At 70.1% G+C, this 52,583-nt stretch carries 56 protein-coding genes and 1 riboswitch; of the genes, 35 read left to right on the forward strand and 21 right to left on the reverse strand.

What is annotated here, in order from left to right:
• Positions 1-262: 262 nt before the first annotated feature.
• Positions 263-1,414 (reverse strand): PQQ-dependent sugar dehydrogenase, encoded by a 1,152-nt coding sequence (locus tag ABD056_RS14685; protein WP_343867768.1) that lies wholly within the window; start codon positions 1,412-1,414, stop codon positions 263-265.
• A gap of 250 nt (positions 1,415-1,664) precedes the next feature.
• Between ABD056_RS14685 and ABD056_RS14690 the strand changes: the two genes are divergently transcribed.
• On the forward strand, positions 1,665-2,306 hold the full coding sequence (locus ABD056_RS14690) for an EF-hand domain-containing protein (RefSeq protein WP_343867770.1): 642 nt from the start codon (positions 1,665-1,667) through the stop codon (positions 2,304-2,306).
• An 87-nt stretch (positions 2,307-2,393) separates the two neighbouring features.
• On the opposite strand, the gene ABD056_RS14695 is transcribed toward ABD056_RS14690, so the two are convergent.
• From ABD056_RS14695 to phaR, 3 genes are all read right to left on the reverse strand, one after another.
• Entirely contained in the window at positions 2,394-2,795 is a 402-nt protein-coding gene (locus tag ABD056_RS14695; RefSeq protein WP_343867772.1) for a helix-turn-helix domain-containing protein, read from the reverse strand.
• 257 nt (positions 2,796-3,052) lie between these two features.
• Positions 3,053-3,409: a hypothetical protein gene (locus tag ABD056_RS14700; protein ID WP_343867774.1), complete on the reverse strand. Its 357-nt coding sequence runs from the start codon at positions 3,407-3,409 to the stop codon at positions 3,053-3,055.
• A 179-nt stretch (positions 3,410-3,588) separates the two neighbouring features.
• The gene (phaR, locus tag ABD056_RS14705) at positions 3,589-4,242 is read right to left on the reverse strand and encodes a polyhydroxyalkanoate synthesis repressor PhaR (RefSeq protein ID WP_343867775.1); all 654 of its coding nucleotides are present in this window, start codon (positions 4,240-4,242) and stop codon (positions 3,589-3,591) included.
• A 360-nt stretch (positions 4,243-4,602) separates the two neighbouring features.
• On the opposite strand from phaR, the gene ABD056_RS14710 reads away from it, so the two are divergent.
• The 3 genes from ABD056_RS14710 to phbB all read left to right on the forward strand — a co-directional run bounded on the left by ABD056_RS14710 (position 4,603) and on the right by phbB (position 8,467).
• Entirely contained in the window at positions 4,603-5,964 is a 1,362-nt protein-coding gene (locus ABD056_RS14710; RefSeq protein WP_343867777.1) for an alpha/beta fold hydrolase, read from the forward strand.
• A 141-nt stretch (positions 5,965-6,105) separates the two neighbouring features.
• Positions 6,106-7,278, forward strand: coding sequence for an acetyl-CoA C-acetyltransferase (locus ABD056_RS14715; RefSeq protein ID WP_343867779.1), 1,173 nt, complete (start codon positions 6,106-6,108; stop codon positions 7,276-7,278).
• 460 nt (positions 7,279-7,738) lie between these two features.
• Positions 7,739-8,467 (forward strand): acetoacetyl-CoA reductase, encoded by a 729-nt coding sequence (gene phbB / locus ABD056_RS14720; protein WP_343867781.1) that lies wholly within the window; start codon positions 7,739-7,741, stop codon positions 8,465-8,467.
• Positions 8,468-8,538: 71 nt separating this feature from the next.
• On the opposite strand, the gene ABD056_RS14725 is transcribed toward phbB, so the two are convergent.
• Complete coding sequence (locus ABD056_RS14725) at positions 8,539-9,753, reverse strand: MFS transporter (protein ID WP_343867783.1); 1,215 nt, start codon at positions 9,751-9,753, stop codon at positions 8,539-8,541.
• A 95-nt stretch (positions 9,754-9,848) separates the two neighbouring features.
• Between ABD056_RS14725 and ABD056_RS14730 the strand changes: the two genes are divergently transcribed.
• Complete coding sequence (locus ABD056_RS14730) at positions 9,849-10,739, forward strand: LysR substrate-binding domain-containing protein (RefSeq protein ID WP_343867785.1); 891 nt, start codon at positions 9,849-9,851, stop codon at positions 10,737-10,739.
• A gap of 10 nt (positions 10,740-10,749) precedes the next feature.
• Here ABD056_RS14730 and ABD056_RS14735 read toward each other — a convergent pair whose 3' ends face one another.
• From ABD056_RS14735 to rnk, 6 genes are all read right to left on the reverse strand, one after another.
• Positions 10,750-11,202, reverse strand: a complete 453-nt coding sequence (locus ABD056_RS14735; protein ID WP_343867786.1) for a hypothetical protein — start codon at positions 11,200-11,202, stop codon at positions 10,750-10,752.
• A gap of 105 nt (positions 11,203-11,307) precedes the next feature.
• Complete coding sequence (locus ABD056_RS14740) at positions 11,308-12,567, reverse strand: M16 family metallopeptidase (protein WP_343867788.1); 1,260 nt, start codon at positions 12,565-12,567, stop codon at positions 11,308-11,310.
• 12 nt (positions 12,568-12,579) lie between these two features.
• Positions 12,580-13,980: a threonine synthase gene (thrC, locus tag ABD056_RS14745; RefSeq protein WP_343867790.1), complete on the reverse strand. Its 1,401-nt coding sequence runs from the start codon at positions 13,978-13,980 to the stop codon at positions 12,580-12,582.
• 145 nt (positions 13,981-14,125) lie between these two features.
• Positions 14,126-14,647, reverse strand: a complete 522-nt coding sequence (locus tag ABD056_RS14750; RefSeq protein WP_343867792.1) for a hypothetical protein — start codon at positions 14,645-14,647, stop codon at positions 14,126-14,128.
• A 62-nt stretch (positions 14,648-14,709) separates the two neighbouring features.
• Positions 14,710-16,203, reverse strand: a complete 1,494-nt coding sequence (locus ABD056_RS14755; RefSeq protein ID WP_343867795.1) for a tyrosinase family protein — start codon at positions 16,201-16,203, stop codon at positions 14,710-14,712.
• Positions 16,204-16,464: 261 nt separating this feature from the next.
• Positions 16,465-16,878, reverse strand: coding sequence for a nucleoside diphosphate kinase regulator (gene rnk / locus ABD056_RS14760; RefSeq protein WP_343867797.1), 414 nt, complete (start codon positions 16,876-16,878; stop codon positions 16,465-16,467).
• A 347-nt stretch (positions 16,879-17,225) separates the two neighbouring features.
• A riboswitch (SAM riboswitch) is annotated at positions 17,226-17,303 on the forward strand.
• A gap of 60 nt (positions 17,304-17,363) precedes the next feature.
• On the opposite strand from rnk, the gene metZ reads away from it, so the two are divergent.
• The 4 genes from metZ to folE all read left to right on the forward strand — a co-directional run bounded on the left by metZ (position 17,364) and on the right by folE (position 20,714).
• Complete coding sequence (metZ, locus tag ABD056_RS14765; protein ID WP_343867798.1) at positions 17,364-18,578, forward strand: O-succinylhomoserine sulfhydrylase; 1,215 nt, start codon at positions 17,364-17,366, stop codon at positions 18,576-18,578.
• Positions 18,579-18,705: 127 nt separating this feature from the next.
• Complete coding sequence (locus ABD056_RS14770) at positions 18,706-19,050, forward strand: hypothetical protein (RefSeq protein ID WP_343867800.1); 345 nt, start codon at positions 18,706-18,708, stop codon at positions 19,048-19,050.
• Between the two features lie 476 nt (positions 19,051-19,526).
• A complete protein-coding gene (apaG, locus tag ABD056_RS14775) occupies positions 19,527-19,919 on the forward strand; it encodes a Co2+/Mg2+ efflux protein ApaG (RefSeq protein WP_343867802.1) in 393 nt (130 codons plus the stop codon).
• A gap of 165 nt (positions 19,920-20,084) precedes the next feature.
• Positions 20,085-20,714 carry a GTP cyclohydrolase I FolE gene (gene folE, locus ABD056_RS14780; RefSeq protein ID WP_425545044.1) on the forward strand — a complete coding sequence of 210 codons (630 nt, stop codon included), beginning with the start codon at positions 20,085-20,087 and terminating at the stop codon, positions 20,712-20,714.
• Positions 20,715-20,788: 74 nt separating this feature from the next.
• On the opposite strand, the gene ABD056_RS14785 is transcribed toward folE, so the two are convergent.
• Positions 20,789-22,000: an argininosuccinate synthase gene (locus ABD056_RS14785; RefSeq protein ID WP_343867806.1), complete on the reverse strand. Its 1,212-nt coding sequence runs from the start codon at positions 21,998-22,000 to the stop codon at positions 20,789-20,791.
• A 220-nt stretch (positions 22,001-22,220) separates the two neighbouring features.
• Between ABD056_RS14785 and ABD056_RS14790 the strand changes: the two genes are divergently transcribed.
• The 9 genes from ABD056_RS14790 to ABD056_RS14830 all read left to right on the forward strand — a co-directional run bounded on the left by ABD056_RS14790 (position 22,221) and on the right by ABD056_RS14830 (position 31,381).
• Complete coding sequence (locus ABD056_RS14790) at positions 22,221-23,228, forward strand: bifunctional riboflavin kinase/FAD synthetase (protein ID WP_343867808.1); 1,008 nt, start codon at positions 22,221-22,223, stop codon at positions 23,226-23,228.
• A 52-nt stretch (positions 23,229-23,280) separates the two neighbouring features.
• Positions 23,281-23,769, forward strand: a complete 489-nt coding sequence (lspA, locus tag ABD056_RS14795; protein WP_343867810.1) for a signal peptidase II — start codon at positions 23,281-23,283, stop codon at positions 23,767-23,769.
• Between the two features lie 23 nt (positions 23,770-23,792).
• Positions 23,793-24,365 carry a DUF3035 domain-containing protein gene (locus ABD056_RS14800; RefSeq protein ID WP_343867811.1) on the forward strand — a complete coding sequence of 191 codons (573 nt, stop codon included), beginning with the start codon at positions 23,793-23,795 and terminating at the stop codon, positions 24,363-24,365.
• Between the two features lie 122 nt (positions 24,366-24,487).
• Entirely contained in the window at positions 24,488-25,930 is a 1,443-nt protein-coding gene (locus ABD056_RS14805; RefSeq protein ID WP_343867813.1) for a M16 family metallopeptidase, read from the forward strand.
• Positions 25,931-25,944: 14 nt separating this feature from the next.
• Positions 25,945-27,318: a M16 family metallopeptidase gene (locus ABD056_RS14810; protein WP_343867814.1), complete on the forward strand. Its 1,374-nt coding sequence runs from the start codon at positions 25,945-25,947 to the stop codon at positions 27,316-27,318.
• A gap of 246 nt (positions 27,319-27,564) precedes the next feature.
• A complete protein-coding gene (locus ABD056_RS14815) occupies positions 27,565-28,074 on the forward strand; it encodes a bacteriohemerythrin (RefSeq protein WP_343867816.1) in 510 nt (169 codons plus the stop codon).
• 121 nt (positions 28,075-28,195) lie between these two features.
• Positions 28,196-29,833: a glucose-6-phosphate isomerase gene (gene pgi, locus ABD056_RS14820; protein ID WP_343867818.1), complete on the forward strand. Its 1,638-nt coding sequence runs from the start codon at positions 28,196-28,198 to the stop codon at positions 29,831-29,833.
• Between the two features lie 100 nt (positions 29,834-29,933).
• Positions 29,934-30,431: a c-type cytochrome gene (locus tag ABD056_RS14825; RefSeq protein WP_343867820.1), complete on the forward strand. Its 498-nt coding sequence runs from the start codon at positions 29,934-29,936 to the stop codon at positions 30,429-30,431.
• A 266-nt stretch (positions 30,432-30,697) separates the two neighbouring features.
• Positions 30,698-31,381, forward strand: coding sequence for an Abi family protein (locus ABD056_RS14830; protein WP_343867822.1), 684 nt, complete (start codon positions 30,698-30,700; stop codon positions 31,379-31,381).
• 29 nt (positions 31,382-31,410) lie between these two features.
• Here ABD056_RS14830 and rlmN read toward each other — a convergent pair whose 3' ends face one another.
• The gene (gene rlmN, locus ABD056_RS14835) at positions 31,411-32,652 is read right to left on the reverse strand and encodes a dual-specificity RNA methyltransferase RlmN (protein ID WP_343867824.1); all 1,242 of its coding nucleotides are present in this window, start codon (positions 32,650-32,652) and stop codon (positions 31,411-31,413) included.
• A 227-nt stretch (positions 32,653-32,879) separates the two neighbouring features.
• Here rlmN and ABD056_RS14840 point away from each other — a divergent pair, with 227 nt between their 5' ends.
• On the forward strand, positions 32,880-33,368 hold the full coding sequence (locus ABD056_RS14840; protein WP_343867825.1) for a hypothetical protein: 489 nt from the start codon (positions 32,880-32,882) through the stop codon (positions 33,366-33,368).
• An 81-nt stretch (positions 33,369-33,449) separates the two neighbouring features.
• Here ABD056_RS14840 and ABD056_RS14845 read toward each other — a convergent pair whose 3' ends face one another.
• A complete protein-coding gene (locus ABD056_RS14845; protein WP_343867827.1) occupies positions 33,450-33,968 on the reverse strand; it encodes an invasion associated locus B family protein in 519 nt (172 codons plus the stop codon).
• A gap of 106 nt (positions 33,969-34,074) precedes the next feature.
• Positions 34,075-34,677: an RNA methyltransferase gene (locus ABD056_RS14850; RefSeq protein WP_343867828.1), complete on the reverse strand. Its 603-nt coding sequence runs from the start codon at positions 34,675-34,677 to the stop codon at positions 34,075-34,077.
• A gap of 79 nt (positions 34,678-34,756) precedes the next feature.
• Here ABD056_RS14850 and ABD056_RS14855 point away from each other — a divergent pair, with 79 nt between their 5' ends.
• The 3 genes from ABD056_RS14855 to ABD056_RS14865 all read left to right on the forward strand — a co-directional run bounded on the left by ABD056_RS14855 (position 34,757) and on the right by ABD056_RS14865 (position 36,591).
• Entirely contained in the window at positions 34,757-35,734 is a 978-nt protein-coding gene (locus ABD056_RS14855; RefSeq protein WP_343867830.1) for an NADPH:quinone oxidoreductase family protein, read from the forward strand.
• A gap of 64 nt (positions 35,735-35,798) precedes the next feature.
• Complete coding sequence (locus tag ABD056_RS14860; protein ID WP_343867832.1) at positions 35,799-36,143, forward strand: hypothetical protein; 345 nt, start codon at positions 35,799-35,801, stop codon at positions 36,141-36,143.
• Positions 36,144-36,159: 16 nt separating this feature from the next.
• The gene (locus tag ABD056_RS14865; RefSeq protein WP_343867834.1) at positions 36,160-36,591 is read left to right on the forward strand and encodes a secondary thiamine-phosphate synthase enzyme YjbQ; all 432 of its coding nucleotides are present in this window, start codon (positions 36,160-36,162) and stop codon (positions 36,589-36,591) included.
• A gap of 122 nt (positions 36,592-36,713) precedes the next feature.
• Here ABD056_RS14865 and ABD056_RS14870 read toward each other — a convergent pair whose 3' ends face one another.
• Both ABD056_RS14870 and folD read right to left on the reverse strand, forming a co-directional pair.
• Positions 36,714-36,905: a hypothetical protein gene (locus tag ABD056_RS14870; RefSeq protein ID WP_343867836.1), complete on the reverse strand. Its 192-nt coding sequence runs from the start codon at positions 36,903-36,905 to the stop codon at positions 36,714-36,716.
• Between the two features lie 370 nt (positions 36,906-37,275).
• Positions 37,276-38,172 (reverse strand): bifunctional methylenetetrahydrofolate dehydrogenase/methenyltetrahydrofolate cyclohydrolase FolD, encoded by an 897-nt coding sequence (folD, locus tag ABD056_RS14875; protein WP_343867838.1) that lies wholly within the window; start codon positions 38,170-38,172, stop codon positions 37,276-37,278.
• Positions 38,173-38,321: 149 nt separating this feature from the next.
• Between folD and ABD056_RS14880 the strand changes: the two genes are divergently transcribed.
• The 10 genes from ABD056_RS14880 (at position 38,322) to ABD056_RS14925 (ending at position 47,478) form a co-directional block, all read left to right on the forward strand.
• Positions 38,322-38,990, forward strand: coding sequence for a helix-turn-helix domain-containing protein (locus ABD056_RS14880; RefSeq protein WP_343867841.1), 669 nt, complete (start codon positions 38,322-38,324; stop codon positions 38,988-38,990).
• 5 nt (positions 38,991-38,995) lie between these two features.
• The gene (locus ABD056_RS14885) at positions 38,996-40,378 is read left to right on the forward strand and encodes a hypothetical protein (protein WP_343867843.1); all 1,383 of its coding nucleotides are present in this window, start codon (positions 38,996-38,998) and stop codon (positions 40,376-40,378) included.
• On the forward strand, positions 40,375-40,851 hold the full coding sequence (locus tag ABD056_RS14890; protein WP_343867845.1) for a hypothetical protein: 477 nt from the start codon (positions 40,375-40,377) through the stop codon (positions 40,849-40,851). The genes ABD056_RS14885 and ABD056_RS14890 overlap by 4 nt, the downstream gene beginning before the upstream one ends.
• A gap of 15 nt (positions 40,852-40,866) precedes the next feature.
• A complete protein-coding gene (locus ABD056_RS14895) occupies positions 40,867-41,532 on the forward strand; it encodes a DNA-3-methyladenine glycosylase family protein (RefSeq protein ID WP_343867847.1) in 666 nt (221 codons plus the stop codon).
• Positions 41,533-41,583: 51 nt separating this feature from the next.
• The gene (locus tag ABD056_RS14900) at positions 41,584-42,399 is read left to right on the forward strand and encodes a rhomboid family intramembrane serine protease (protein ID WP_343867849.1); all 816 of its coding nucleotides are present in this window, start codon (positions 41,584-41,586) and stop codon (positions 42,397-42,399) included.
• A gap of 392 nt (positions 42,400-42,791) precedes the next feature.
• Positions 42,792-42,974, forward strand: a complete 183-nt coding sequence (locus ABD056_RS14905; RefSeq protein ID WP_343867851.1) for a hypothetical protein — start codon at positions 42,792-42,794, stop codon at positions 42,972-42,974.
• A 29-nt stretch (positions 42,975-43,003) separates the two neighbouring features.
• The gene (locus tag ABD056_RS14910; RefSeq protein ID WP_343867853.1) at positions 43,004-43,417 is read left to right on the forward strand and encodes a bactofilin family protein; all 414 of its coding nucleotides are present in this window, start codon (positions 43,004-43,006) and stop codon (positions 43,415-43,417) included.
• Positions 43,418-43,502: 85 nt separating this feature from the next.
• The gene (locus ABD056_RS14915) at positions 43,503-45,983 is read left to right on the forward strand and encodes a hybrid sensor histidine kinase/response regulator (RefSeq protein ID WP_343867855.1); all 2,481 of its coding nucleotides are present in this window, start codon (positions 43,503-43,505) and stop codon (positions 45,981-45,983) included.
• 200 nt (positions 45,984-46,183) lie between these two features.
• Complete coding sequence (locus tag ABD056_RS14920; RefSeq protein WP_343867857.1) at positions 46,184-46,636, forward strand: CBS domain-containing protein; 453 nt, start codon at positions 46,184-46,186, stop codon at positions 46,634-46,636.
• A gap of 233 nt (positions 46,637-46,869) precedes the next feature.
• Complete coding sequence (locus tag ABD056_RS14925; RefSeq protein ID WP_343867859.1) at positions 46,870-47,478, forward strand: DUF2889 domain-containing protein; 609 nt, start codon at positions 46,870-46,872, stop codon at positions 47,476-47,478.
• Here the strand turns inward: ABD056_RS14925 and ABD056_RS14930 are convergent.
• From ABD056_RS14930 to ABD056_RS14945, 4 genes are read right to left on the reverse strand one after another with little or no spacing between them, the layout of a single operon-like run.
• Positions 47,462-47,833, reverse strand: coding sequence for a DUF6285 domain-containing protein (locus tag ABD056_RS14930; protein WP_343867861.1), 372 nt, complete (start codon positions 47,831-47,833; stop codon positions 47,462-47,464). The two genes, ABD056_RS14925 and ABD056_RS14930, sit on opposite strands and share 17 nt — an antisense overlap.
• The gene (locus tag ABD056_RS14935) at positions 47,833-48,846 is read right to left on the reverse strand and encodes a phosphotransferase family protein (protein WP_343867863.1); all 1,014 of its coding nucleotides are present in this window, start codon (positions 48,844-48,846) and stop codon (positions 47,833-47,835) included. The genes ABD056_RS14930 and ABD056_RS14935 overlap by 1 nt, the downstream gene beginning before the upstream one ends.
• Positions 48,846-50,048, reverse strand: a complete 1,203-nt coding sequence (locus ABD056_RS14940) for an acyl-CoA dehydrogenase family protein (RefSeq protein ID WP_343867865.1) — start codon at positions 50,046-50,048, stop codon at positions 48,846-48,848. The genes ABD056_RS14935 and ABD056_RS14940 overlap by 1 nt, the downstream gene beginning before the upstream one ends.
• Before the next feature lie 14 nt (positions 50,049-50,062).
• Positions 50,063-50,818, reverse strand: coding sequence for a glucose 1-dehydrogenase (locus ABD056_RS14945; protein ID WP_343867867.1), 756 nt, complete (start codon positions 50,816-50,818; stop codon positions 50,063-50,065).
• Between the two features lie 188 nt (positions 50,819-51,006).
• Between ABD056_RS14945 and ABD056_RS14950 the strand changes: the two genes are divergently transcribed.
• The 3 genes from ABD056_RS14950 to ABD056_RS14960 all read left to right on the forward strand — a co-directional run bounded on the left by ABD056_RS14950 (position 51,007) and on the right by ABD056_RS14960 (position 52,321).
• On the forward strand, positions 51,007-51,330 hold the full coding sequence (locus ABD056_RS14950; protein ID WP_343867869.1) for a hypothetical protein: 324 nt from the start codon (positions 51,007-51,009) through the stop codon (positions 51,328-51,330).
• A gap of 89 nt (positions 51,331-51,419) precedes the next feature.
• Positions 51,420-51,587 (forward strand): DUF1328 domain-containing protein, encoded by a 168-nt coding sequence (locus ABD056_RS14955; RefSeq protein ID WP_343867871.1) that lies wholly within the window; start codon positions 51,420-51,422, stop codon positions 51,585-51,587.
• 233 nt (positions 51,588-51,820) lie between these two features.
• Positions 51,821-52,321, forward strand: coding sequence for a hypothetical protein (locus ABD056_RS14960; protein WP_343867873.1), 501 nt, complete (start codon positions 51,821-51,823; stop codon positions 52,319-52,321).
• The last annotated feature ends 262 nt before the right edge of the window (positions 52,322-52,583 follow it).

A 52,583-nucleotide genomic window follows, 5' to 3' on the forward strand; every position in this document is an offset into this window, starting at 1 on the left:
GTCATGAAAACCCGCCGCCCCTTCGTCCCGACTTGACGCCCGACACGGTATCTCACGCGCCGGGCGCGGCCTTGCGGCCGCTTGGCTCACGCGGCACAAGCCGCGCGGCGCAGTCGCGCCGGGTTAGTTTTTGTTCGCCCTCACGCGCCGGGCGCGGCCTCGCGGCCGCTTGGCTCCCGCGGCACAAGCCGCGCGGCGCAGTCGCGCCGGCCAGCCGACGATGAGCGGACTCATCGCCGGCTGGTTGCCGCCGGGCGCAGCCCTACGACGCCGGCACCAGCCGCAGCAGGCGGCCGTCGCTGGCGTCGGTGAGCAGGTAGAGGAAGCCGTCCGGCCCGCTGCGGACATCCCGGATGCGCGCGTTCAGGTCCACCAGCAGTTCCTCCTGCGCCGTCACCCGGTCGCCGTCCAGCTCCAGCCGCCGCAGGTGGGCGCCGGCCAGGGCGCCGATGAACAGGTCGCCCTGCCACTGCGGGAAGGCCTCGCCGCTGTAGAACGCCATGCCCGACGGCGCGATGGACGGCACCCAGTGGACCAGCGGCGGCTCCATGCCCGGCGCCTCGCTGCGGTCGGAGATCACCGCCCCGGAGTAGTCGACGCCATAGGTCACCGCCGGCCAGCCGTAGTTGGCGCCGGGCTTCAGGATGTTCACCTCGTCGCCGCCGCGCGGGCCGTGCTCGTGGGTCCAGACGGCGCCGGTCTGCGGGTGCAGGGCCATGCCCTGGACGTTGCGGTGGCCGTAGGTGAAGACCTCCGGCCGGGCATCGCTGCGGCCGGCGAAGGGGTTGTCGGCCGGCACGCCGCCGCTGTCGGTGATGCGGATGACCGACCCCAGGTGGGTGCCGGGGTTCTGCGCCTCCTTCATGTGGCTGTAGCGATCGCCGAGGGTGACGTAGAGGCTGCCGTCCGGCGCGAACAGCAGGCGCGAGCCGTAATGCGCCCGGCCGCCGGTCTTGGGCGCGGCGACGAAGATGGTCTCCACGTCGGTCAGCCGCATGGCCTGCAGGTCGAGGCGCCCGCGCGCCACCTCGGTGCCAGCCCCGCCGTCGCCGCTGCCGGCATAGGACAGATAGACCAGGCCGTTGCTGGCGAAGTCGGGATGCACCGCCACATCCAGCAGGCCGCCCTGGCCGGCGGCGAAGACGGCCGGCGTGCCGGCGATGGGCGCCTGCTCCAGCCGGCCGTCGCGCACCAGGCGCAGGCGGCCGGGGCGTTCCGTCACCAGCATGGCGCCATCGGGCAGGAAGGCGAGGCCCCAGGGGTTTTCCAGCCCGCCGGCCACCGTCTCCACCCGGAAGGACGCCTGCTGCGACCGCTCCACCCCCTGCGCCGCGGCAGGTGCCGGCGGCGGCCCGGCGATCAGCAGGGCGGCGGCAAGGACGGCGGCGACGGGCGCGACTCGGTGTGCAGGCATGGAACCCTCCGGTTGCAGCAGGAGCTTCCCACATATGCCCGCGGCTGCCGGATGCAAGCCTGCCTCGCCATCGGGAGAGGCCCCGGCAGCGCGATACACTCTGTTACCAACTGGCGGTGGCGGCGACATCACCCCGTTACCGAAGGGGCGCAGACTGGGTTTCAGGGTCGAGGAGCGAGACGCCCCCGACCGCAGGACACCCCGCCGGGGCCGGGCCTCCGGTCCCCCCGGCTGCCACAGGAGACAGACCATGAAGACCACCCTCAAGACCCTGCTCGTCGCCACTGCCGTCGTCGGCGCCCTGGGCGTTGCCGGCGCGGCGGTCGCCGGCCCCGGCTTCGGGGCCTGCGGCGGCGGCTTCGGCCCCGGCTACGGCCACGGCCACGGCTTCACCCGCACCCAGGGCCAGGGCCCGGGCATGATGGGCGGCCCCGGCATGATGGGCGGCGGCATGATGCAGCAGCGCCTCATGCAGCTGGACACCAACCAGGACGGCGCCATCACCAAGGACGAGATGCGCGCCCACCACGACCAGCGCTTCGCCGCCATCGACACCGACAAGGACGGCGTGATCAGCGAGGCGGAGTTCCTGAACGCCACCCCGCAGGCCTTCGGCTTCGGCCCCATGGCGGGCATGGACCCGTCGACCCTGCCGGAGGCGCAGCAGACCCGCATGCAGGAGCATCGCGCCTTCATGTTCCGCGGCTTCGACGTCGACAACAGCGGCACGCTGACCAAGGACGAGTTCGCCGCCCACCTGGACGCCCGCTTCGAGATGATGGACGCCAACGGCGACGGCCGCATCACCCCGGATGAACTGGGCCCGCGCGGCAAGGGCTTCAAGCGCGGCCCGGCGCCGGCCCCCGCCCCCACCCCGGCGCCCGCCCAGTAAGCGACCTGCCTGTCGCACAAAAAGCAAACCGCCGGTCCCTTGCGGGACCGGCGGTTCTCCCTCCTTCCCCCCGGAAGGCGGTGGGGCTTACGCCGCCGGCGTGGCGGTGGCGAGAGCCCGCGCGAGCTGGGACAGCGCCTCCTGGTGGCGCTCGTTGTTGATCATGCTGAAGTTGCGGGCCAGTTCCAGGCACATGCGCTGGCGCTGGCTCATGTCTTCGCCACGATCGTCTTCCAGACCGTCGAAGAAGTAGCTGACCGGCACGTTCAGAACCTGCGCGATCTCGAACAGGCGGCCGGCCGAGATGCGGTTGATGCCGCGCTCGTACTTGTGCGCCTGCTGGTAGGTGACGCCGATCATGTCGGCCATCTGCTGCTGCGACAGGCCCAGCATGATGCGGCGTTCACGGATGCGCTGGCCGACGTACTTGTCGGTGTCGGTCGCCCGGTTGGTGGGCTTTCCGGTGCGCGGCATGGAAATGTGATTCATGGCAATAACCCCTTAACCCTCGGCGTGAATTGCGGGCCGGCTTTTGCTGCCAGCCTCTCCGCGGATGATCCGCGGTTTTGTTATTTCAACCTCCGGGATACGCCTTTCTATCGCAGTGCGCAAGCGGCTTCTAATACTCCCGGATCAGGCTCAAGTATTAGCCGCCGTCGTTCAACCCATTGAAAAACAACAGGTAGAACGCGGGTCTTATATCTTTTGACCAGGGCAGTAGCTATGCCGTAGGAAAGGGGAACCGGTCACACGGCCAGGATGTCCTCGGCGGGCGGCGCGGCGGCGGCGTCCACTGCCGACGGAGCACCCGCCGCCGCAGCGGCATCACGATACCGGGCGGTGCCGGCGGCGGCCCCCGGATGCGGCAGGCCGTAGGGCACCGGCGGCGGCGGGCTCGCCTCCATCACGGCCAGGGCGGCGAATCCAAGCCGCGCCGCCAGGTGCTGCCGCGCCAGGTGCTCGCGCGCGTCCTGGCGGCCGAGATCGTCGAGCAGGGTGACGCGCACCACCTCCGCCACCGCCCGCGCGGTCTCGCTGCCGGCCACCGGACGGAGCGGCGGCGACGCAGGACGACGGGCAATGGAAGACGGATCGACGAACACGGGCTCACCTCAGGAAGACGCGACAGACGCTCCTGAAACGACTGAGCCATGGAAAAGGCGGCGGCGCGAGTGGCACCACCGGCGCAGAGGGGGGATCTGGGCCGCTCCGGGCGGCGCATCCGGCCGGGGCAGAGCCCTGCTCCGCCCGGTGCAGCACCGGGCCGGAGGGAGAGGGTCGATTACTTCGCCCGGCCGCCGGGACGGCCGAGCAGCTGGTCGATCTGGGCCTGCATGGCATTCATGCGGGCGCGCAGTTCGTCGATGTTTTCCTGGCCGCGCTGGACCGGGTCGGCGTTGGTCGAGCGTTCGCCCGGCGCCAGTCCGCCGGCGGCGCCCTCGCTGCCGTTCTTGCCGGGCTTGCCGCCCTCGGCATAGAAGGGAGAGAACATCTTCATGGCGCTTTCGAAAATCGCCATGTTCTGCTTGTTCATCTCTTCGATCTGCTGCAGCGGGAACATGCCCTCCACCGCCTTCTGCATCAGCGTGCGCATCTGCTCTTCATTGCGGTAGAACGACGACATGGACATTTCCAGGTAGCGCGGCACCACGTCGCCCAGGCTGTCGCCGTACAGCGAGATCAGCTGGCGCAGGAAGCTGATGGGCAGCAGGTTCTGGCCCTTGCCCTCTTCCTCGACGATGATCTGGGTCAGCACCGAGCGGGTGATGTCCTCGCCCGTCTTGGCGTCGTAGACGACGAAATCCTCGTTGTCCTTCACCATCTGGCAAAGGTGGTCCAGCGTCACGTAGCTGGAGGTCGCCGTATTGTACAGCCGCCGATTGGCGTATTTCTTGATGGTGATGGGCGCGCGCGGCGACTTGGAAGCTTCAGCCATATCCAGACTTTTCCCCGCAGTGGTTTTACCCGCTTGGGCTCCGACCCTGTTTTCCGCAAACGTATCATATTTTTCCAGAAGGTTATCGCCTTTCTCCACACCATCCATGGTGGAAGGGGCGGGTTTTTGGTATATTCACCGGCATGTCGGATGCCCCTGACCTAGACGCGCTGGCGCGCCGTTACCTCGACCTGTGGCAGGACCAGATGTCGGCCATGGCGTCGGACCCTGCCATGGTGGAGGCGCTGTCGCGCACCTTCACCCTGATGACCCAGGGCGCCGCCGCCTTCGCGTCCGGTGCCGCCGATGCCGCCCGCGCCGCCGCCTCCCCCGCCCCTTCCGCCGGCGGAGACACCGCCCATGCGCGCCACCCTTCTGCCCGACCCGACGCTGCCGCCGCCGGACCCGGTGACGACGGCGCCGCCTGCCCCGCCCCGCCGCCTGGGCCCGCGGCCGCTGCCGCTGCATCTGGCGACCCAGGGGTGGACGTTCCTGACCTCCTGCGCCGCATCGCTGCGCTTGAGCAGCGCGTGGCCGACCTCGAGTCCGGCCGCGCCGGAGGCGCCGCCCCCACCCCCGGCTCCGGCCCCGCCCCCGCCAGGCGAAGCCGTCGCCGGCCTGCTGGCGCAGCTGACGGCGCCTGACGACCGCCGCCGCTTCATCACCGCCCTGGATGCCGAGGCGCGGCTGCGCTTCGATGCCTTCCTGCGCGGCGTCCAGGCCTACCGCGACCACCCCTACCACCGCCCGCTGACCGATCCGCCGGTGCTGTGGCGGCGCGGCACCACCGCCGTGCGCGACTACCGCGGCACCGCCGAGCCCTCCCGCCACGGCGAGGGCAAAGGGGCGGCGGTGCTGGTGGTGCCGTCGCTGGTCAACCGCTGCTACGTGCTCGACCTGACCGCCCGCCGCAGCTTCATGCGCTACCTCGCCCGGCGCGGCTTCCAGCCGTTCCTGGTGGACTGGGACGCGCCCGGCCCGGCGGAGCGGCGATTCGGCCTCGGCGACTACGTGACCGACCGGCTGGAGCCGGCGCTCGACCGGGTGCGCGAGGCCAGCGGGCGCGACCGGGTGGGGGTGGTCGGCTACTGCATGGGCGGCACCATCGCCCTGCCGCTGGCCCAGCGCCGGCCCGACGCGGTGGCGGCGCTGGTGACCCTGGCGGCGCCATGGGACTTCCACGCCGGCAGCCGCCGCCAGCAGCGGGTGATGGCCGCCCTGGGGGAGGCGCTGGAAACGGTCATGGACCTGCACGACGAACTGCCGCTCGACCTGCTGCAGGCCCTGTTCGCCAGCCTGGAGCCGGGCATGATCCCCCGCAAGTTCCGCGCCTTCGCCGCCATGCGCCGCGACAGCGCCCGGGCGCGCGAGTTCGTCGCCCTGGAGGACTGGCTGAACGACGGCGTGCCGCTGACCGCCGCCGTCGCCCGCGAAACCCTGTTCGGCTGGTACGACGACAACCTGCCCGGCCGCGGCCTGTGGCGCATCGCCGGCGAGACGGTGACGCCGGAGGCCATCGCCGCCCCCATGCTGGCCGTCATTCCGTCGCGCGACCGCATCGTGCCGCCCGAATCGGCCCTCGCCCTTGCCGCCCGCTGTCCGCAGGCCCAGGCGCTGCAGGTGCCGCTCGGCCATGTCGGCATGATGACCGGCCGCCATGCGGGCCGCGAGGTCTACCAGCCGCTCGCCCGCTGGCTGGGGAAGCGGCTGGCGGTTCCTTGACCGTCATGTTGCAGTGCGACAGATCGTTTGCCGGACGTGCCATCGCCCGGTAGAATGCGCCGCCCGTTCGTGTGGGCGGACGGACTGGCCGAACCCGTGGGCGCGCGGCGACGGCCTGGATGAACCCAGGGAGAACTCGTCATGACCGATATCGTCATCGTCAGCGCGGTGCGCACCCCGATCGGCAGCTTTGCCGGCACCCTTGCCAGCACCCCGGCCGCCAAGCTGGGTGAGATCGCCATCAAGGAAGCCCTGTCGCGCGCCCAGGTGGACGCCAAGGAGGTGTCCGAGGTCATCATGGGCCAGGTGCTGAGCGCCGGCCAGGGCCAGAACCCGGCCCGCCAGGCCGCCGTCGCCGCCGGCATCGACCAGCACACCCCGGCCTACATCATGAACCAGGTGTGCGGTTCGGGCCTGCGCACCATCGCCGCCGGCTTCGCCAACATCAAGGCCGGCCTGTCGGACATCGTGGTCGCCGGCGGCATGGAAAGCATGAGCCTGTCGCCGCACTGTTCCTACCTGCGCAGCGGCGTCAAGATGGGCCCGACCGAACTGGTCGACACCATGATCAAGGACGGCCTGTGGTGCGCCTTCAACGGCTACCACATGGGCAACACCGCCGAGAACATCGCCACCAAGTGGCAGATCACCCGTGACGAGCAGGACGAGTTCGCCACCGCCTCGCAGAACAAGGCGGAAGCCGCCATCACCTCCGGCCGCTTCAAGGACGAGATCGTGCCGGTGCCGGTGAAGGTGAAGAAGGACGAGAAGCTCTTCGACACCGACGAGTTCCCCCGCGCCGGCGTCACCATCGACGCCCTGGGCAAGCTGCGCCCGGCCTTCAGCAAGGACGGCACCGTCACCGCCGGCAACGCCTCGGGCATCAACGACGGCGCCGCCGCCGTGGTGCTGATGACCGCCGCCGAAGCCGCCAAGCGCGGCCTGACGCCGCTGGCCCGCATCGCCTCCTTCGCCTCGGTCGGCGTCGATCCGGCGATCATGGGCACCGGCCCCATCCCGTCGTCGCGCAAGGCGCTGGAACTGGCCGGCTGGAGCGTCGACGACCTCGACCTGATCGAGGCCAACGAAGCCTTCGCCGCCCAGGCCATTGCCGTGAACAAGGACATGGGCTGGGATACCGCCAAGGTGAACGTCAACGGCGGCGCCATCGCCCTCGGCCACCCCATCGGCGCCTCGGGCACCCGCGTGTTCGTCACCCTGCTGCACGAAATGCTGAAGCGCGACGCCAAGAAGGGCCTCGCCACGCTGTGCATCGGCGGCGGCATGGGCATCGCGCTCTGCGTCGAGCGCTGAGGCCACATCCGGCCCGCTGCCGTCGTCGCTGACGGCGGCCGGTCCAGGTGAAGACGGAAGGGGCGGCGCCTGCGGGCGCCGCCCCTTCTGCTTGTGCCGCCACCTGCCCGCGCGGGTAGCATTTTTTTGGAACAACTTTCCCCTCCCGCGGTTCCTTCCCGCTGCCAAGGTCGTGCCGGCAGGGTGCGGGCGCGGCGACCTCTGGATAATTTAATTACCGGGGGTGTCGCGCTATCCTGTCACGGCCGCTCGAAGCGGTACCACCGCACCGCGGAAGCTCTCCCGCTTTCGTTGCAACGGCGCCCACCGGGAGCGCCGCAGCGGGTGTTTGCGCCTCTTCCTGTACTTAAATTTCATTTTTTAACCCGAAATCGGGGCTTTATTACCGCCGCCGATTCTTCTACAACGGTTGCCGCAGGGTTCGTGTTTTCACTGACGCAATCATCGGGAGGGTTTCTGAATGTCCAAGGGACGTGTTGCACTCGTGACCGGCGGCACCCGCGGCATCGGCCGTGCCATCAGCGAGCATCTGCGCGACGCCGGCTACAAGGTTGCCGCCAACTACGGGGGCAACGACGAGGCGGCCAAGCGCTTCACGGCAGAAACCGGCATCCCCGCCTACAAGTTCGACGTCGCCAGCTTTGACGACGTGAAGGCGGGCATCGAGCAGATCACCAAGGACCTCGGCCCGGTCGAGGTGGTGGTCAACAATGCCGGCATCACCCGCGACGGCACGCTGCACAAGATGAGCTACGAGCAGTGGGAAGCGGTGATCCACACCAACCTCACCTCGTGCTACAACACCTGCCGCAGCGTGATCGACAGCATGCGCGAGCGCGGCTTCGGCCGCATCGTCAACATCGGCTCCATCAACGGTCAGGCCGGCCAGTACGGTCAGGTGAACTACGCCGCCGCCAAGTCGGGCATCCACGGCTTCACCAAGGCGCTGGCCCAGGAGGGTGCGGCCAAGGGCATCACCGTCAACGCCATCGCCCCGGGCTATGTCGACACCGACATGGTGCGCGCCGTGCCGCACCACGTGCTGGAAAAGATCATCGCCAAGATCCCCATGGGCCGCCTCGGCCGGGCGTCGGACATCGCGCGCGGTGTGCTGTTCCTGGTGGCGGACGATGCCGACTTCATCACCGGCTCGACCCTGTCCATCAACGGCGGCCAGCACATGTACTAAGACCGGCCTGCGGGGAGCCCGCTCCTCGTAAGCTCAAACTCCCCCGCACGCGCCCGTGCGGGGGAGTTTTTCTATTCGGCGGGCGCCTGGGCCGGTGGCGCGTCCGGCTGGGGAACGATGGCCGGCACCGGCTTCCAGGCGAGTGCCGCGATCACCCCCGCCAGCGTCGCCGCGGCGATGCCCACCGCCACCACGCCCGGCCAGCCGAAGGCATGCCACACCGGCGCCGGCCCCACCGGCCCCACCGATCCGCCCAGGTAGTAGGCGAGTACATAAAGCCCCACCGCCGACGATCGGCCGCCGCTCGGCACCACCTGCCCGACCCGGCCCATGGCGACCGCCTGGGTGACGAAGACGCCGACGCCGCCCGCCGCCAGCCCGGCGATGACCACCGGCAGCGACTCGGCCAGGGTGGCGACCAGCCCCAGTGACGACACCGCCGCCGCCAGCGCCACCGTGCCGCGAGCGCCGAAGCGGCGCAGCAGGCGGCCGGTGGTGGGCGTCACCACCACGCCGGCGAGATAGACCGCGAAAATGAAGCCAAGCTGCGTCGTCGTCAGCGAGAACGGCGGCTGCGACAGGTGGAAGTTCACCCAGGTGAACACCGCCTGCAGGGTGAACAGCATCAGGAAGCCGACCACGCACACCGCCAGCAGCCGCGGGTTGGTCAGGTGACCGCGCCACGCCTCCAGGATCGCGGCGATGCCGCTGCGCCGCCCCGGCGGCTTCGGCGCGTCGGCCGGGAGCCAGCGGATCAGCACCACGGCGCAGACGACGGTGATCGCCGCCAGCGCCACGAAGGCGAAGCGCCAGCCCGCCAGCGGCTCGATCAACGCCGACACGAAGCGGCCGGAAAAGCCGCCCAGCACCGACCCCGCCATGTACAGCGCCGTCACGTCGGCCCGCTCGTCGGCCGGCCACTGCTCGCTGATATGGGCGACGGTGACGGCGAAGATGGCCGGCAGGCACAGGCCCTGCAGCAGCCGCCACAGGATCAGCTCGTGCAGCGACTGCGCCAGCGCCGCCAGCAGGGTCGGCACCAGCAGCAGCAGCACGGCGCCGATGACCGTCCGCTTGCGGCCGATGGCATCCGCCAGCGTGCCGGCAAAGGGCGCCGTCACCGCCACCGACACCGTGGCGGCGGAAACGGTCAGCGCCACCGCCGCCTCGGTGGCGGAAAACTGGCGCGTCAGTTCCGGCAGCAGCGACTGCGTGGCGTAGAGGTTCAGGAACGAGACGGCGCCGGCGGCGAACACGGCGATGCGCGGGCGGACGGGGGATGTCATGGTGGCGTCATACTCCTCCCCTCCTATCTGGCGCGGCACCGGCGATTGGTCCAATATAAAGTTCTGTGCCCGGTGATAGGCGGAGGCTATGAGCGATGGACCTGCGGCGGCTGCGCTATTTCGTCGCGGTGGCGGAGGAGCTGCATTTCGGCCGCGCCGCCGCCCGCCTGCGCCTCGCCCAGCCGTCGCTGAGCCAGCAGATCCAGGCGCTGGAGGAGGAGGTCGGCGCCGCCCTGCTCAGCCGCAACCGCCGCCGGGTGGAGCTGACCGCCGCCGGCCGGCTGCTGCTGCCGGAGGCGCGGGCGGTGCTGGCGCAGGCGGAACGGGCGCTGCTGGTGGCGCGACGGGCCGGACGCGGCGAGGTCGGGCGGCTGGAGATCGGCTTCACCGGCTCCGCCCCCTTCAACCCGCTGCTGCCGCAGACGGTGCGGCGGTTCCGCGAACGCTGGCCGGACGTCCATCTGTCGCTGAACGAGATGCCGACCACAGCGCAGTTCGAGGCGCTCATCGCCGGGCGGCTGGACGTCGGCTTCCTGCGCCCCGGCCAGCCCATGGAGATGGTGGGCATCGCCCAGCGCCTGCTGCTGCGGGAGCCGCTGCTGGCGGTGCTGGCGGCCGATCACCCACTGGCGGCGGCAGAGGCGGTGGGGCTGGCCGATCTCGCCGGGCAGCCGTTCATCCTGCACCCGCGCGCCATCGGCACCGGCCTGTTCGACAAGGTGATGACCCTGTGCGCCGCCGCCGGCTTCACGCCGCGCATCGCGGTGGAGGCGCATCAGATGTCGACGGTGGTCACCCTGGCCGCCGTCGGCATGGGAGTGTCCATCGTGCCGGAGGCGCTGCGGCGGCTGGCGGCGCCGGGGGTGGCGTTCCGGCCGATCACCGATGCCGGCGCCTTCATGGACCTGATCGCCGCCTGCCGCGCCGAGGACGACAGCCCGGTGGTGGCCAACTTCCTGTCGGTGCTGCCGTCGGCGGAGGCATAGCGGCCCCGCCTCAGAAGGCGTAGTAGCGCACGTCGCCGGCGTCCGTCCGCTCCACCATCACGTCGCCGAGCGCCAGGGCGGCGGCGCGGCCGGACTGGAACAGCATGACGTTGACCAGACGGCCGCGGCCGTCGGCGCAATCGCACAGGGCGGTGACCAGGGTATAGGCGGGGTGCTCGTCGCGGCCGCGCAGGGCGTGATCCAGGCGGGCACAGGGCACGCCGGCCTGGGAGATCAGGGTGGTCAGCGCCGCCTGCGCCGCGACGGCGGTTTCGGCGGGCAGCGGAGCTTCCGCCGGCACCGCCGCCACCTGCTGGTAAAGGTCGCTGTAGGCGCCGTCGGCGCCCAGCACCGGCGCCACCGGGCGGCCGCCGTCGCGGCTGAAGCCGCTCAGCCCGAAGGCGGTTCCGCTCGCCGCCGCCATCAGCCCCAGGGCCACCAGCCCGTACACCAAACCCCGCATGACGCCGCTCTCCCGCCACACATCCTTGCCTGTGGGGCCATTATGACCGCATAAGACTTGTGGTCAATATGGCTAAACGCAGGGTGGTACGGCGGGAGTGTGTTCTCAGGCGGCGATTCGCGACCGCACGGCGTCAAAGCTTTCCAGGCGGTCGAGCGGGCCGAGCGCCGCCAGGGTCAGCGGCGTTTCCACCATGCGGCGGGCCAGGCGGGTGATGTCGTCGGCGCTGACCGCATCCATGGCCGCCGCCATTTCCTCCACCGACACCGGCCGGCCGAAGGCCAGCAGCTGGCGGGCCAGCTGTTCGCAGCGGTTGGAGGTGCTTTCCATGCCCATCAGCATGCCGGCCTTCAGTTGCGCCTTGGCGCGCTGCAGTTCGGCGGCGTCGATGGACTGGCCGACCTTGAGGATTTCCTCGGTCATCACCGGGATCAGTTCCGCCACTTCCTTCTCGCCGGTGCCGGCATAGATGCCGAACAGGCCGGAGTCGCGGTAGCTCCAGGTGAAGCTGTAGATGGAATAGACCAGCCCGCGCTTCTCGCGGATTTCCTGGAACAGCCGCGACGACATGCCGCCGCCGAGCAACTGGCTCAGCACCTGGATGCCGTAGAAGTCGGGATCGTCGTAGCGCACGCCGTCGAAGCCCAGCACCACGTGGGCCTGTTCCAGGTCGCGGTCCTCGCGGTATTCGCCGCCGCGGTAGGAGGCATCGGGCTCCGGCTCGCCCTGGCTGGCGGGCAGGCGTTCGAAGGCGCGCGCCACCATGTCGACGAAGGCGTCGTGCTCGATGTTGCCCGACGCCGACAGCACCATGTGCGGCGCCGTGTAGCGGGCGCGCATGAAGTCGATCAGCGTGTCGCGGGTGAGCGACAGCACGATCTCCTCCGTCCCCAGCACCGGCCGGCCGAGCGGCTGGTCGGGGTAGGCGGCGGCCTGCCAGTGGTCGAAGATGATGTCGTCGGGGGTGTCCTCGGCCTGGTTGATCTCCTGCACCACCACCGCTTCCTCGCGCGCCAGTTCCTCGGGGTCGAACACCGAGTGCTGGAGGATGTCGGCGATGATGTCGGTGGCGAGGCCGGCGTCCTGCTTCAGGACCTTGGCGTAGTAGGCGGTATGCTCGCGGCTGGTATAGGCGTTGAGCATGCCGCCGACGTTCTCGATCTCCTCGGCGATGTCCTTGGCGGAACGGGTCTCGGTGCCCTTGAAGGCCATGTGCTCCAGCAGGTGCGAGATGCCGTTGATCTCCGCCGGCTCATGCCGGGTTCCGACGTCCACCCAGGCGCCAAGGCTGACGGTCTCCACGGTGTCGACGCGATCGGTACAGACACGCAGGCCGTTCGGAAGGGTGGTGACGGAAATGCTCATGCAGGGTCCTCGTTACGACGAAACGGAAAGGGTCTTGCGGATATGGGTACGCAGGGCCGCCACGTCATTGGGCAGCACGTCATAGCGTTCCTCGCGCTCGAACAGGTCGGCCAGGCGGGCCGGCAGTCCGGGGCGGTGGCCGGTGGCGGCTTCCACCGCATCGGGGAACTTGGCCGGGTGGGCGGTGGCCAGCGCCACCACCGGCACGCCGTCGGGCAGCCCGCCCTTGCGGGCGGCGGCAACGGCGATGGCCGAATGGGGGTCGAGCACCTCGCCGGTGGCGCGGTAGACGTCGGCGATCACCGCCTTGGTGCCCTCGTCATCCAGCCGCAGCCCTTCGAACAGCCCCAGCATCTCGGCCATGGGTTCCTCGGCCACCGTATAGGTGCCGGACTGGCGGAAGGCGGCCATCAGGTTGCGCACCGCCTGGCCGTCCCGCTCATAGGCGTCGAACAGCAGGCGCTCGAAGTTGGACGACACCTGGATGTCCATGGACGGGCTGAGGGTCGGCACCACGCCGTCCATGGTCATGGCGCCGGTCTCGAAGAAGCGGGTCAGGATGTCGTTGCTGTTGGACCCGACCACCAGCTTTTCCACCGGCAGGCCCATGCGGCGGGCGACATAGCCGGCGAAGACGTTGCCGAAGTTGCCGGTCGGCACGGCGAAGACGACGCCGCGGTCGGGCGCCCCCAGGCTCAGCCCGGCCCAGAAGTAATAGACCACCTGGGCCATGATGCGGGCCCAGTTGATGCTGTTCACCGCCGACAGGTGCATCTCGTCGCGGAACTCGGTGTCGGCGAACAGCGCCTTCACCGCGTCCTGGCAGTCGTCGAAGGTGCCTTCCAGCGCGATGTTGTGGACGTTCGGCGCCTGCACCGTGGTCATCTGGCGGCGCTGCACGTCGGAGGTGCGGCCCTTGGGGTGCAGGATGAAGATGTCGATGGCATCGCGGTCACGGCAGGCCTCGATGGCGGCCGAGCCGGTATCGCCCGAGGTGGCGCCGACGATGGTGATGCGGCTGCCGCGCTTCTTCAGCACATGCTCGAAGGCATGGCCGACGAACTGCAGCGCGTAATCCTTGAACGCCAGCGTCGGGCCGTGGAACAGCTCCATCAGCCAGACGTCCGGGCCGATCTGCTTGAGCGGCGCCACCGCGGCATGGCCGAATCCGGCATAGGCGCGGTTGGCCAGATCGGTCAGTTCGTCGTCGGTCAGGCTGCCGGCGACGAAGGGGCGCATCACCTGCACCGCCAGTTCGGCATAGGACAGCCCGCGCAGGGAGCGGATCTCGTCGACGGTGAAGGTGGGCCAGTGCTCGGGCACGTAGAGGCCGCCGTCGCGGGCGAGGCCCGTCAGCAGCACGTCGTCGAAGGAAAGAGCCGGCGCCTCGCCCCGGGTGCTCACATACCTCACCGTCCCGTCACTCCCTGATCGGCGCCGCGGGCGCCCCATGGTCCAGAGGCGCGCAGGGTACCGCGCGGGGAACCGCACGGCAACACCGACCACCACCCCACCGCCCCCACCGAGGCGCGCCATGTGGGGCGGCGGCAAGGCCGGGTCAAGGGCGGCGGAGGCTGGCGCCGGCGATCCGCAGGGCGGAGGTGGTCAGCCGCCCGCCTTCGGCCGCCGGCATCAGGCGCACGGAGACGACCAGGCCGCCGTCATCGGCCGCCCGCAGCAGCAGCCGGCGCGGCACGGTCAGGATGAACTCGCCCACGTCGCCGTCGCGCGGCGGCGGGTGGAAGGCGACGCTGCCGATGGGCTCCGCCTCCGCCTCGGGGGCGTTGCCGGGGCGGGCCTCGATCACCACCAGATAGGGCTCGCGCGGGACGGTCCGCACCGGCTCCAGCAGCAGGGTCAGGTAACCGTCGCCGCGGCCGGCGGCATCGGCGTCGGCCGCCGTCACCGCCACGGTGGCGCGGGCGGCGGCGGTGCCGGTGGCCTCGGCGCCCGTCGCGGCGGCCCCTGCCCCTTCAGCGGCGAAGGCCGTGCCTGCTCCCTCCCCCGCCCCCGGCGGGGCCGGGGCGAGGACGGTCAGGAAGACGGCGACCAGGGCGGCAACGGGGGGCATGACAACCATCGGCGGTCTCGTCGGCGGACGGGGCCGGCGGATGCGCCGGCCCCCGAGACGGTGACATGCGGTCAGATGGCCTCCAGGTCAACCTTGGACAGCACGAAGCTGTCGTCGGTCCTGGCGCCTTCCACCGCCGGCACCGGAACCAGGTCGATGGTGACGTCGCTGGAGGTCAGCAGCCCCGCCTGCGCCTGCTCGTGCAGGGCGCCGGTGATGTCGATGATCACCTTCTGATCGGCCGCATGGTGCCCCTTGGCCGACGCGAAGAAGGCGAACGAGCCGGTGAAGTAGGGCCCGCCGGTGACCGTCGTATCCTTCGGGCGGTTGACGTAGACGTTGACCAGCATGGGCGAGGTGCCCGGCGCATCGGTGATGCCGAGGGTGGCGTAGATGCGGCGGTTGGCCACCGCCAGGCGCGGCGAGGTGACCGCCAGCGGGCTGGCCGCCCAGAACACGCGCGAGCTGAACATAGCATCAGTCAGGTTGCCGGCCGCCACCGTCGCCGTCGCCGCCTCGGTCAGGGAGGCGCGGTCCTTCACGGCCACCGACCCCAGCACCTGCGGCACCGCCGACACCGCCGAGGCAGCCAGCAGGAGCTGTTCGCCCCGCGGCGCGCCTTCCAGCACGCCGGCCAGTTCCACCGCCGAGGCCTGCATGGTGTCGTAGATGTAGTCGAAGTTCTTCAGATCGACCGCCGAGTTGGCATCGGCCACCGGCACCGGGTTGCCCTTGGCGTCGACGAAGTTGTTGGAGTAGTCGTAGTTGCGCGAGATGACGGTGCGATGTTCGGGGCTCGCCGCCTCCCACTGCGCCCACAGGCGGTCGATGTTGCAGTGGTGCAGCCAGAAGATGGGGTCGAGCGGCGACATGCCGTCGCCCATGTGGCCCTGCGGCTGACCCTGCGGCATGGCGCCGACGATCACGTGGCCCTTGTCGTGGGGCTGGCGCTCAAGCTGGTTGGTGAAGATCTCGAAGGTCGGGCTTTCCAGGATGGTGCGGATCTTCTCGTAGGAGAAGAAGTCCTGCCCCGGCGCCTCGCGGTCCTGCAGGCCGACGCCCTTGGTCAGCCCGCGCACGCCGACCGTGACCACCTCGTCCGGCCCCCAGTTGTCGGACTGGGCGTCGCTCTTGTCGTTCCAGAAGACGACGTTGAGCGGCTCCAGATCATAGAACGGATCGGGGATGCGGCCGCCGTTCTCCGACCAGTTCCAGTACGGCAGCGCGAAGTCGGGCTCGCCGATCAGCTCGCCGCAGATCTGCTCGAAGTAGTTCAGGTACCAGCGGTGCCAGTGGACGAAGTCTTCCTTGTGGTGCGGGCAGTGGTGGAGATGGATGAGCGCCTGATTGCGCCAGGTGCGGGTATCGTCCTTCCGCAGGTTGTGCATGGCGGCGACGGCCTGGGCGTACTGGCGGAAGAACGGATCGCTGGCGTCCATCTTCATGACGTCCCGCCGAACCCGCTTGCCACCGCCGGCGGCCCGGGCCGCCCCCGACACCCCGGTCACGATGTACGGCGCCGCCAGAGCGGCCGCCGACAGCTTCATGAAATCCCTACGTTGCATCACACCCTCCCCTTCTCGCTAAAGTCCATGCGAGTTGCGCTATCGGCACAACCTCAGGCGAATCGCAGATGTTAGCGCTGCCTGTGATTGATACCCACGAACGGGAGGGAGGTAAAGACGCCAGGGCGAGTCGGGGGATATTTTTCTCGCGGAGCGGGTGCCGCGAGTCCCGCCAACGGACAGGGGAGGCGCGGGTCCGGTCCGGGCATGCAGGAGGCGGCGGCTGAAGGCACCTGATCTCCAGCCCCCCCCTCGGTCCCCTCACCCGTCGCGTCGGGGCGGCTCCACCTCCAGGACGGTCAGGGTGCGGCGCTCGCCGCCCGGGGTCTGCCAGTCGATGGCGGCGCCGGCGCGCATGCCGAACAGCGCCGCCCCCACCGGCGTCAGGATCGACACGGCGGCCGCGTCGGCGTTTTCCTCGCCGGGGAAGACCAGCGTCACCGTCCGCTCGCGGCCGGTGGCGTCGTCGCGGTAGCGCACCCGGCTGCCCATGGTGACCGCATCGGGTGGCAGCTGCGCCGCCGGCACCTGGGTGGCGCGCTCCAGTTCGTCCAGCAGGTAGTCGGCCACCGCCGGCACCCGGCGGGCGGCATCCTCGGCCAGGGTGTAGAGGCGGTTGAAGTCCTCGGGCGTGACGAACACGGGCGGGCGGGCGACGGTGGTGTCGGCGGTCATGGCGGCCTCCTTGAACGGGCACGGAATCGGGATCGGAACCGTTGGAACGGCGAGGCTCCGCCGGCGCCGATGGCGCAGCGGGCGGAGCGGATCAGGGGGATGCGACGGGGCCGACAGTGCGGCAGAACCCGGTGCGGCGGCCCCGGCCGGTCGGCCGCAGCGGGCGCACGACCGGGGCCGGCTAGCCTGCGAGGATGCAGCCGGCGGTGAGGGTGAAGCGGACGATGGTCGTTTTCTGTCGCATGGACCCATTGAACGGTGCCGGCGCGCCGCCGTCAAGGGCGAGTCGCCGCCCCGCCGCCGCCCGCCACGGCGGCCTTGACCGCCCCGGCGGTTTCCGTTAGGGAAGAAGGCAACGTGGTGATTTGGTCGACCGGCTTGCGGCCACGTAAAACAATTCGCTAAAAGGTCGAGGCGTCCGAAGGGAAGCCCTGACCGCATCGCTTATCCGGTCGGGGCTTTTTTGTTTTCGGAGGTCCGCTGCCATGACCCACGACACCAATTCCCCCGCCGCCTTCGGCCCCGCCGAGTGGTCCGCCCGCACCCGCCAGGTGCGCGGCGGCGTCAACCGCTCCGGCTTCTCGGAGACGTCGGAGGCGCTCTACCTCAACTCGGGCTTCGTCTATGACAGCGCCGAGGAGGCCGAGGCCAGCTTCAACGGCGACAAGGACCGCTTCGTCTACTCGCGCTTCCGCAACCCGACCATCGACGTGTTCGAGGAACGGCTGGCGCTGATCGAGGGCGCCCGTTTCTGCCGCGCCACCGCCTCGGGCATGGCGGCGGTGTTCGCGGCGCTGGCATGTACCGTTCAGGCCGGCGACCGGGTGGTGGCCAGCCGGGCGCTGTTCGGGTCGTGTCGCTACATCATCGCCGACATCCTGCCCAAGTGGGGCGTGGAGGTGGAGTTCGTCCACGGCCCCGACCTCGCCGACTGGCAGCGGGCGTTCGAGCGCCCGGCCAAGGCGGTGTTCATCGAAACCCCCTCCAACCCGACGCTGGAACTGGTCGACCTGGCGGCCGTGAGTGCCCTTGCCCATGCCGCCGGGGCGCTGGTCATCGTCGACAACGTGTTCGCGACGCCCATCCTGCAGAAGCCCTTCGCGCTGGGCGCCGACGTGGTGGTCTATTCCACCACCAAGCACATCGACGGCCAGGGCCGCTGCCTCGGCGGGGCCATCCTCACCAACGACCAGACGTGGTTCGAGGACAAGATCGGCATGTTCCTGCGCCACACCGGCCCCTGCCTGTCGCCCTTCAATGCCTGGGTGCTGCTGAAGGGGCTGGAGACGCTGGACCTGCGGGTGGAGCGGCACGTCGCCAACGCCGAGCGGGTCGCCGCCTTCCTGGACAGCCGGGTCGGCCGTGGCATCGCGCGGGTGATCTACCCCACCCTGCCCAGCCATCCGCAGGCCGACCTTGCCGCCCGCCAGATGAGCGGCGGCGGCACCATCGTCGCGCTGGAGGTGGAGGGCGGCAAGGACGCGGCCTTCCGGCTGCTGAACCGCCTGTCGCTCATCGACATCAGCAACAACCTGGGCGATGCCAAGAGCCTCATCTGCCATCCCGCCACCACCACCCACGCCTCGCTGCCCGATGAGGAAAAAGTGGCACAGGGGCTGACTCCGGGCCTGTTGCGGCTGTCGGTGGGCCTGGAGGATGCCGGCGATCTCGTCCGCGATCTGGAAATTGCCTTGGGCTAGAAGACTTTGGCCGCCGATGTAAAGGCGGCGTAAGGACTGCCCGAAAATGGTCACGGGACCTGCCCGCGTGTCGCCACGTTGTTTTTACAGACTGGAACAACTGGACAGGCACGCGAAGGAGGACACCATGACACGGTTCGCGCTTGCCGCCGCCTTGACCGCCGCCCTGGCGCTGGGAGGCGCCGCGGCGCCCGCGCTGGCGGCCGACCCCACCGATCCGCTGCCGGAAGAAATGCTCGGCGAGATCGCCGACGCCCGCAGCCTGCTCGACGGCTTGGAAGAGGGCGGCACGCCGTCCTACGCCCTGGCGCCGGCGGAAGATGCCCTGGAGTGCTGGGCGGCCGGCGGCGACGCCGCGCTCGGCTGCCGCGACGCCTTCTTTGCGCGGGTGGTCGACGCCACCTGGAACAACCCGGAGGTGCAGACCTCGGCCCTCGCCCGCGGCATGGGCGTGGACTTATGGATGCAATAGCACGGGGACCGAGGGCGCAACCGCCCTCCCCCGGCTGCGCCGGCCTCCGCCTTCGGGCGTAGACGGCATACCGGGCGCCGTTTCCAGCCTTCGCGAAAGGTGGGATCGGCGTCCTGCGCCGGCGGTTCCTGCCGGCGCCAGGGTTCCCCTGCGTCCGCGCCGGTGCGGGCGGGTGCGGGGGGTTCGGCGGGACGGGTCCGGCATGGCCTGCCCCCTCCCTTCGGTTGAAGGGGTTGCGCCGGCCACACGCCGACCCGAAATATTTCTATGCCGGGGTGGAACCCCAAGGGGGGTAGTGCCGTTTCCTTCCCCGAGGTCCATCTCGACTCTCTACTCTCTCACTCTCTCTCACTGCCTTCCCCGCCGGCCTCCGGCGGGGATTTTTTTTGCACTGGCCGGCGCCGCACCCTACCTTGTCAGGGCGCCCGCGCGCCCGCCCGTCCGCCGCGGGCGGTCACCGACGAAGGCCTTCCCGCATGTATGAACAGACGACCAACGGCATCACCATCCGCGTCCGGCCCGTCTTCCTGGAGGACCAGTCGTCGCCCGGCGGCGGCCATTTCGTGTGGGCCTATCACGTCACCGTCACCAACGGCCGCCCCACCTCGGTGCAGCTGGTGAACCGCTACTGGCGCATCACCGACGCCGGCGGCCGGGTGCAGGAAGTGCGCGGTGCCGGCGTGGTCGGCGAGCAGCCGGTCATCCACCCCGGCGACAGCTTCGAGTACACCAGCGGCACGCCGCTGCCGACGCCGTCGGGCATCATGGTCGGCGCCTACGGCTTCGTGGACGAGGACGGCGAGCAGTTCGAGGCGGCGGTGCCGGCCTTCTCCCTCGACAGCCCCCACGACCGCGCGGCGGTGAACTGAGGCGGCACCACCCCCGTAGACAGACCTGACCCGTTCGGAGGAAGCGAATGGCGGTTGCGCCCGCTGCCACCCCGCACGACATAGGAGACGCCGGCCCGCCCGGCGGACCGAGAGATGGGAGTTGAGCCCGTGAGCGATACCAAAGCCGTCAAGATCCCCAGCGCCGTGCGCGACTTCCGCGATGCCGCCGCCGCCTCCACCGCCGCGACCGGCAGCCGCCCGACCCGCGAGGAGGCCGAGGCCGCCGTCCGCACCCTGCTGCGCTGGGCCGGCGACAACCCCGACCGCGAAGGGCTGGTGGACACCCCCGCCCGCGTCGTGCGCGCCTACGAGGAATTCTTCGCCGGCTATGACGAAGACCCCGAGGACGTGCTGCGCCGCACCTTCGAGGAAACCGACGGCTACGACGAGATGGTGCTGCTGCGCGACGTGCGCATCGAAAGCCACTGCGAACACCACATGGTGCCGATCATCGGCAAGGCCCACATCGCCTACCTGCCGGAACGCCGGGTGGTGGGCATCTCCAAGCTGGCGCGGGTGGTGGAGATCTATGCCAAGCGCCTGCAGATCCAGGAAAAGCTGACCGCCCAGGTGGCCAACGCCATCAACGACGTGCTGCAGCCCAAGGGCGTCGCCGTGGTGATCGAGGCGGCCCACCAGTGCATGACCACCCGCGGCGTGCGCAAGCCGGGCGTCACCATGGTCACCAGCCGCATGCTGGGCGCCTTCCGCGACAACCCGACCACCCGGCGCGAGTTCATGTCCCTCATCGGCGGCGACCGCTCGGGGTACTGAGCCGGCAAGGCGGGCAAGCAAAAGGGGCGGCACCCTGCGGTGCCGCCCCTTTCCGTTCCGACGGAGGTCCGGCCTCAGCCGCGGGCCATCTTGCCCAGGCGCAGACGCAGGGCGTTCAGGCGGATGAAGCCGTTGGCATCGTACTGGTCGTAGACGGTGTCTTCCTCGAACGTCACGTAGTCCATGCGGTAGAGCGAGTTCGGCGACTGGCGGCCGACCACGGTCACGTTGCCCTTGTAGAGCTTCAGGCGCACGACGCCGTTGACGTTCTTCTGGGTCTGGTCGATGGCGGCCTGCAGCATCAGGCGCTCCGGCGCGAACCAGAAACCGTTGTAGATCAGTTCCGCATAGCGCGGCATCAGCTCGTCCTTGAGGTGCGCTTCCTCGCGGTCGAGAGTGATGCTCTCCATGGCGCGGTGGGCCACCAGCAGGATGGTGCCGCCCGGGGTCTCGTAGACGCCGCGCGACTTCATGCCGACGAAGCGGTTCTCCACCAGGTCCAGGCGGCCGATGCCGTGCTTGCCGCCCAGCTCGTTCAGCTTGGTGAGCAGCGCGGCCGGCGACAGCTTCTCGCCGTTGATGGCGACGGCGTCACCCTGCTTGAACTCGACCTCGATGTATTCCGCCTTGTCGGGCGCCTTCTCGGGGCTGACGGTCAGGCGGAACATATCCTCGTCGGGCTCGACCCAGGGGTCTTCCAGCGCCTTGCCTTCATAGGAGATGTGCATGAGGTTGGCGTCCATGGAATAGGGCGCCTCGCCGTGCTTGTCCTTGGGAATGGGGATCTGGTGGTCCTGGGCGTACTGGATCAGCTTGGTGCGGCTGTTCAGGTCCCACTCGCGCCACGGCGCGATGACCTTGATGTCGGGCTTGAGCGCATAGGCGGTCAGCTCGAAGCGCACCTGGTCGTTGCCCTTGCCGGTGGCGCCGTGGGAGATGGCGTCGGCGCCGGTGGCCTCGGCGATCTCGATCAGGCGCTTGCCGATCAGCGGGCGGGCGATGGAGGTGCCGAGCAGGTAGACGCCCTCGTACTGGGTGTTCGCCCGGAACATGGGGAACACGAAGTCGCGGACGAATTCCTCGCGCAGATCCTCGATGTAGATCTCCTTGATGCCGAGCATTTCGGCCTTCTTGCGGGCAGGCTCCAGCTCCTCGCCCTGGCCGATGTCGGCGGTGAAGGTGACCACCTCGCAACGGTACTCTTCCTGCAGCCAGCGCAGGATGATGGAGGTGTCGAGGCCGCCCGAATAGGCCAGCACGACCTTCTTCACGTCGCCCTTCTTCATGATGATGCGCCCTTGAACCATAAGTGTGGGAATTGGCGAAGGGCGCAGTATAGGCGATGCCGCAGGCCGCACAAGGCCCGCGCGCGGCCCCCCGGCGGGGCCGTTCCCCACCCGGTGCGCCATGCTTGCCTCGGCGCGCGTTATGCTCTACCCCTTGACCCTCCATCAGGGACAGGGTCTGGTCCCGCCGGTCAACCTCAGAGAGTCGCCCGCAGCGCCCATGCGCATCTTCCGCCACTACGAGGAGGTCTCGCCCGACGTGCGGGGTGCGGTCGTCGCCCTCGGCAACTTCGATGGCGTCCACCTGGGCCACCGGGCGGTCCTCGGCACCGCGTTGCGGCTGGCACGGCAGCAGGGCCGGCCGGCGGGGGCAATGACCTTCGAGCCGCATCCGCGCATCGTCTTCCGGCCCGACCTCGAACCCTTCCGCCTGACCAGCTTCCGCACCAAGGCGCGGCATGTGGAGGCGATCGGCCTCGATTTCCTCCATGCCCAGCACTTCGATGCCGCCTTCGCCGCCCGCACGGCGGAAGAGTTCGTGCGCGACGTGCTGGTGGCCGGCCTCGGTGTCGGCCATGTGGTGGTGGGCGCCGACTACGTGTTCGGCCAGGGCCGCCAGGGCGACGTCGCCTTCCTGCGCCGCATGGCGGTGGAATACGGCTTCGACGTCACCTCGGTCGGCTCCATCACCGCCGCCGACGGCACCGTCTATTCCTCCACCAACATCCGCACCGCCCTGCGCGACGGCCAGCCGCAGGAAGCGGCGCGGCTGCTCGGCCGCTACTGGGAGATCGAGGGCCGGGTGGAGCACGGCGACGCCCGCGGCCGCACCATCGGTTTCCCCACCGCCAACGTCTCGCTGGGCGAGCTGCTGCGGCCGGCGACCGGCGTCTATGCCGTGCGGGCCGGCATCGACCGCGGCGCCCAGACCCATTGGCACGACGGCGTCGCCAACTTCGGCCGCCGCCCCACCTTCGACAAGCAGGCGCTGCTGCTGGAAGTGCACCTGTTCGACACCGCCCCCGACCTTTATGGCGAGCACCTGCGGGTGGCGCTGGTGGAGCACCTGCGGCCGGAGCGCAAGTTTTCCGGCCTGGAGGAGCTACGCCGTCAGATCGCCGACGACAGCACCGCCGCCCGCCGTATTCTCGCCGAACTTCCGGTTCAGGCTGGCGTCGCCGCCGAGGTGCCGTGGTCGGCCCCGCCGCCCGCCGGCACCCCGACCTGACCCTCAGGCCCCGCCTGCCCCGCCTCTTCCGCAACCGCCACGAGCCCGCCGCATGAGCTTCTCCTTCCGCCCCATGATCCCCGGCCTGGTGCTGGCGGCGGTGATCCTGGTGGCCGACCAGATCAGCAAGATCATCATCGTCGACTCCGTCATGGCCGTGCCGCGGGTGATCGAGGTGACGCCGTTCTTCAATCTGGTCATGGCGTGGAACTACGGCGTCTCCTTCGGCATGTTCAACACCCCCGGCACCCAGGCGTGGGTGCTGATCGGCCTGTCGCTGGTGGTGGCGGCGGCGCTGCTGGTGTGGATGGCGCGGGAGCCGTCGCGGGCGTCGCGGCTGGCGCTGGCGGCCATCATCGGCGGCGCCATCGGCAATGTGGTCGATCGGCTGCGCTGGGGGGCCGTCGCGGACTTTCTTGATTTCCACGCTTTCGGCTATCATTGGCCGGCGTTCAACGTTGCGGACGCCGCCATCGTCATCGGCGCGGCGATTCTGGTGCTCGACAACCTCTTCCGGCCCTCCGAGCGCACGCCGGAGTAGACAGCACGACGGAGTTCAGACCTGTGAAGTTTTCGTCCTCCTTGCGATCCGTCTGGCTGATCGGCGGCAGCGTGGCCTGCGCGCTGACCCTTTCCGCCTGTGGCAACACCAAGCAGATGCTGGGCCTCGAACGCGAGGCACCGGACGAGTTCTCGGTGGTGTCGCGGGCGCCGCTGTCGGTGCCGCCGCAGTTCGCCCTCACCCCGCCGCGCCCCGGTGCGCCGCGGCCGCAGGAAGGCACCGCCGAGATGCAGGCCCGCCGCGCCCTGACCGGCCAGCAGGTGCAGCAGGCCTACCTCAACGCCGGCCTCAGCCCCGGCGAATCGACCCTGCTCGCCAAGTCGGGCGCCGCCCAGGCGCCGGACGACATCCGGTCGGTGGTCAACCGCGAGGCCTCGGTCCTGGCCGAGGAAAGCCGCAGCTTCACCGACCGCCTGGTGTTCTGGCGCCAGCCGGAGCCGCCGGGCACCGTGGTCGACCCGGAAGGGGAAGCCCGCCGCATCCGCGAGAACCAGGCGCTCGGCACGCCCGTTACCGACGGTGACACGCCGCGCATCGAGCGTCGCCGCAAGGCCATTCTCGAAGGTCTGTTCTAAGGCCGTACCGGCCGGCGGCGCTTGTGACGCCGCCGCCGCGGGCCCATATGCCAGGCACGTTTCACCGGGCCCGGTCGGTGCGGAACCGGCCGGGCCTGCGCCTTTTCCGCAGGGAGTCAGGCATGCCGTTTCCCGCTTTCCCGACCGGCACGGTGCCGCGGGCCGCGTCGGCCCTGCTGCTGACGCTGGCCGTCGCCACCGCCGCGCCGGCCGCCGCCCGGGCCGAAGCCGCCGTCCTCGACCAGGTGTTCGACGCCCACGAGTTCACCCTCGACAACGGGCTGCAGGTGGTGGTCATCCCCGATCACCGGGCGCCGGTGGTGACCCAGATGGTGTGGTACAAGGTCGGCGCCGCCGACGAGCCGCCGGGCAAGTCCGGCATCGCCCACCTGTTCGAACACCTGATGTTCAAGGGCACCGAGGAAATTCCGCCCGGCGAGTTCTCCAAGATCGTCGCCCGCAATGGCGGTTCCGACAACGCCTTCACCGCCGCCGACTACACCGCCTACTTCCAGAACATCGCCGCCGACCGCCTTGATCTGGTGATGCGCATGGAAGCCGACCGCATGGCCAACACCCGCCTGGACGAACAGACGGTGCTGACCGAGCGCGACGTGGTGATGGAGGAACGGCTGTCGCGGGTCGCCAACGAACCTTCCGCCCTGCTGGGCGAGCGGGTGGACCTGGCGCTGTGGACGGTGCACCCCTACCGCAACCCGGTGATCGGCTGGGAGCATGAACTGGCGACGCTCAGCCGTGACGACGCCATCGCCTTCTATCGCCAGTGGTACGCGCCCAACAACGCCGTGCTCATCGTCGCCGGCGACGCCACCGTCGAGCAGGTGCGGCAGCTGGCGCAGCAGCATTACGGCAGCATCCCGCGCGGTCCCGACTTCAACCGCGAGCGCGTGCGCGACCTGCCGCCGCCGGCCGACAGCCGCGTCGTCATGCAGCACCCGCGCGTCAGCCAGGCCTCGTGGAGCCGCCAGTACGTGGCGCCGAGCTATGCCCTCGGCGAGCCCGGCGAGGCCTACGCCCTGCAGGTGCTGTCGGAAATCCTCGGCAGCGGCTCCACCAGCCGGCTGTATCAGGAACTGGTGGTGAAGGGCCGGGTGGCGGTGGCGGCGGGCTCGTTCTACCGCGCCACGGCGGTGGACTTCGGCACCTTCGGCTTCTACGGCACACCCGCCGCCGACCGCACGCCGGAAGACGTGGAAGCGGCCATCGACGCCGAGGTGGAGCGCCTGCTGACCGACGGCGTGACGGCGGAGGAAGTGGAGCTGGCCAAGCAGCGCCTGAAGGCCGGGCTGGTCTATGCCCGCGACTCCAGCCAGTCGGCCGCCCGCACCATCGGCGCCGCGCTCGCCACCGGCTCCACCCTGGACGACGTGCAGGCGTGGCCGCGCCGCATCGCCGAGGTGACGCCGGAACAGGTCATGCAGGTGGCCCGCAAGGTGCTGCGCGGCAGCCAGTCGGCCACCGGCGTGCTGCTGCCGCAGGCCCCCGCCGCCGCCGCCGGCGGCACCGTTCCGCCGGCCACCGCCGCCGGCGACCGCGCCGGCTGAGGGAGACCCGCATCATGAGCATCCGTACCACCCTTCGCGCTGCCGCCACCGGCCTCGGCCTGCTGCTGGTCGCCGTATGGCCGGCGCAGGCCATCGTCGAGGTGCAGCGCGTGGTCTCCGACCAGGGCATCGAGGCGTGGCTGGCCGAGGACCACACCCTGCCCATCATCTCGCTGCAGTTCGCCTTCCGCGGCGGCTCGGCGCAGGACCCGCAGGAGCGCCAGGGCCTCGCCAACATGGTGTCCGGCCTGCTGGACGAAGGCGCCGGCGAGCTGGACAGCTTCGCCTTCCAGTCGCGGCTGCAGGATCTCGCCATCGACCTGCGCTTCAGCGCCAGCCTGGACAGCTTCTCCGGCAGCCTGCGCACCATCAGCGACAACCGAGAGGACGCTTACGAGCTGCTGCATCTGGCGCTCACCCAGCCGCGCTTTGACGACGAGCCGGTGGAGCGCATCCGCAGCCAGATCCTCACCGGCCTGCGCTTCGACGCCCAGGACGCCAACAAGGTGGCCTCGGAAGCGTGGTTCGAGGCCGCCTTCCCCGATCATCCCTACCGCAAGCGGGTGCAGGGCACGGCGGAGAGCGTGCAGGCCATCACCGCCGCCGACCTGCGCGACTTCGCCGCCACCCGCCTGAACCGGGAGGATCTGGTGGTTGGCGTTGCCGGCGACATCACGCCGGACGAGCTGAAGCAGGTGCTCGACCGGGTGTTCGGCGGCCTGCCGCAGAGCAGCCCGCTCGCCAAGGTGCCCGACGCCAGCCCCGACTTCACCGGCCGCACCGTGGCGGTGGAGATGGACATTCCCCAGACGGTGGCGGTGTTCGGCCATGGCGGCATCCCGCGCGACGACCCCGACTTCTATGCCGCCTACATCCTCAACTACATCCTCGGCGGCGGCGGCTTTTCATCGCGGCTGATGGAGGAGGTGCGGGAAGAACGCGGCCTCGCCTACTCCGTCTACAGCTATCTCTATACCCTCGACCATGCGGCGCTGATGATCGGCGGCGTGGCGACCCAGCGCGCCCGCTTCGAGACCAGCATGGAGGTCATCCGCGAGGAATGGCGCAAGATGGCCGCCGCCGGCCCCACCGAAGGCGAGCTTGCCGACGCCAAGACCTACCTCACCGGCGCCTTCCCGCTGCGGTTCTCCTCCACCCCGGCCATCGCCGGCATCCTTCTGTCCATGCAGCTGGACGAACTGCCCATCGACCACCTGGAAACCCGCAACGCCCAGGTGGAGGCGGTGACCATCGACGACGTCAAGCGCGTCGCCCAGCGCCTGCTGCAGCCGCAGAACCTGCTGGTGGTGGTGGTCGGCAAGGCGGCGGAGGAAGCCGCCAAGGACGCCGCCGGCACTGCCGCGGGCGGCGGTAGCGCCTCGAACTGATCCGGTCGCTTCCCGCCGCTGCACCTTCGGATAAGGGCCCGTCGGAACCACCCGACGGGCCCTTCGTCGTGTCAATGGCGGTTCACAACTATTACCTAAGCCCGAGTATGCTGCTGCGGCGTTAGCAGGTATAGTCTACTGCATCGTGAAATGAGCCAGACTTTACTACCGCGCCGGCTGTGGATGGTGCCGGCGCGTGGCGGGGGCGTTGTGGGGCGTCTGGCCGGCAAGGGAAACGAGGGGCCCATGCCCGATCTGCTGTGGTCACCCGACATGAGTGTCGGGTGCGACGCGCTTGACGCCGATCACCGCGCACTGCTGGCGCTGGTGCGTCAGCTTGACCTGGCCCTGCGCAAGCAGGAGCCGTTCGAGGTCGTGTCCGGCCTGCTGACAGCCTATCTGGAGCTGACCCGCGGCCATGCCGAGCGGGAGGAGCGGTTGCACCGCCTGCTCGGTCTGGCGGTGGACGAGGACCATGAAGCCGCCCACGCCGCCTTCACCGCCTGGGCGGATGGAGTGCGCGCCGACTACCTGGACAGCCGCGATGCCGGCCGGGTGCGGGCGGTGCTGCCGATCATCGTCGACTGGTGGTACCGCCATGTGCTCGACCTCGACATGGCCGACCGCCCGCTCTACCAGCAGCATGCCGGCCGCATCGCCCGCCTGCTGAACGATCCCGCCGCCTCCTTCGCCCCGGCCTGGAGCGGCGGCGAGGTGGCGGCGGTGGCGGCGGTGGCGGCCCGCTCCGACCGCTGATCCCCTCCCGTCCGCCGCGAAAGGGTCACGCGGCCTCCCCTGTTGCGGCGTCCTGAAGCCTGCTAACGTCCCCTGGCGTTGGCGAGGGGACGCCAGCTTCGAGAAGGAGGACACCGGGATCATGTCGCGTCTGACCGAATGCACTGCCTATCAGGCCCTCGCGCAGCACCACGGCCGCATCGCCGAGGTTCACCTGCGCGACCTGTTCGCTTCCGACGCCGACCGCTTCGCCCGCCTGTCGCGCCGCCTGCCCGGCCTGCTGGTCGATTTCTCGAAGAACCGCATCACCGACGCCACCCTGGCCCTGCTGCTCGACCTCGCCCGCGAGCGGGGGGTGGAAGCCCGCCGCGACGCCATGTTCAGCGGCGAGAAGATCAACACCACCGAAGACCGCGCCGTGCTGCACGTCGCCCTGCGCAATCGCTCCGGCCGGCCGATCCTGGTGGACGGGCAGGATGTCATGCCGGCGGTGACGGCGGTGCTGGACAAGATGAAGGACTTCACCGGCCGCGTCCGCTCCGGCGCCTGGACCGGCGCCACCGGCCAGCGCATCACCGATGTGGTGAACATCGGCATCGGCGGCTCCGACCTCGGCCCGCGCATGGTGGTGGAGGCGCTGAAGCCCTACCACCAGGACGGCCTGACGGTGCGCTTCGTCTCCAACGTCGACGGCAGCGACATCGCCGAGGTGCTGAAGGCCTGCCGGCCGGAAACCACCCTCTTCCTGGTGGCGTCGAAGACCTTCACGACGCAGGAAACCCTCACCAACGCCCACACCGCCCGCCGCTGGCTGGTGGAAGCCCTGGGCGAGGACGCCGTTGCCCGCCATTTCGCCGCCCTGTCGACCAACGCCCGCGACGTCGCCGCCTTCGGCATCGACACCGCCAACATGTTCGAGTTCTGGGACTGGGTGGGCGGCCGCTATTCCCTGTGGTCGGCCATCGGCCTGCCCATCGCCATCGCCATCGGCTTCGACCGGTTCGAGGAGCTTCTGGCCGGCGCCCACGCCATGGACGAGCATTTCCGCACCGCGCCGCTCGACCACAACATCCCGGTGATCCTGGCCATGATCGGCCTGTGGTACGTGGATTTCTTCGGCGCCGACAGCTATGCCATCCTGCCCTACGACCAGTATCTGCACCGCTTCCCCGCCCACTTCCAGCAGGTGGACATGGAAAGCAACGGCAAGCGGGTGACCGTGGACGGCGACTCGGTCGATTACCAGACCGGCCCGGTGCTGTTCGGCGAGCCCGGCACCAACGGCCAGCACTCGTTCTATCAGCTGATCCACCAGGGCACCCGGCTGGTGCCGTGCGACTTCATCGCCGCCGCCCGCAGCCATAACCCGCTGGGCGACCATCACGCGATCCTGCTCAGCAACTTCTTCGCCCAGACCGAAGCCCTGATGCGCGGCAAGACCGCCGACGAGGTGCGGGCCGAACTGGCCGCCAAGGGGCTGGACGAGGCCGCCATCGAAACCGCCCTGCCGCACCGCGTCTTCCCCGGCAACCGGCCGTCCACCTCCATCCTGCTCGACCAGGTCACGCCGCACAGCCTCGGCATGCTGATCGCCCTCTACGAGCACAAGGTGTTCGTGCAAGGCGCCGTGTGGGGCGTCAACAGCTTCGATCAGTGGGGGGTGGAGCTGGGCAAGCAGCTGGCCAAGCAGATCCTGCCCGAGTTGCAGCAGGGCCAGCCGGTGAGCGGCCATGACGCCTCCACCAACGGCCTCATCAACGCCTGGCTGGAGATGCGCTGATCCGGCATGGCTGCCGGCCCGCCGCAGCGGTCGCGGCGGCGGCCGGCCGATGCCATCATGACAGGCGGAGGGGGAGTTCGCGCCGCCGAAGGAGGCCGCCATGGCCGTCCGCCTGACCGTCACCGCCCTGCTGCTGGGCGCCGCCCTTGCCGCCGCCGGCATGGGCCTGCCGCACCCGGCGGCGGCGGCCGACCTGCACCGCCTGTTCGAGGACCGCTGCGCCGCCTGTCACGGTGATGCCGGCCCCTTCGCGCAGGAGTTTCTGGCCGACCGCGGCCTGACGGCGGAGCGGCTTGGCCGCTTCGTTCTCCGCCATGGCGGCGGCGTGCCGCCCGACCAGGCCCCGGCGCTGGCGTCCATGCTGCTCGCCCAGGCCGAGACGCCGCCGCTGTTCCAGCAGCACTGCCGCATCTGCCACGGCAAGGCCGCCGACTTCACCCGCGACCGCCTGATCCTGCGCGACGGCGTGCTGGTCAACCGCTACAGCGGCCGCCCGATCGCCCCCTTCCTGCGCACCCACGCCGAGCTGTCGCCGACGGACCAGACCTTCTTCCTCAACCTGCTGACCCGCATCGAAGGCGAAGTCCACGGGCCTTAGGGGGCTCGTCTCAGCGTGACTATGGGTGATTGCCAGCGATACCGGCTGCGAGAAGGGCCGCTCAGCAGGAAACTCGTGCAAGAACGGCGGCCTATCCACCAACCGGAACTTGCCCGCATACCGACGCCACCAGTAACATGGTTGCGGCCATGGGCTTTCGTCAGACCCACAAACGCTGAGCCCCGGGCGCATACCAAAAGGCAGAGGCGGGTCCGGGGCGTACGTCTATGAATATGGATGGACAGGGATACCAGGTCAAGGCATTCGTGTACGCCGACGACGTATTGGACGACATCGAACGATCCTTGTCGCCAGAGCGATTCGCGCGATACCTCAACGCGACGCAAGGCAACCGCAAGGCCGCGGTTCATCTCTACACATGGAACACAGCGGTAAGCGCCGCGTTCTATGGCCCGCTCCAGGGACTGGAGATCGCACTACGTAACGCGATGCACAGGCATCTCTCCGCCGTGTATGGCACCGACTGGTACGACAATCCCGCAGCGGGTCTCGATCAGGGGGCGACGAAGCAGATCGCGGACGCCAAGAACAAGCTGAAGGGCAAGTATACCGTGGATGCTCCGCACATCGTGGCGAGCTTGTCCTTCGGCTTTTGGGTGGCGCTGCTGGGGCGAGGCGGAAAGTTCGACCAGAGCGAGAGCAAGGCGAACTACGAGATGACACTCTGGCGTCCCGCCCTGCGCGCGGCGTTTACGACAGAGGCGCCCCTGAAGCGCCGAGACGCTCACGAACCGCTCGACTACTTGCGCACCCTCCGTAACAGGATCGCTCACCATGAGCCCATTTTCGAGCGGCACCTCGAAAAGGACCATGACGGCATCCTGCAGATCACCGGTTGGCTGTCTCCGAGCAGTCGTGACTGGATCGCCCACCACAGCCGCGTTCCGGCCCTGCTACGACAGGGTCGCCACGCTCCGACGTACTTCTGACGCGTCGCCCTTAGCGGCCGCCCCCGACATCAGTCGTGATCGTCGTCGGTGATGCCGGCTTCGAGCCGGGCCTTCAGCAGCGACTTGCGTTCGCGCTCGCTGGCCGACTTCAGCTGGCCGCAGGCGGCCAGGATGTCGCGGCCGCGCGGCATGCGGATCGGCGCCGTGAAGCCGAGGTCCGCCAGCAGGTCGGAGAAGCGGTGGATGCGGTTCCACGAACTGCACTCGAAGGCCGAGCCGGGCCAGGCGTTGAAGGGAATCAGGTTGAACTTGCAGGGGATGCCCTTCACCAGCCGCGCCAGCTCGCGCGCGTCGGCGTCGCTGTCGTTGACGTCCTTCAGCATGACGTATTCGAAGGTGATGCGCCGCGCGTTGGAAACGCCGGGGTACTCGCGGCAGGCCTTCATCAGCTCCGCCAGCGGGTACTTCTTGTTGATCGGCATGATGCGGCTGCGGATCTCGTCCGTCGGCGCGTGCAGGGAGACGGCGAGGTTGACGTTGATGTCGGCGCCCAGGCGGTACATCTCCGGCACCACGCCGGAGGTCGAGAGCGTGATGCGCCGGCGCGACAGGGCGATGCCGTCGCCGTCCACCAGGATCTTCAGCGCCTTGACCACGTTGTCGTAGTTGTACAGCGGCTCGCCCATGCCCATCATGACGATGTTGGACAGCAGCCGGCTTTCATCGGTCGGGCTCGGCCACTCGCCGTAGGAATCGCGCGCCGCCATGAACTGGCCGACGATCTCCGCCGACGACAGGTTGCGCACCAGCAGCTGGGTGCCGGTGTGGCAGAACTTGCAGGTCAGGGTGCAGCCGACCTGGCTGGAGATGCACACCGAGCCGCGCGTCTGGTCCATGTCGGGGATGTAGACGGTTTCCGCTTCCTTGCCGTCGGCAAAGCGCATCAGCCACTTGCGGGTGCCGTCCTCGCTGGTCTGCTCCACCTGCCGCACCGGGCGGCGGATGACGAAATGCTCGTCGAGCTTCGCCCGCAGATCCTTCGACAGGCTGGACATGGACGCGAAATCGGTGACGCCGCGGTTGTAGATCCACTGCCACACCTGCTTCACGCGGAACGGCTTCTCGCCCAGCTCGGCCAGGGCGGCGCCCAGTTCCTCGCGGCTGAGGCCGATGAGGTCGCGCTTGCCGTGGTCGGCGGCGGCGGCCACACGGGTGGCGGCGTCGCTGGCCTGCAGCGGCAGCTTCTCGATGCCGTCGTCGGTGGTCGAGTTGGTTTCGGCGAACGCGGGGGCAGTCGCGGCGTCAGTCATGGTCGGGCTCTCCAGAATGAGCGCGTATATAAGGCGTCCGGCGCCGCGCGCAAAGCGCAACATGCCCCCGCCGGCGGTGCGGGTTGGCGTGGCGCCGCCCGCCTGGGGCCTGCCGGGGGCCTGTCCTGGCCGAAAGAGTCCGCCCCTACGCCGCACCGTGCCATGATTTTTGCACGATCCTCAGGCATGCTGCGCGGCCCGTTCAGATCATCCGCAGAGGATTTGCCGTGACGACGATGGCCCGCCTGATCCTTCCCCTGGCCCTGGCCGGCGGTCTTGCCGCCTGCGCCGGCGACTCGGCCAAGGCTCCCGAGACCATCGGTTCGGTCCTGCCCGCCGCGCCGGCCACCACCCTTCCGGGCGTCACCGCCGAGGCCTGGCCGCAGGCCCTGGCCCAGGCCTACACCACCCTGGCCGAAGCCGTCCCCGACGCTCAGGCCGGCGTCTTCAAGGCCAAGGCCGAGGCCGCCGGCAAGGGCACCACGCCGGATCCGGAAACCGCCACCTCCCCCGCCCTGCTGCGGTCGGAAGCAGCGCTGCGCCTCGCCCTGGCCAACAATGCCGGCGCGGTGCTGCCGCGCGAGGCCGCCACCGCCCAGGCCGCCTACGATTGTCTGGCGGTGGCCGAGCGGACCGGCACCACTGCCGCCGCCGGCGGCCACGACTGCCGCGCCGTGTTCGACCTCAGCCTGCGGGAGCTGTGGGCCCGCAGCTGACCGCCTTCCCCCCTCCCGCACCACGAAAAAGGGCCGGACGCACCAGCGTCCGGCCCTTTTTCCGGTCCGTCGCCTGCCGGCTTACAGGCCGCAGGCCTTGGTGATGGCCTGGTGGGCGGCGGTGAAGCCGCTGAGGGAGTAGGTGTCGGTGGTGGCGGTGCCGCGTTCGCTGGTGCCGCGGATCACCATCTTGCGGCCGGAGCGCATGGCCTCCACCAGCCGGCGGTCGGTGGCGGAATCGCGCGCCCAGGCCCGTTCGCCGTGGGTGAACAGGGTGTGGTTCTTGCCGTCGATGTCCACCCGCACGTCGCTGTCGGGCTTGTAGCTGTAGCCGGCCACCACGCTGACCACGTCGCGGGTGTTGTCGGCCGGGCGATGGGTGATCAGCACGAAGATGTCGCCGCGCCGGTCGTAGTTGCCCTTGGCTTCCTTGGGGGCGCTGGCCATGTAGCAGACCTTGTTGCCGTTCTCCGTGAAGGTATAGGCGGTCCAGTCCGTGTAGGCGCCAAGCGTCTCCGGGTCCGCCGCCGCGGCCGGAGAGGCGGCCAGGGTGAGCGCGCACAGGGTCGTCAGCAGGCCCGGAAGTCTTGCGCGTCGCATGTGTCTCTCACTCCGTCTTCTTGTCGCAGGGGTTGTCCAAAGCCATGGCGGATGTGGGGCCGGCGCCGCCGTCGTACAAGGTGCCGCCCCCCTTTGCCGCCGTGGTTCAGTCGTCGTCCTCGTCGCCGCGGGTTGCCTCGGCCACCTCCACCTCGCCGAGCGGCGGCGGCCGGCGGAAGCCCTCCATGGTACGAAACACCGGCGCCCCATGCACGTGCTCGCGCACATCCTCGGTCGGGCCGCCCGGCCGCACCGGCCGCGGCGCGAACCGGCCCCGGCTGAGCAGCCGATCATACATGACGATGATGCCCGCGGTGCCGACGTTCAGACAGAACTTGGTCGGAATCTTCACGATGAAATCGCACCGCGCCTGCATCTCCGGCGACAGGCTGCCCCGTTCCGGCCCCATGATGTAGGCCGCTTGCAGGGGATGCCGGAAACTGGGCAATTCTATGGCGTCGTCGGTCAATTCCACCCCCACCAGACGGCAGCCCTTGGGCAACAGCATCGTCGCGGCGCTGTCGAACTGGTAGAACGGCAGGGCCTTCAGGGCGTCCGACGTGTCGGTGCGGTGGCCGATGCGCCGTTCATACTGGGCATTGACGGTAAACACGAAGCTGGCATTGAAGGCATGGGCGGAGCGGAACAGGTTGCCCACGTTGTAGGGCTTGTGGATGCTCTCGGCGCCGATGCCGAAATAGCCGCGCATGTTGGGTTAACTCCCATCTTGGTGTTCTTGAAGGGCGAACCTTAAGAGAAAAATCCGATCATTCAAGCAGGAGGTTTCAATGAAGGCGGTGGTGGTGCACGAATTCATGTCCCCCGAGGCGCTGACGGTGTCCGACGTGCCGCCGCCGCCCATGGTGGAGGGCGGCGTGCGCATCGAGGTCCACGCCGCCGGCGTGAACTTTTCCGACGGGCTGATCGTGCAGGGACGCTACCAGGAAAAGCCCGCCTTCCCCTTCTCCCCCGGCTTCGAGGTCGCCGGCATTGTCACCGAGGTCGCACCCGGTGTCAGCCATGTGCGGCCGGGCGACCGGGTCATGGCGGTGCTCGACCACGGCGGCTATGCCGAGGAAGCGGTGGCCCGCGCCGCCGACGTCATCCGCATCTCCGACCGCATGGACTTCGCCGCCGCCGCCGGCTTCCCCATCGCCTACGGCACCAGCCACTTCGCCCTGGCCGACCGCGCCCGCCTGCGGGCCGGCGAGGTGCTGGTGGTGCACGGCGCGGCGGGCGGCGTCGGGCTGACGGCGGTGGAATGCGGCAAGGCGCTGGGGGCGACGGTCATCGCCACCGCCGGCGGCGCCGACAAGCTGGCGGTGGCGGCCGAACACGGTGCCGACCACGGCATCGACTACAAGACCGAGAGCATCAAGGACCGGGTGCGCGAACTGACCGGCGGCCGCGGTGCCGACGTCGTCTATGATCCGGTCGGCGGCGACGTGTTCGACCAGTCGCTGCGCTGCACGGCGCCGGACGGGCGGCTCATCGTCATCGGCTTCGCCGGCGGCACGGTGCAGCAGATCCCGGCCAACCTGCTGCTGGTGAAGAACGTCGACGTCATCGGCTTCTACTGGGGCGCCTACCGCCGGCTGGCGCCGCAGCGGGTGCAGGACAGCTTTGCGGAATGCCTGCGCTGGTACGACCAGGGCCTGCTGAAGCCCCGCGTCAGCCGCACCTTCCCGCTGCAGGAAGCGGCCGCCGCCATCGCCGCGTTGAAGGACCGCAGCGTCATCGGCAAGGCGGTCATCACCCTGCGCTGACGCGCCGCCGGCGGCGGCAGCGGCAGCGGCGGGCAGGACGGATCAGCGAGAGGGACACCCGGCCATGTTCGACCTCCACAAGGCCTTCGAGCGCAAGCAGGAGTATGAGTGCGGCCGGCTGGACGCCTTCCTGTTCCGCCACCGCGCCCGCACCATCCGCCTGATCGCCGAGTGGGTGGCGGCGGAGCGGGCAGAGGGCACCGGCCTGCCGCTCGATCCTCAGGCCCTGGCGGCCGAGGTGGCGACGGCGACCGATGCCGACCTGCTCGACCGGCTGGCGGCCCTCCACGGCGCCGACGATCCGGCCGCCCGCCGCCGGTTCGACCGCCACTGCGCCCGCCTGCGGGCCGAAGCCTACCGCCAGCTGGTGGCCGAGTACGGCGACCCGACGCCGCACCAGCTGGTCTGACCCGGAGACCATCGCCATGCCCGCCCCGCTCACCCAGGCGCAGACCGTGCTGGAGATCGCCACCCGCGGCACCGGCTTCGTCGACATCACGGCGGAGGTCGACCGCTGGCTGGCCGGCAGCGGCATCACCACCGGCCTCGCCACCCTGTTCCTGCAGCACACCAGCGCCGGCCTGACGGTGCAGGAAAACGCCGACCCGGACGTGCTGCGCGACCTGACCACCCACCTGGAGCGCCTGGCGCCGCGCGACCCCGGCCTCTACCGCCACACCCTGGAAGGGCCGGACGACATGCCGGCCCACATCCGCAGCAGCCTGACCGGCGTGTCGCTGACCATTCCGGTGGGCGGCGGCCGGCTGCTGCTCGGCACCTGGCAGGCGGTCTACGTCTGCGAACACCGCGCCAGCCCCCACCGCCGGCGGGTGGTGGTACATGTGACGGGGGCGTAATAGCGGACGCCGGGAGCAGCCCGGACACGAAAAACCCGCCCGCACCCTGATCCGGCGGACAGGGCGGGGGCGGGCTTTTCAACCCGGTGAGGCGGCAGGGCCGCCCCGGACGCAGGGCTGCGTCAGTCGGCGGCGGGCGCCGAGGTCAGGTACATGACGAGGCACAGCAGCGAGAACGTCATGAACAGACCGAAGTAGATCAGCGCATGGGCAACGCCGACGCCGAGCGCGCTGCCGACCTGGATGGCCAGGTACACCAGCAGGCCGACGAGGCCGATGAGGACGATGCCGAGCGTCTTGCCGGTAACGGACATGGAACAACCCCTCCAAAACCCCGCCCGAAGGCGGCGACCAGGCTCCCCCTCCGCAGGAGAAACCATAAAACCGGTCGGTATTATGCCAGGGCCGCGGCGCCTGTCCACAAAGACCCGTAGCAAATTGGAAGAATTATGCCTTTTTCCTCGGCGCTGCAGACGGTCGACAGAAACGCCGGCTCCGACTCGTCCGCCGGGCCCTCTGGCCGCGGTCGCAAGCGGAAGAAACCCTTGCTGCGGTCCGGAATGAGTCTAAACTTTGCCCGGAACATGGGCTGTCGGGCGTGGGGCCGGGCAGTCGTGCGGGAGACCGGGTAGCGATCGCGCCCGGTCTTCTGCATTCCGGCCCGGCTCAGTCCCCGGCCCCGGCTCAGGCGTCCAGTTCGGCCGGCACGGCCACGCCGGCCTGCAGGCAGGTGGCGCGCACGGTGTTGTAGAGCAGCATGGCGATGGTCATGGGGCCGACGCCGCCCGGCACAGGCGTGATGGCACCGGCCACCGCCAGCGCCGACTCGAAGTCGACGTCGCCGACCACCCGCGTCTTGCCCTCGCCGGCATCGATGCGGTTGATGCCGACGTCGATCACCACCGCGCCCGGCTTCAGCCACTCGCCCTTGACGAACTGCGGCCGGCCGACCGCCGCCACCACGATGTCGGCCTGCGCCACCTCGGCGGCCAGGTCGCGGGTGCGCGAGTGGGCGACGGTGACGGTGCAGCTTTCGTTCAGCAGCAGCCCGGCCATGGGCTTGCCGACGATGTTGGACCGGCCGATGACCAGCGCCTTCTTGCCGCTCAGGTCGCCCAGGTGGTGCTTGAGCAGCAGCAGGCAGCCGAGCGGCGTGCAAGGCACGGTGCCGGCGCCGCCGGTCCACAGGCGGCCGGCATTGATGATGTGGAAGCCGTCGACGTCCTTGTCGGGGTGGATGGCGGCGATCACCGCCGCCTCGTCGATCTGCTTGGGCAGCGGCAGCTGCACCAGGATGCCGTTGACGCGCGGGTCTTCGTTCAGCTGCCGCACCAGGGCGAGCAGGTCGGCCTCGCTGGTGTCGGCGGGCAGGCGGTGCTCGAAGCTTTCCATGCCGGCGTCGACGGTGGCCTTGTGCTTGTTGCGCACATAGATCTGGCTGGCCGGGTCCTCGCCCACCAGCACCACGGCCAGGCCGGTGGTGATGCCGTCGCGGTCCTTCAGCACCTGCACGGCGCGGGCGACGCGCTCGCGCACGGTGAGAGCGAAGGCCTTGCCGTCGATGAGGGTCGCCTGGGTCATGGGGGTACTCCGGCCGGGACGTGGGTCAAGGAACTGCCTGCGCCGCCCCTCATACTCCGCCGCGCCGGGCGGGGCAAGCGGGCGGACTTCTCTGCGGCGCAGCAACCCCCTATAGTGCATGCGAGCATCCTTGCGGACGGACCCCATCGTTGAGCACCGACGCCCGAAACCTCTCTCCCGCCGCCGCCCCGGCCGCCACCACCGCCGGCCGCGCCGCCGAGGCGCCGAGCCGCGGCCGCGACGCCACCTCGCTGGAAAGCGCCATCGGCCTGCAGGTGCGCGAGTTCCGCACCCGCCTCGGCATGACGGTGGTGGAGCTGGCACGCCAGGCCGACCTGTCGCCCGGCATGCTGTCGAAGATCGAGAACGGCCAGACCTCGCCGTCGCTGTCGACGCTGCAGAGCCTGTCGCGGGCGCTGAACACGCCGGTCACCAGCTTCTTCCGCAAGTTCGAGGAACAGCGCGACGCCACCTTCGTCAAGGCCGGCCAGGGCCTGTCCATCGACCGCCGCGGCACCAAGGCGGGGCACAACTACGCCCTGCTCGGCCATTCCATCGGCAAGCAGCTGGGGGTGGAGCCCTACCTCATCACCCTGACCGAAGTGACCGACATTTCCTCTACCTTCCAGCATCCGGGGTTCGAGTTCCTCTATCTGCTGGAGGGCGAGGTGGTCTATCGCCACGGCCAGAAGATCTATGAGATGACCCCCGGCGACAGCCTGTTCTTCGACGCCGAGGCGCCGCACGGGCCGGAGGAACTGCGCAAGCTGCCCATCCGCATGCTGTCGGTGATGGTCCACATGCGCGAGATCGAGTAGCCGCCATGGCCTTTTCCCGCCGCACCCGCGGCCGCCGCGGCGGCGGCCTCGGCATCGTCGCCGCGCTGCTGTTCCTGGCGTCGCTGCTGTTCGCCCTGGCCGCCTTCTACGCCATCCCCCTCGGCCTCGGCGACAAGAAGGCGGTGGACCTGTTCGGCTGGCTGCTGGAGCGGCGGGTGGCCTATCAGGTCGGCTTCGCCATGGCGGCGGTGAATCTGGCAGTGGCAGCGCTCGCCCCGGCCCTGCGCGGCGAGGTCGGGCGCGGCTGGCTGCGCACGCTGTTCGCCGGCGCCAATACCGCCCTGCTGGTGCTGCTGGTGGTGCGCAGCGACGCCATCCTCGCCCAGCGCGACGAGGTCAGCGCCAACCCCCGCCCCTTCACCGAGATGCCCGACACCCCCTACTCCGACCCGGTGCGGGCGGCGGAACTGATCCACACCGGCACCGCCGTGCAGGCCAATGCCGTGCGCGACCGGCTGGTGCGGCGGGTGTTCGGGGCGGAGGGGCTGCCGACCGCCAAGGTGTTCGACATCCTCGACCGTGACATCCACGAACAGCGGCTGGCCGACGTGGGGGCGGCGCAGATCGACCGCTTCAGCCTCGCCCTGCCCCATGGCTACGGCGCCGTCGCCTATCATCTGGTGCCGGCGGAGCCCAACGGCCGGCTGATGCTCTACAACCACGGCCATGTCGGCAGCCTGTTCAGCGATACGGCGCGGGAGCCCATCCGCCGCTTCCTGGCCGCCGGCTATGCCGTCACCGCCTTCTCCATGCCCCACCGCGAGCCCAACCTGACGCCGAAGGTGCTGGACCTGCCCCTGCACGGCAGCATCGCAGTGCCGGAACGCCACGACCACGAGACCTTCCAGTGGCTGGAAACGGCCGACTTCTCGCCCATCCGCCTGTTCGTGGAACCGCTGATCGTCGCCGTCAACCAGGGCCTGATGGACGGCTACACCGGCATCGCCGCCAGCGGCCTGTCGGGCGGCGGCTGGACGGTGACGGTGGCGGCGGCGCTCGATTCCCGCATCGCCGCCAGCTATCCGGTGGCGGGCAGCCTGCCGGTCCACCTGTCGCTGCTGCCGCCCAACAGCCCGCAGGACTGGGAACAGCGGGGCGCTGACATTTACCGCATCGCCACCTATCTCGATCTCTATGTGCTCGGCGCCGCCGGGCCGGGGCGTCGGCAGGTGCAGATCCTCAACCAGTTCGATGCCTGCTGCTTCCGCGGCGTCGGCGCCCGCGGCTACGGGCCGGCGGTGGCGGCGGCGGCGGAACGCCTCGGCGGCCACTACCGGCTGGAGATCCTGCCCGAGCACGCCCACCGCATTTCGCCCGAGGCCTACGACATCATCCTCGGCGACCTGGAGAAGGCCTTCACACCATGACCGTGAGAGTGCTGCCGTCCGCCGCTGCCGCCGTCGCGGCCGTCCTCGCCCTTGCCGGCTGCGCCATGGCGCCGGTGCAGGGCGGCGGCGTGGTGACCGAGCCGGGCGGCCGCCCCGCCGGGCAGGCCCACATGGTGATCGAGCAGCAGCCCAGCTGGCCGACCGCGCTCGCCACCATCACCCTGCCGGGCGGCGACCAGTTCCGCGGCAAGGTGATCGAGGAGCGCACCGAACCGAGCGTCGGCTTCGGCGTCGCCACCGGCTTCGGCTGGGGCCACCGCCGCGGCGGCTATGGCAGCGGCATGATGTTCGAGGGGCCGGAGCGCACCAGCCGCGCCTCCGCCCTGCTCATCAGCGACCGCGGCCACAGCATGACCTGCGAGCTGCGGCTGGCCTCCCCCGGCTACCTCGGCGGCGGCGGCTTCGCCGACTGCAAGGTGTCGGACGGCCGCATCGTCGCGCTGCAGTTCTGACGCCGGCCGCGCCCCATGCACGATCCCGCCAGCCTCGCCGCCGCCCTTGATGCCCTGGCGGAGCGCGACCCGCGCCTTGCCCGCGCCCTGCTCGACGTCGGGGCGCCGGAGCCGCGGGTGCGCGACGCCGGCTTTCCGGCCCTGCTGCGCATCATCGTCGACCAGCAGGTGTCCACCGCCGCCGGCGCCGCCATCTGGGCCAAGGTGACGGCGGCCTACGGCGAGCGGCCGGACCCCGCCGCCATCGCCGCCGCCGACGATGCCGCCCTCACCGCCTGCGGCCTGTCGCGGCCGAAGCGGCGTTATGCCCTGGCCCTGGCGGCGGAGGTGGCGGAGGGGCGGCTCGACCTCGACGCCCTCGACGCCCTGCCCGACGACGACATCCGCCGCGCCCTGCTGCCGCTGCCCGGCATCGGGCCGTGGAGCATCGACATCTACCTGATGTTCGCCCTCGGCCGGCCCGACGTCTGGCCGGTCGGCGACCTCGCCCTGCAGGCCGCCTGCGCCGCCCTGCTGGAGCTGCCGAAACGCCCCGACGCCGCCACCATGGAAGTGCTGGGCGAAGGCTGGCGGCCGTGGCGCTCCGCCGCCTCGCTGTTGCTGTGGCGGTGGTACGGGCGGGTGCTGAAGGGCCGCAGCAACGCCGGCATCCCCATGGCGCAGGCCGGAAAAACCGCCTGACGCCCGTCAGGAGGCTTGCGGCGGCGGCGCCCAGCCCGCACCTTCGGGGGCATGCTGTTCCTTCCGATCGCCGACGACAACCCGACCCACCGCACCCCCTTCGTCACCTGGATGATGATGGGCCTGTGCATCGCCGTCTTCCTGTGGCAGCAGAGCCTGTCGGAGGAGGAGCAGATCATGGCCCTCTACTCCTTCGGCGTCATTCCGGCGGTGCTGTTCGGCAGCCAGACCCTGCCGGCGGAGGTGGACGTCATTCCCGCCTGGGCCAGCATCTTCAGCAGCATGTTCATGCACGGCGGCTGGCTGCACCTGGGCGGCAACATGCTGTACCTGTGGATCTTCGGCAACAACGTCGAAGACAGCATGGGCCACGGCCGCTTCCTGGTGTTCTACCTGCTGTGCGGGGTGGCGGCGGCGCTGGCGCAGAGCGTGCCGGCGCCCGACTCGGTGATCCCCATGGTGGGCGCGTCGGGGGCCATCGCCGGGGTGCTGGGCGCCTACCTGCTGCTGCATCCGCGCGCCAACGTGCGGGTGTTCATGTGGCTGCTGGTCATCATCCGCATCATCAACGTGCCGGCCGCCGTGGTGCTGGGCGGCTGGTTCCTGATGCAGTCCATCTCCGGCCTGCAGGCGCCGGCCGACCAGGGCGGCGTCGCCTTCCTGGCCCATATCGGCGGCTTCATCGCCGGGGCGGTGCTGATCCCGCTGTTCCGCGAACGGGGGGTGCCGCTGTTCGCCGGCGCCCGCTCCCGACCCTTCCAGGTGGTGAAGGCATCGGAGCTGCGGCGGGGCGGCGGCGGCAGCGTGCCGGCGGTCAAACTCTCCGACCGCCACCGCCGGCCGCCCGGCCCCTGGGACAGAACCTGAGGCGGATCAAGGGGTTACTGGCCCGTCGTCGGCATCCTCCAGGATTCTCCGCGAGTCGCGTCGCAGCAGGCGGAGTCGCCCCCGGAGCGGCAAGCCCTGCGGCTGTCTACCCCGTTTTTGCCACCCCTGTGTTGCAGAAAAAGCACAGGGGATGTTGTTCTTGAATCACAACCCCTTGCCCTGCGGCCTTCAGATGACGTCTTATCCGCGCCCGGCCCGGAGTGACGGCGGTCACGCCTTATCCGCCGGGAACGATGGTAGCAGCAGGCTTCCGGGCTATGATCGGTAACGTAACCGCGACGTGGCGGTGCCCGTCGACAGATCGACTTGGAGTGCCACCGGTGTCAGGACGGCCGCAGCCGTTCTCCGCCGACGCTTGAGGATTTGCGACGATGCAGTACGGGGATCTCAAGAACCTCATCCGGCGCGCCATGGATGACGCGCGCCGGTCCGGCCGCGACAATCTGGCAGCGCGCCGCGCCGCCGTTCAGGCGGTGATGGCGGTGCGTCCCGATCTCAGCCCGTGGGAAGCCCAGGATGCAGTGAGCGGCATGTCCGACAGCTCGCATGCCTGATCCTCTCCACCGCTGACACGCGAGGACGCATGACCGCCAGCCGTTCCCACTTCGCCGCCGACCTGGTCGTCACCGGGACCGTCCGGGGCACCGGACGCCTGCACATTGATGGCCGGGTCGACGGCGACGTGACCGTCGGGGCCCTGGCCGTGGGCGAGCGCGGCAGCCTCTCCGGCACCGCCAAAGGCGACGACGCCGCCATCGCCGGCCGCGTTCATGGCCTGGTGCGCGCCGCCACCGTTTCCGTGGCCGCCGCCGGCAGCCTGAGCGGGGTGGTGCAGTACGACCGCCTGACCGCCGCCGCCGGCGGCAGCTTCGAGGCCCAGTGCCGCCCCTCCGCCCGCCCCACCCCGGCCACCGCCGCGCCGGCCGCCGGCGGCGCCCTTGACCCGGCGGGTGCCGCCCTGCGCCGACGGCCGCTCGGGCAGCTGGTCGCCTCCTGATCCCCCTGCCGCCAAGGCTGGTCGCCGCCACGCCGGCGGGTGTATGGTCGGGGGCGTGACGCCACGACCAGAGAGAGCGGCCGCCGTGCCTGTTCGCCAGACCACCCAGCCGGCCCAGCCGGCGGCCCCACAGCCGGCCCCGCCGGCGGCCCCACAGACCCCGGCTCCCTCGGCCGCCCCGGAGATCGCCTCCCCGCCCGCCGCCGTCGCCGGCGGCAGCGCCGGGGTGGACATCGCCACCGCCATCAATGCCCTGCGCATCGGCCTGGCGGTGTTCGACCCTGAGGAACGGCTGGTCTGGTGCAACGGCCAGTTCCGCTACACCTACCTGTCCTTCCAGTCGGTCGACGACCTGATCGGCATGACGCTGGAAGACATCCTCCGCCTGGAGCTGGAAAACGGCGAGATCGCCGGCGAGCAGGCCACCCTGCACCCGGAACAGTGGCTGGCCGAGATGCTCGCCTTCCACCGCCGCGGCGCCTATGAGCCGCTGGAGCAGCGGCTGGCCGACGGCCGCTGGATCCAGATCAAGATCCGCCGCACCGCCGACGGCGGCTCGGTCGGCCACTGGAGCGACATCACCGAGGCCAAGCTGGTCCACCTGCGGCTGGAGGACGCGGTCAACAACACCGCCGACGGCTTCGCCTTCTGGGACCAGACCGAGCGGCTGATGATGTTCAACCACCGCTTCGCCGACCTGATGGAAGGGCTCGACGGCCCGCCGTCCAGCGGCTCCGGCCTGCGCGAGGTGCTGGAAAACCTGGTCCACTCCGGCCGCCTGCTGCTGGAGGAAACCGGCCAGGAACTGGTGGAACGCTGGGTGAAGGACCGCCGCCAGCCGGTGTGCGAGCGGGTGCTCGACTACGTCCACGGCCGCAGCTACCTCATCAAGGAACGGCGCACCCGCGACGGCGGCACGGTGACGGTGCTGACCGACATCACCGACCTGAAGGAGAAGGAACGCCAGCTGGTGTTCCGCGGCCAGACGCTGGAAGCCACCATCTCGGAACTGGAGATGGTGCAGGCGACGCTGGAGGAACAGGGCGCCGAACTGGCCGGCACCGCCGAACGCCTGGCCGAGATGCAGGCCCAGAGCCGCGCCATCATCGAGGCGGTGCCCGACCTGCTGATGACCGTCGCCGCCGACGGCGCCCTGCGCGAGATCCTGTCCCCCGACCACGAGGACCTGCCCTTCCCGCCCGATACCGCCCCCGGCCGCCGCCTCGACCAGCTGCTACCGCCGGTGACCGCCGACCTGCTGCTGGCCGGGGTGCGGGCCGCCGTCAGCACCGGGCTGCCGCAGCGGGTGCAGTACGCCAGCTTCCGCCCCGACGGCCAGCCGCAGTGGTTCGACGCCCGCATCGCCGCCAAGGCCTTCGACGAGGCGCTGGTCTGCGTCCGCAACATCACCGAAATGCGCCGCATCCAGGACAGCCTGGAACAGGCCACCGCCATCGCGGAAAAGGCCAACGCCGACAAGACCCGCTTCCTGGCCGCCGCCAGCCACGACCTGCGCCAGCCCATCCAGGCGCTCAACCTGTTCATCCATGCCCTGTCGGGCCAGCCGCACGCCCCGGCGGTGCGGGAGATCATCGACAAGATCGAACGCTCCACCGCCGCCCTCGGCGACCTGCTCAACGGCCTGCTCAACATCTCCAAGCTGGAGGCGGGCATGGTGGAGCCGGTGCTGACGCGCTTCCCGCTCGGCCGCCTGTTCGACCGTCTGGCGCTGGAATACGGCCCGCTGGCCCAGGCCAAGGGGCTGGAGCTGCGCATGGTGCGCACCGGCGCCATGGTGCTGTCGGACCACACGCTGCTGGAACGCATCATCGGCAACTTCCTCACCAACGCCATCCGCTACAGCCTCGACGGCCGCGTGCTGCTGGGCGCCCGGCGGCGCGGCGGGGTGGTGACGGTGGAGGTGTGGGATACCGGCATCGGCATCGAGGCCGGCAACATCCCGCTGATCTTCCAGGAGTTCCACCAGGTCGACAACGCCGCCCGCAACCGCCGCGAAGGACTCGGCCTCGGCCTTGCCATCGTCGACCGTCTGGCGCAGCTGCTCGGCTATCAGATCACCGTGCGGTCGACGCCGGGCAAGGGCTCGTGCTTCTCGGTCGACGTACCGGTGGACCTCGACGCCCGCGACGGCGACGACGAGGACGCCGACGACCTCGACGACGTCGACCTGCAGGGGGTGGTGATCCTCGCCATCGACGACGAACCCGACATCCTGGAAGGCATCGAAGCCTCGCTCACCCAGCAGGGCTACCGCGTCTTCACCGGCTGCACGGTGGACGAGGCCATGGCGGCGGTGCGGGCGGCGGCGGTGGTGCCCGACGTCATCCTGTCCGACTACCGGCTGGAGGGCGGCATCACCGGCATCGACGCCATCCGCCGCGTGCGCGACAGCCTGGGCGGACCGATTCCCGGCATCCTGCTCACCGGCGACACGGCGCCGGAGATCCTGCGCGCCACCCAGGCCAGCGGGTTCCCCCTGCTGCACAAGCCGCTGCCGGTGCACGAACTGAAGGGCGCCATCATCGCCGCCCTCAGCGGCGGCTGAGCCTCATCGCAGTCCCGGCGGTCGGCAACCCGCCCACGCACGGGATGCTATAGGGTTGCATTAATTCCTGATTTTCCCGCTAGGTTATTTCCCTTGACGACGGCGGGAGCGGTGGCACACTTGAAGGTCTATGAGACAAGAACGCATCTCCAATGCGTCACCCGTGAACCACCCTCCTCCAGGCTGAACGGGAGTGCTCCATGGCGAGGATCGTACCCGACATCATTCCGCCCACCCAGGATCTCACCCTGGTTACCCCCGACATGACGGTGCGCGATGCCGCCCGTCTGATGCGGGAGAACAACATCGCTGCCGTGATGATCGTCGACGGCGAGCGGCTGTCCGGCATCATGACCGAGCGCGACATCGCCGCCCGCGTCGTCGCCCAGGGCCGCAACCCTGACATCACCCTGGTCAGCGAGGTGATGACCCCCGACCCCGATACCCTGTCGCCCGGCGACATGGCCGCCAGTGCCCTGCGCATGATGCGGGAGCACAACTACCGCCACCTGCCGGTGGTGGAGAACGGCCGGCCGGTGGGCATGGTCTCCATCCGCGACCTTTATGCCGTGGTGCAGAAGGAGCTGGAGGCGGACCTGGCCAACCGCGACGCCTACATCTTCGGGGAACATTACGGCGCGACGGCGAGCTGACGGAACAGTTCGCCGCTGTAATGTATCATTCATGAACCTTACGGTGCGGCCCTGCGGCCACGCCCCGATCCCTGACGGCCCGCCTGCCCCGGTGCAGCGGGCCGTTTCCTTTTGGCGGCTGCCCCTTGCGCCACGGACCTGACGTTGACGTAAACGGAAGGGCACCCCACAATCAGGGGACCGCCCCGCGATGCGCCGCCGTCGCCGGGCCATCCTGTCCGCCGGAGTCCGTCATGCCCCTGAGCCCGCCCGTCGACCGCGAGAAGCAGCACACCCGCACCGTCACCGTCGACGGTTACCGGCGGGCCGACGGCCTGTTCGACATCGAGGGGCATCTGGTCGACACCAAGACCTACGGCTTCCCCAACACCGACCGCGGCCGCATCGAGGCCGGCGAGCCGCTGCATGGCATGTGGCTGCGGCTGACCATCGACGGCGACATGCTGATCCATGCCGCCGAGGCGGTCACCGACCACGGCCCCTTCACCATCTGCAAGGACATCAACCCGGCCTTCGACACCCTGGCGGGCCTGCGCATCGGCCCCGGCTTCCGCAAGCAGGTGCGGGAGCGGCTGGGCGGCGCCCATGGCTGCACCCATCTGGTGGAGCTGCTGCTCGGCCCCATGGCCACCACCGCCTTCCAGACCCTCTACGCCGAGCGCGAGCGTCAGGGCCGCGCCGGCGACAGCGCCGGCCCCGGCGGCCGGCCGCGCATCCTGGATACCTGTCACGCCCTCGCCAGCGACAGCCCGGTGGTCAAGCGCCAGTGGCCGCAGTGGTACACCGGCCCCGAGACCGACGCCGACACGGCGGAGACGGAGCCGGTCAGCGGCGACCGCTGAGGGCCTTCGGGTTGCTTTCCTGCAGCTTGGCGCAGGTGGTTTGCCAAAGGTGATCGAACACCGCCGCCCGCTCGGCGCGGCCGGGGTCGAAGCGGCCGGCCCGCAGGTCGGCGGCCAGGGCGGCTTCCAGCGCCGCCAGCGGCTCCCGCTTGTCGCTGTAGAGGGCCGACAGGCGGGCGTGGGCCTCGTCCTCCGGGTGCGTTCCCGCCCGCACCTGACGGGCGGCGATGCCGACGGCATTGGCGACCATCAGGGCGTCGTAGCGGCTGTCCGCCGGCAGGTGCGGCAGCAGGCGGTCCTTCAGCACCGCCAGGGCGGTTTCCAGCAGGTCGGCGGCGGTGGGTTCGTCGCGCATCACAGGCCCTCCCGCGTCATGTCGAGGATATCCAGTTCCAGTTCCGGCACCACATGGGCGGTCAAGGCCAGCTCCAGGTTGGTTTCGCCGCCGGAGACGTGGCGTTCCGCCTGTTGCAGGGCGATGATGGCCCAGCGCATGGTCGCCATGACCTCCCAATAGGCCACCTGCCCGCGGTCGAGCGCCCGCCCCGACTCCCGCTCGTAGCCGTCATAGAAAGCCTCGCGCGGGCCGATGCCGCCGGCCTCGTTCTGCCGTTGCCCGAAGCGCCAGCAAGGGGCGCAGAACCAGCCAACATCGGCCAGTGGATCGCCCCAGGCGGCGAACTCCCAGTCGAGCACGCCGGTGACGCCGGTGCGGTCGACCATCAGGTTGCCAGTGCGGAAATCGTTGTGGCACAGCACGATCTGCCCGCGCGGCGGGGCGTGGCGCTCCAGCCACCGCAGGCCCCATTCCAGCGCCGGATGGGCGGCGCGGTGACCGTCGAGCCAGCGTCGGAACTCCGCCACCCAGGCCAGCGCCGGCGCGCCCTGCGGCATGGAGAGGAAGCCGAGGTCGTCGCGCGGCGGGGTGATGGAATGGATGCGCGCCAGTTCCCGCCCCAGCGCTGCCGCCAGTGCCGCCCGGCCGCCGCCCAGGCCGTCGTCCTTCACCACCTTGTGGCCGGCGGCGACGCCGGCGATGCGGCGCATGACGAAGAACGGCTTGCCGAGCACCGCCCCCTCCGCCTCCAGCCACAGCGGTTCCGGCACCGTCACGCCGGCCTCGAAGGCGGCTTTGAACAGGGCGAACTCCTGCGCCCGGCCGTGGCTGACAGCGACCCCGGAGGGGGCATCGGTGCGCACCACCAGCGCCAAGCCACCGGCGCAGGCGCCGCCGGTTACGTCGGCATCCACCGCCCAGTTTTCCTGGATGGCGCCGCCGGACAGCTTGCGCAGGGCGGTCAGCGTCACCCGCTCCGCCCCCATGCGGGCGGCGAGCCAGGCTTCCAGGGCCTCCTTGCGGGTCTCCATCAGGCGCCCCAGGACCAGAAATCCTGCCCCTCGGCAGCGAGGGCGCGGGACAGCACCATCTTGTGAACCTCGCTGGCGCCGTCCACCAGCCGGGCCTGACGGGCGTAGCGGTAGATCCATTCCAGCGGCGTATCCTTGCTGTAGCCGCGGGCGCCGTTGAGCTGGATCGCCGTGTCCACCGCCTGCTGCAGGGCATCGGCCACCACCACCTTGGCCATGCTCACCTCCTTGCGGGCGAAGTCGCCCTGGTCGAGCTTCCAGGCCGCCTTCATGGTGAGCAGGCGGCCGATCTCGATCTGCAGGGCAGCGTCGCCCATCAGGGTCTGCACGCTTTCGTGCTCGGCGAGCGTCGCGCCGAAGGCCATGCGGCCGCCGATGTAGTCCTGGGCGATTTCCAGCGACCGCTTGGCGAGGCCGGTCCAGCGCATGCAGTGGGTCAGGCGGGCGGTGCCGAGGCGGATCTGCGTCGCCTTCAGGCCGTCGCCGACGCCCATCAGCACGTTCTCTTCCGGGATCTCCAGGCCGTCGAACACCAGTTCGCAATGGCCGCCGTGTTCCTCCGGCCCCATGATCGGGATGCGCCGCTCGATGCGCCAGCCGGGCTGGTCGCGGTGGTAGAGGAACGCCGTCAGCCCCTTGCGCGGGTCGTCGGAGGTGCGGGCGATGAGGATGAAGTGTTCCGCCACCCCGGCGCCGGTGATGAACCACTTGCGGCCGTGGACGACCCAGCGGTCGCCCTTCTTCTCCGCCCGCGTCGCCATCATGCCGGCGGGGTCGGAGCCGGAGCCGGGCGCCGGCTCGGTCATGACGAAGGCGGAGCGGACCTTGCCGTCGACGATGGGCTGCAGCCAGCGGTCCTTCTGCGCCTCCGTCCCCACCTTGTTCAGCAGGATCATGTTGCCGTCGTCGGGGGCGGCGGAGTTGAACACCACCGGCCCGAAGATGGAGCGGTTCATTTCCTCGTAGCACGCCGCCATGCCGACCACCGGCAGGCCCAGGCCGCCGCGCTCCTTCGGCATCTGCAGGGCCCACAGGCCGGCGGCGCGGGCCTTGGCGCGCAGGGCCTGCAGCCGTTCCTCGGTGATGTTGTCGTGCTCGTCATAGGCGCTGCGGTCGGCTTCCACCGGCAGGATGTGATCGGCGACGAAGGCGCGGATGCGCAGGCGAAGGGCGTCGATCTCGGGCGACAGGGCGAAATCCATCGGGCGATTATCCTTCAGAGGGAGCTGACCAGGTGGCCGCCGTCGACGGCGAGCACGGCCCCGGTGAGGTAAGGCGAGGCATCGGAGGCGAGCAGCAGCAGCGGCGCGTCCAGCTCCTCCGGCCGGCCCAGGCGGCGCTGCGGGATGCGCCGGATCAGCGCCTGCCCGGCGTCGGTGGCGAAGAAGTCGGCGTTGATGTCGGTCTCGATGTAGCCGGGGCACAGGGCGTTGACGCGGATGCCGTGGCGCGCCCATTCCAGCGCCAGCGCCTTGGTCAGATGGACGAGCCCGGCCTTGCTGGCGCAATAGGCCGCCACCGCCCCGGCCGGACGCAGCCCGGCGATGGAAGCGATGTTGACGATGCTGCCGGGGCTGCCCGTCTCGCGCAGGCGGCGGGCGGCGGCCTGGGCGACCAGGAAGGCGCCGGTCAGGTTGGTGTCGAGAACGCGGTCCCAGTCCTCGGGCGTCACGTCGAGGGCGGCGCAGGTGTCGGCGATGCCGGCATTGTTGATGACCACCGTCACCGGCCCGCCGGCAGCCGCCTCGGCGGCGGCGAAGGCGTCGGCCACCGAGGCCGCGTCGGCGACGTCCAGCGCCACCGCATGGGCGCGCGGGCCGAGGGCGGCGGCGGCATCGCGCAGCTTCTCCACCCGCCGCGCCGCCAGCACCACCGTGGCACCGGCCGCCGTGAGAACCTGGGCAAAATGGCGGCCGAGGCCGCCGGAGGCGCCGGTGACCAGCGCCACCTTGCCGTCCAGTCGCAGTTGCATGTCGACGTGCCTCCCGGGGTTCGTCGCGGTGTCGTTCGTTCTTGCTTGCCGACCAGTGTTCGGGACGGGCGCCGCCGCCGTCAAGGGCCGCGCCCGGCAGGGCCAATTGCAGCCGCCGCACCGGTTCCCGCGTTAGGAGCGGCACAGGCGAGGAACCCGCCAGCCGCACAACCCGTAAGGAGGACCCCATGGCCGACGTCTCCCAAGCCGCCAACGACCTGAAGGAAGGCGCCGCCCGCGCCAAGGCGGATGAAGACCTGAACCGGCTGCGCAGCGACATGGATGCCCTGCGCCGTGACTTCAGCGCCCTGGCCGAAAGCCTGCGCGACATCGCCACCGCGCGCGGTCAGGCCACCGCCGACATGGCCCGCCACACCGCCGACGACGTCCAGCGCCGCGCCCAGGAACACCTTGCCGCCGCCCAGGCGCACATCGAACAGCGGCCGCTGGCCAGCGTTCTGATCGCCTTCGTGGTCGGCCTGATCATGGGCAAGGCCATGGACCGCGGGTAACGACGCCGGCCGCCGTCGCACGCAACGGCTGTCAGTCCTTTCACGTTGTTGTCTCAAAACCAGACGTCAACGACCCCCCGGAGGTCATCATGCTTTACTGGGCTCTTGTATTCTTCGTTGTCGCCATTGTCGCCGCCGTCTTCGGTTTCGGCGGTATCGCCTCGGCGTCCGCCAGCATTGCCCAGATCCTGTTCTTCATCTTCCTGGCCCTGCTGGTGGTTTCCCTCATCGCCCACGTGGTCCGCGGACGACGCTGACCGACCGGCGCAGCGCCGGGCCCACCCACCACACGCGGTTCCGGCCGCCGCCTGCCCCGCCTCACCGGCGACGGCACGCGGCGGCCACCCTATACGTAAGGATGATGATCGGGGATAGATGTGCAGCGGTTGCCCGCGGCCCTACATGAAGGCCCTCGGCCGCTGACCGGCTGGAACATTCCGCGCATGGGATTGTTCAACAGTCCTGGTAGCTCCCCACGGATCGGACCTTGATGACCGCGCTCGCCATGGATTGCCTCAATCCCCTACTCGATGCCTGCCAGCAGGGCCGGCGTCACTATGTGGCAGCGGCGCGCAGCGTGGGCGATCCCGGCCTGCGGCTGCAGTTTTCCCACATCGCGTCGGCGCGGGCGACCATCCTTTGCGACATCGCTGCGGTGCTCGGCCGCGATGCCGCCGCCGAGGCGGCGCAGGACGACCCGCCGGCCGAGACGGCGCCGGCCGCGGCCGGGCGCGTGGTGCTGGGCGGCGAGGATCACGACGAGGGCCTGTCGCCCGCCGAACTGTGCGCCCTGGTGACGGCGCTGCGGGAACAGGACGAGCATATCCTGCACCAGTTCCGCCAGCACGTGGACACCATCCCCTGCATCGCCACCACCCAGGTGCTGGAACGGGCCATCGCCGTTCTGTGCGAAGACCTGGAGAAGATCCGCATCCTGGAAAGCCTCACCGCCGGCGGCGCCGCCGAGTCCCTGCGCAGTACTGCGCAGTAACAGGCACTTCCGAATAATCCTGCATCCGACCGTACTTCGACTAAGGTCTTGCCCTCGGGCGCGGCTGGCGTCACCTTGTGTCCGGGGCTCCGGGTTCACGGGGCGGAGGGGGTGCGACCATGGACCAGGGCGACAGGACGGCAGCGGGGCTTGACCTGCGGGCCCGCGGCTTCACCGCCCCGGCGGCGGCGGCCGGGCTGTGCGGCGCCGCGGCCCTGGCGAGCGGGCTTGCCGGCCTGACGCTGCCGGCGGCGGCGCTGGC

The sequence above is a fragment of the Caenispirillum bisanense genome (assembly GCF_039523075.1).
Lineage (GTDB): Bacteria > Pseudomonadota > Alphaproteobacteria > Rhodospirillales > Rhodospirillaceae > Caenispirillum > Caenispirillum bisanense.

Bases quoted from the DNA above. Each gene is read 5' to 3' on its own strand.
- ABD056_RS14685 (WP_343867768.1), bottom strand. From the start codon at position 1,414: ATGCCTGCACACCGAGTCGCGCCCGTCGCCGCCGTCCTTGCCGCCGCC.
- ABD056_RS14725 (WP_343867783.1), bottom strand. From the start codon at position 9,753: ATGACATCCCCCGTCCGCCCGCGCATCGCCGTGTTCGCCGCCGGCGCC.
- pgi (WP_343867818.1), top strand. From the start codon at position 28,196: ATGTCGCGTCTGACCGAATGCACTGCCTATCAGGCCCTCGCGCAGCAC.
- ABD056_RS14930 (WP_343867861.1), bottom strand. From the start codon at position 47,833: ATGCGCGACGAACCCACCGCCGCCGACCTGCTGGAAACCGCCCTGGCG.
- ABD056_RS14950 (WP_343867869.1), top strand. From the start codon at position 51,007: ATGGCCGACGTCTCCCAAGCCGCCAACGACCTGAAGGAAGGCGCCGCC.
- ABD056_RS14900 (WP_343867849.1), top strand. From the start codon at position 41,584: ATGCTGTTCCTTCCGATCGCCGACGACAACCCGACCCACCGCACCCCC.
- ABD056_RS14730 (WP_343867785.1), top strand. From the start codon at position 9,849: ATGGACCTGCGGCGGCTGCGCTATTTCGTCGCGGTGGCGGAGGAGCTG.
- ABD056_RS14855 (WP_343867830.1), top strand. From the start codon at position 34,757: ATGAAGGCGGTGGTGGTGCACGAATTCATGTCCCCCGAGGCGCTGACG.
- ABD056_RS14750 (WP_343867792.1), bottom strand. From the start codon at position 14,647: ATGGTTGTCATGCCCCCCGTTGCCGCCCTGGTCGCCGTCTTCCTGACC.
- ABD056_RS14695 (WP_343867772.1), bottom strand. From the start codon at position 2,795: ATGAATCACATTTCCATGCCGCGCACCGGAAAGCCCACCAACCGGGCG.
- ABD056_RS14715 (WP_343867779.1), top strand. From the start codon at position 6,106: ATGACCGATATCGTCATCGTCAGCGCGGTGCGCACCCCGATCGGCAGC.
- ABD056_RS14945 (WP_343867867.1), bottom strand. From the start codon at position 50,818: ATGCAACTGCGACTGGACGGCAAGGTGGCGCTGGTCACCGGCGCCTCC.
- ABD056_RS14710 (WP_343867777.1), top strand. From the start codon at position 4,603: ATGCGCGCCACCCTTCTGCCCGACCCGACGCTGCCGCCGCCGGACCCG.
- ABD056_RS14785 (WP_343867806.1), bottom strand. From the start codon at position 22,000: ATGAAGAAGGGCGACGTGAAGAAGGTCGTGCTGGCCTATTCGGGCGGC.
- ABD056_RS14845 (WP_343867827.1), bottom strand. From the start codon at position 33,968: ATGCGACGCGCAAGACTTCCGGGCCTGCTGACGACCCTGTGCGCGCTC.
- phbB (WP_343867781.1), top strand. From the start codon at position 7,739: ATGTCCAAGGGACGTGTTGCACTCGTGACCGGCGGCACCCGCGGCATC.
- metZ (WP_343867798.1), top strand. From the start codon at position 17,364: ATGACCCACGACACCAATTCCCCCGCCGCCTTCGGCCCCGCCGAGTGG.
- ABD056_RS14740 (WP_343867788.1), bottom strand. From the start codon at position 12,567: ATGAGCATTTCCGTCACCACCCTTCCGAACGGCCTGCGTGTCTGTACC.
- ABD056_RS14890 (WP_343867845.1), top strand. From the start codon at position 40,375: ATGACCGTGAGAGTGCTGCCGTCCGCCGCTGCCGCCGTCGCGGCCGTC.
- ABD056_RS14790 (WP_343867808.1), top strand. From the start codon at position 22,221: ATGCGCATCTTCCGCCACTACGAGGAGGTCTCGCCCGACGTGCGGGGT.
- ABD056_RS14925 (WP_343867859.1), top strand. From the start codon at position 46,870: ATGCCCCTGAGCCCGCCCGTCGACCGCGAGAAGCAGCACACCCGCACC.
- rlmN (WP_343867824.1), bottom strand. From the start codon at position 32,652: ATGACTGACGCCGCGACTGCCCCCGCGTTCGCCGAAACCAACTCGACC.
- ABD056_RS14885 (WP_343867843.1), top strand. From the start codon at position 38,996: ATGGCCTTTTCCCGCCGCACCCGCGGCCGCCGCGGCGGCGGCCTCGGC.
- ABD056_RS14810 (WP_343867814.1), top strand. From the start codon at position 25,945: ATGAGCATCCGTACCACCCTTCGCGCTGCCGCCACCGGCCTCGGCCTG.
- ABD056_RS14815 (WP_343867816.1), top strand. From the start codon at position 27,565: ATGCCCGATCTGCTGTGGTCACCCGACATGAGTGTCGGGTGCGACGCG.
- ABD056_RS14920 (WP_343867857.1), top strand. From the start codon at position 46,184: ATGGCGAGGATCGTACCCGACATCATTCCGCCCACCCAGGATCTCACC.
- folD (WP_343867838.1), bottom strand. From the start codon at position 38,172: ATGACCCAGGCGACCCTCATCGACGGCAAGGCCTTCGCTCTCACCGTG.
- lspA (WP_343867810.1), top strand. From the start codon at position 23,281: ATGAGCTTCTCCTTCCGCCCCATGATCCCCGGCCTGGTGCTGGCGGCG.
- ABD056_RS14955 (WP_343867871.1), top strand. From the start codon at position 51,420: ATGCTTTACTGGGCTCTTGTATTCTTCGTTGTCGCCATTGTCGCCGCC.
- ABD056_RS14805 (WP_343867813.1), top strand. From the start codon at position 24,488: ATGCCGTTTCCCGCTTTCCCGACCGGCACGGTGCCGCGGGCCGCGTCG.
- ABD056_RS14870 (WP_343867836.1), bottom strand. From the start codon at position 36,905: ATGTCCGTTACCGGCAAGACGCTCGGCATCGTCCTCATCGGCCTCGTC.
- ABD056_RS14865 (WP_343867834.1), top strand. From the start codon at position 36,160: ATGCCCGCCCCGCTCACCCAGGCGCAGACCGTGCTGGAGATCGCCACC.
- ABD056_RS14935 (WP_343867863.1), bottom strand. From the start codon at position 48,846: ATGGAGACCCGCAAGGAGGCCCTGGAAGCCTGGCTCGCCGCCCGCATG.
- apaG (WP_343867802.1), top strand. From the start codon at position 19,527: ATGTATGAACAGACGACCAACGGCATCACCATCCGCGTCCGGCCCGTC.
- ABD056_RS14910 (WP_343867853.1), top strand. From the start codon at position 43,004: ATGACCGCCAGCCGTTCCCACTTCGCCGCCGACCTGGTCGTCACCGGG.
- ABD056_RS14735 (WP_343867786.1), bottom strand. From the start codon at position 11,202: ATGCGGGGTTTGGTGTACGGGCTGGTGGCCCTGGGGCTGATGGCGGCG.
- ABD056_RS14690 (WP_343867770.1), top strand. From the start codon at position 1,665: ATGAAGACCACCCTCAAGACCCTGCTCGTCGCCACTGCCGTCGTCGGC.
- ABD056_RS14905 (WP_343867851.1), top strand. From the start codon at position 42,792: ATGCAGTACGGGGATCTCAAGAACCTCATCCGGCGCGCCATGGATGAC.
- ABD056_RS14770 (WP_343867800.1), top strand. From the start codon at position 18,706: ATGACACGGTTCGCGCTTGCCGCCGCCTTGACCGCCGCCCTGGCGCTG.
- ABD056_RS14825 (WP_343867820.1), top strand. From the start codon at position 29,934: ATGGCCGTCCGCCTGACCGTCACCGCCCTGCTGCTGGGCGCCGCCCTT.
- ABD056_RS14940 (WP_343867865.1), bottom strand. From the start codon at position 50,048: ATGGATTTCGCCCTGTCGCCCGAGATCGACGCCCTTCGCCTGCGCATC.
- ABD056_RS14850 (WP_343867828.1), bottom strand. From the start codon at position 34,677: ATGCGCGGCTATTTCGGCATCGGCGCCGAGAGCATCCACAAGCCCTAC.
- phaR (WP_343867775.1), bottom strand. From the start codon at position 4,242: ATGGCTGAAGCTTCCAAGTCGCCGCGCGCGCCCATCACCATCAAGAAA.
- ABD056_RS14860 (WP_343867832.1), top strand. From the start codon at position 35,799: ATGTTCGACCTCCACAAGGCCTTCGAGCGCAAGCAGGAGTATGAGTGC.
- ABD056_RS14960 (WP_343867873.1), top strand. From the start codon at position 51,821: ATGACCGCGCTCGCCATGGATTGCCTCAATCCCCTACTCGATGCCTGC.
- ABD056_RS14755 (WP_343867795.1), bottom strand. From the start codon at position 16,203: ATGCAACGTAGGGATTTCATGAAGCTGTCGGCGGCCGCTCTGGCGGCG.
- ABD056_RS14895 (WP_343867847.1), top strand. From the start codon at position 40,867: ATGCACGATCCCGCCAGCCTCGCCGCCGCCCTTGATGCCCTGGCGGAG.
- rnk (WP_343867797.1), bottom strand. From the start codon at position 16,878: ATGACCGCCGACACCACCGTCGCCCGCCCGCCCGTGTTCGTCACGCCC.